The 42031-nt window shown below is 64.4% G+C and carries 41 protein-coding genes and 1 pseudogene; 22 read left to right on the top strand and 20 right to left on the bottom strand.

The window, feature by feature from the left end; genetic code table 11:
* Positions 1–123: pseudogene (locus CC207_RS27685) on the bottom strand (N-acetyl-gamma-glutamyl-phosphate reductase); the annotation flags it as partial.
* Positions 124–263: 140 nt separating this feature from the next.
* Here CC207_RS27685 and hemJ point away from each other — a divergent pair.
* The 7 genes from hemJ to CC207_RS16615 all read left to right on the top strand — a co-directional run bounded on the left by hemJ (position 264) and on the right by CC207_RS16615 (position 5103).
* Positions 264–689: a protoporphyrinogen oxidase HemJ gene (gene hemJ / locus CC207_RS16645; protein ID WP_028689002.1), complete on the top strand. Its 426-nt coding sequence runs from the start codon at positions 264–266 to the stop codon at positions 687–689.
* Positions 690–719: 30 nt separating this feature from the next.
* Positions 720–1676 carry a nitronate monooxygenase family protein gene (locus CC207_RS16640; protein WP_028689003.1) on the top strand — a complete coding sequence of 319 codons (957 nt, stop codon included), beginning with the start codon at positions 720–722 and terminating at the stop codon, positions 1674–1676.
* A gap of 51 nt (positions 1677–1727) precedes the next feature.
* Positions 1728–2510, top strand: a complete 783-nt coding sequence (locus CC207_RS16635; protein WP_028689004.1) for an SDR family oxidoreductase — start codon at positions 1728–1730, stop codon at positions 2508–2510.
* Positions 2511–2574: 64 nt separating this feature from the next.
* On the top strand, positions 2575–2913 hold the full coding sequence (locus tag CC207_RS16630) for a histidine triad nucleotide-binding protein (protein WP_028689005.1): 339 nt from the start codon (positions 2575–2577) through the stop codon (positions 2911–2913).
* A gap of 66 nt (positions 2914–2979) precedes the next feature.
* Entirely contained in the window at positions 2980–3627 is a 648-nt protein-coding gene (gene coq7 / locus CC207_RS16625) for a 2-polyprenyl-3-methyl-6-methoxy-1,4-benzoquinone monooxygenase (protein ID WP_028689006.1), read from the top strand.
* Between the two features lie 10 nt (positions 3628–3637).
* Positions 3638–4675 carry a hypothetical protein gene (locus tag CC207_RS16620; protein WP_028689007.1) on the top strand — a complete coding sequence of 346 codons (1038 nt, stop codon included), beginning with the start codon at positions 3638–3640 and terminating at the stop codon, positions 4673–4675.
* A gap of 2 nt (positions 4676–4677) precedes the next feature.
* Positions 4678–5103, top strand: a complete 426-nt coding sequence (locus CC207_RS16615) for a hypothetical protein (protein WP_036985793.1) — start codon at positions 4678–4680, stop codon at positions 5101–5103.
* A 20-nt stretch (positions 5104–5123) separates the two neighbouring features.
* Here the strand turns inward: CC207_RS16615 and CC207_RS16610 are convergent, their stop codons facing one another.
* Positions 5124–5546 (bottom strand): OsmC family protein, encoded by a 423-nt coding sequence (locus CC207_RS16610; RefSeq protein ID WP_028689009.1) that lies wholly within the window; start codon positions 5544–5546, stop codon positions 5124–5126.
* Positions 5547–5735: 189 nt separating this feature from the next.
* Here CC207_RS16610 and crp point away from each other — a divergent pair, with 189 nt between their 5' ends.
* Positions 5736–6380, top strand: coding sequence for a cAMP-activated global transcriptional regulator CRP (gene crp, locus CC207_RS16605; RefSeq protein ID WP_028689010.1), 645 nt, complete (start codon positions 5736–5738; stop codon positions 6378–6380).
* Here crp and CC207_RS16600 read toward each other — a convergent pair.
* The 4 genes from CC207_RS16600 to CC207_RS16585 form a co-directional block, all read right to left on the bottom strand.
* Positions 6377–7081 carry a lipoate--protein ligase family protein gene (locus tag CC207_RS16600; protein ID WP_088852423.1) on the bottom strand — a complete coding sequence of 235 codons (705 nt, stop codon included), beginning with the start codon at positions 7079–7081 and terminating at the stop codon, positions 6377–6379. The two genes, crp and CC207_RS16600, sit on opposite strands and share 4 nt — an antisense overlap.
* 127 nt (positions 7082–7208) lie before the next feature.
* Positions 7209–8042 carry an indole-3-glycerol phosphate synthase TrpC gene (gene trpC, locus CC207_RS16595; protein WP_088852422.1) on the bottom strand — a complete coding sequence of 278 codons (834 nt, stop codon included), beginning with the start codon at positions 8040–8042 and terminating at the stop codon, positions 7209–7211.
* A complete protein-coding gene (gene trpD / locus CC207_RS16590) occupies positions 8039–9088 on the bottom strand; it encodes an anthranilate phosphoribosyltransferase (protein ID WP_088852421.1) in 1050 nt (349 codons plus the stop codon). The genes trpC and trpD overlap by 4 nt, the downstream gene beginning before the upstream one ends.
* Before the next feature lie 9 nt (positions 9089–9097).
* A complete protein-coding gene (locus CC207_RS16585) occupies positions 9098–9691 on the bottom strand; it encodes an aminodeoxychorismate/anthranilate synthase component II (protein WP_028689014.1) in 594 nt (197 codons plus the stop codon).
* Positions 9692–10068: 377 nt separating this feature from the next.
* Between CC207_RS16585 and estP the strand changes: the two genes are divergently transcribed.
* Positions 10069–11973 (top strand): esterase EstP, encoded by a 1905-nt coding sequence (gene estP, locus CC207_RS16580; protein ID WP_088852420.1) that lies wholly within the window; start codon positions 10069–10071, stop codon positions 11971–11973.
* Between the two features lie 32 nt (positions 11974–12005).
* Here the strand turns inward: estP and trpE are convergent, their stop codons facing one another.
* The 9 genes from trpE to CC207_RS16535 form a co-directional block, all read right to left on the bottom strand.
* Positions 12006–13484, bottom strand: coding sequence for an anthranilate synthase component I (trpE, locus tag CC207_RS16575; protein ID WP_028689016.1), 1479 nt, complete (start codon positions 13482–13484; stop codon positions 12006–12008).
* Positions 13485–13555: 71 nt separating this feature from the next.
* Positions 13556–14374 carry a phosphoglycolate phosphatase gene (locus CC207_RS16570; protein WP_088852419.1) on the bottom strand — a complete coding sequence of 273 codons (819 nt, stop codon included), beginning with the start codon at positions 14372–14374 and terminating at the stop codon, positions 13556–13558.
* On the bottom strand, positions 14371–15045 hold the full coding sequence (gene rpe / locus CC207_RS16565; protein WP_028689018.1) for a ribulose-phosphate 3-epimerase: 675 nt from the start codon (positions 15043–15045) through the stop codon (positions 14371–14373). Before rpe ends, CC207_RS16570 begins: the two co-directional genes overlap by 4 nt.
* A 118-nt stretch (positions 15046–15163) precedes the next feature.
* Positions 15164–15991 (bottom strand): ABC transporter permease, encoded by an 828-nt coding sequence (locus tag CC207_RS16560; RefSeq protein WP_028689019.1) that lies wholly within the window; start codon positions 15989–15991, stop codon positions 15164–15166.
* 11 nt (positions 15992–16002) lie between these two features.
* Positions 16003–17250: an ABC transporter permease gene (locus CC207_RS16555; RefSeq protein WP_028689020.1), complete on the bottom strand. Its 1248-nt coding sequence runs from the start codon at positions 17248–17250 to the stop codon at positions 16003–16005.
* Positions 17251–17414: 164 nt separating this feature from the next.
* A complete protein-coding gene (locus tag CC207_RS16550) occupies positions 17415–18449 on the bottom strand; it encodes an ABC transporter substrate-binding protein (RefSeq protein ID WP_028689021.1) in 1035 nt (344 codons plus the stop codon).
* 40 nt (positions 18450–18489) lie between these two features.
* Entirely contained in the window at positions 18490–19602 is a 1113-nt protein-coding gene (locus CC207_RS16545; RefSeq protein WP_028689022.1) for an ABC transporter ATP-binding protein, read from the bottom strand.
* A gap of 304 nt (positions 19603–19906) precedes the next feature.
* The gene (locus CC207_RS16540; protein WP_175406173.1) at positions 19907–20539 is read right to left on the bottom strand and encodes a response regulator transcription factor; all 633 of its coding nucleotides are present in this window, start codon (positions 20537–20539) and stop codon (positions 19907–19909) included.
* Positions 20540–20548: 9 nt separating this feature from the next.
* On the bottom strand, positions 20549–22936 hold the full coding sequence (locus tag CC207_RS16535) for a PAS domain S-box protein (RefSeq protein WP_028689024.1): 2388 nt from the start codon (positions 22934–22936) through the stop codon (positions 20549–20551).
* Positions 22937–23031: 95 nt separating this feature from the next.
* Here CC207_RS16535 and CC207_RS16530 point away from each other — a divergent pair, with 95 nt between their 5' ends.
* Positions 23032–24030, top strand: a complete 999-nt coding sequence (locus CC207_RS16530) for an alpha/beta hydrolase family protein (protein ID WP_088852418.1) — start codon at positions 23032–23034, stop codon at positions 24028–24030.
* A gap of 63 nt (positions 24031–24093) precedes the next feature.
* Here the strand turns inward: CC207_RS16530 and CC207_RS16525 are convergent, their stop codons facing one another.
* Genes CC207_RS16525 through CC207_RS16515 form a run of 3 tightly spaced genes read right to left on the bottom strand, consistent with a single transcriptional unit; the run spans position 24094 to position 26547 of the window.
* The gene (locus CC207_RS16525; protein WP_088852417.1) at positions 24094–24858 is read right to left on the bottom strand and encodes a TerB family tellurite resistance protein; all 765 of its coding nucleotides are present in this window, start codon (positions 24856–24858) and stop codon (positions 24094–24096) included.
* A 1-nt stretch (position 24859) separates the two neighbouring features.
* Positions 24860–25531 (bottom strand): N-acetylmuramate alpha-1-phosphate uridylyltransferase MurU, encoded by a 672-nt coding sequence (gene murU, locus CC207_RS16520; RefSeq protein WP_088852416.1) that lies wholly within the window; start codon positions 25529–25531, stop codon positions 24860–24862.
* Entirely contained in the window at positions 25528–26547 is a 1020-nt protein-coding gene (locus CC207_RS16515; RefSeq protein WP_062362974.1) for an aminoglycoside phosphotransferase family protein, read from the bottom strand. Before CC207_RS16515 ends, murU begins: the two co-directional genes overlap by 4 nt.
* A gap of 132 nt (positions 26548–26679) precedes the next feature.
* On the opposite strand from CC207_RS16515, the gene CC207_RS16510 reads away from it, so the two are divergent.
* From CC207_RS16510 to CC207_RS16460, 11 genes are all read left to right on the top strand, one after another.
* Positions 26680–29490: an LPS-assembly protein LptD gene (locus CC207_RS16510; protein ID WP_088852415.1), complete on the top strand. Its 2811-nt coding sequence runs from the start codon at positions 26680–26682 to the stop codon at positions 29488–29490.
* Positions 29471–30790 (top strand): peptidylprolyl isomerase, encoded by a 1320-nt coding sequence (locus tag CC207_RS16505; RefSeq protein WP_028689030.1) that lies wholly within the window; start codon positions 29471–29473, stop codon positions 30788–30790. The genes CC207_RS16510 and CC207_RS16505 overlap by 20 nt, the downstream gene beginning before the upstream one ends.
* Positions 30787–31776, top strand: coding sequence for a 4-hydroxythreonine-4-phosphate dehydrogenase PdxA (gene pdxA / locus CC207_RS16500; RefSeq protein ID WP_028689031.1), 990 nt, complete (start codon positions 30787–30789; stop codon positions 31774–31776). Before CC207_RS16505 ends, pdxA begins: the two co-directional genes overlap by 4 nt.
* Positions 31773–32573: a 16S rRNA (adenine(1518)-N(6)/adenine(1519)-N(6))-dimethyltransferase RsmA gene (rsmA, locus tag CC207_RS16495; RefSeq protein WP_028689032.1), complete on the top strand. Its 801-nt coding sequence runs from the start codon at positions 31773–31775 to the stop codon at positions 32571–32573. The genes pdxA and rsmA overlap by 4 nt, the downstream gene beginning before the upstream one ends.
* 116 nt (positions 32574–32689) lie before the next feature.
* A complete protein-coding gene (gene apaG / locus CC207_RS16490) occupies positions 32690–33070 on the top strand; it encodes a Co2+/Mg2+ efflux protein ApaG (protein WP_028689033.1) in 381 nt (126 codons plus the stop codon).
* On the top strand, positions 33070–33927 hold the full coding sequence (locus CC207_RS16485; RefSeq protein ID WP_088852414.1) for a symmetrical bis(5'-nucleosyl)-tetraphosphatase: 858 nt from the start codon (positions 33070–33072) through the stop codon (positions 33925–33927). Before apaG ends, CC207_RS16485 begins: the two co-directional genes overlap by 1 nt.
* Before the next feature lie 13 nt (positions 33928–33940).
* Positions 33941–34270, top strand: a complete 330-nt coding sequence (gene glpE, locus CC207_RS16480; RefSeq protein ID WP_028689035.1) for a thiosulfate sulfurtransferase GlpE — start codon at positions 33941–33943, stop codon at positions 34268–34270.
* 282 nt (positions 34271–34552) lie between these two features.
* Positions 34553–36475: a PrkA family serine protein kinase gene (locus CC207_RS16475; protein WP_028689036.1), complete on the top strand. Its 1923-nt coding sequence runs from the start codon at positions 34553–34555 to the stop codon at positions 36473–36475.
* Between the two features lie 119 nt (positions 36476–36594).
* Complete coding sequence (locus CC207_RS16470) at positions 36595–37866, top strand: YeaH/YhbH family protein (RefSeq protein WP_028689037.1); 1272 nt, start codon at positions 36595–36597, stop codon at positions 37864–37866.
* A complete protein-coding gene (locus tag CC207_RS16465) occupies positions 37863–39431 on the top strand; it encodes a SpoVR family protein (protein WP_088852413.1) in 1569 nt (522 codons plus the stop codon). Before CC207_RS16470 ends, CC207_RS16465 begins: the two co-directional genes overlap by 4 nt.
* Before the next feature lie 60 nt (positions 39432–39491).
* On the top strand, positions 39492–40589 hold the full coding sequence (locus CC207_RS16460; RefSeq protein ID WP_062362959.1) for a hypothetical protein: 1098 nt from the start codon (positions 39492–39494) through the stop codon (positions 40587–40589).
* Positions 40590–40652: 63 nt separating this feature from the next.
* Here the strand turns inward: CC207_RS16460 and folK are convergent, their stop codons facing one another.
* Together folK and folB are read right to left on the bottom strand one after the other, a co-directional pair.
* Positions 40653–41162 (bottom strand): 2-amino-4-hydroxy-6-hydroxymethyldihydropteridine diphosphokinase, encoded by a 510-nt coding sequence (gene folK, locus CC207_RS16455; RefSeq protein WP_028689040.1) that lies wholly within the window; start codon positions 41160–41162, stop codon positions 40653–40655.
* Positions 41153–41509 carry a dihydroneopterin aldolase gene (gene folB / locus CC207_RS16450; RefSeq protein ID WP_028689041.1) on the bottom strand — a complete coding sequence of 119 codons (357 nt, stop codon included), beginning with the start codon at positions 41507–41509 and terminating at the stop codon, positions 41153–41155. The genes folK and folB overlap by 10 nt, the downstream gene beginning before the upstream one ends.
* A gap of 74 nt (positions 41510–41583) precedes the next feature.
* Here folB and plsY point away from each other — a divergent pair.
* Positions 41584–42031: glycerol-3-phosphate 1-O-acyltransferase PlsY (gene plsY, locus CC207_RS16445; protein WP_088852427.1), on the top strand; the 448-nt coding region annotated here is incomplete at its 3' end.

Raw genomic sequence — 42031 nt, 5'->3', positions numbered from 1 at the left:
CGCCACGCCCGCCTCGGATCGCGAAGTGATGACCGCCACTTCGGCCTGTGGGTGCTGCGCTAGCAGACGCAGCAGTTCGACACCGGTGTAACCCGTGCCGCCGACGATACCGACCTTGATCATGACGCTTGCCCCTTATCAACGAGACCACTGGAAAGCGCACGATAATAGGGGCCAAGGGCGCCTGTAACAACTCTTGGGATGACCCTTCGGGCCCTTGGCCTCTACTATCTGACGACCGTGAAAACCTAAAGGAACTCCCCATGCTCTATCTATGGATCAAGGCGCTGCATATCGTCAGTGTGGTCTGCTGGTTCGCCGGCCTGTTCTACCTGCCACGCCTGTTCGTCTATCACGCCCAGAGCCAGGACAGCATCAGCCTCGAGCGCTTCATCACCATGGAGCGCAAGCTGTACCGGGGCATCATGAACCCGGCGATGATCGCCACCTACGTGTTCGGCGGCTGGATGCTGTACTTGAATCCCGGCTGGCTGAGCCAGGGCTGGCTGCATGCCAAGCTCACCCTGGTGGCCCTGCTCACTGTCTACCATCACATGTGCGGCGCCCAGCGCAAACGCTTCGCCGCCGGCACCAACACCCGCAGCCATGTGTACTACCGCTGGTTCAACGAAGCACCGGTGCTGATGTTGCTGGGCGTCGTAATTCTCGTGGTGGTCAAACCGTTCTGACGATATCAACCCGCCTACAGGAGTTTCGCCATGTCCCTGCCCGCCTCGCTCGAACACTGTTTGCGCTTGCCCCTAGTGGCGGCGCCTATGTTCCTGATCTCCAATCCCCGGCTGGTGCTCGCCTGCTGCGCCAATGGCGTGGTGGGCAGCTTCCCGGCCCTGAACCAGCGTGACAGCGCAGGGTTCAAGGCCTGGCTGGATGAGATCGAGGCCGGGCTGGCCAAGCTGCAGGCGCCCGCACCCTACGCGGTCAATTTGATCGTGCACCCGACCAATCCGCGCCTGCAGGCCGATCTGGCCCTGTGCGTGGAACATCGGGTGCCCATCGTCATCACCAGCCTCGGCGCGGTGAAGGAGGTGGTCGATGCAGTGCACAGCTATGGTGGCCTGGTGTTCCATGACGTGACCACCCGTCGTCACGCCGAGAAGGCCGCCGAGGCCGGTGTCGACGGGCTAATCGCCGTGGCGGCGGGTGCCGGCGGCCATGCAGGGACCTGGAGCCCGTTCGCCCTGGTCGCGGAGATACGCCAGTTCTTCGACAAGACCCTGCTGCTGGCCGGCTGCCTGAATCATGGCCATGAACTGCTGGCCGCGCAATTGCTGGGGGCCGACCTCGGCTACATGGGCACCCGCTTCATCGCCACCCACGAGAGCCAGGCCCAGGACGCCTACAAGCAGATGATCCTGGGCGCCGGGGCCGCCGATATCGTGCATACCCCGGCGGTGTCCGGCATCCCCGCCAGCTTCCTGCGCCAGAGCCTGGAGCAGGCCGGCTACGACCTGGCGGCGCTGAAGAGCGGCCATGACGCCGGCAAGCTCAAGCCACTGGATGACGAGGCCAAGGCCTGGAAGACAGTCTGGTCGGCCGGCCAGGGTGTCGGCGAGATCCACGACCTACCCAGCGTCGGCGAGCTGATCGGGCGCCTGCAGGACGAATACCGGGCCGCCCTGGCGCGCAGCCAGCAGCTGCGCAGCAACGCCTTGTAGCAAATTGGCCAGGCTGTACACTAGGCGCCCCTTACACCCCAGGAGCCTTGCATGACCCGTTACGCCATGATCACCGGAGCTTCCAGCGGCCTGGGCCTGGCCCTGGCGGAAGCCCTGGCACGGCGCGGGCGCAACCTGATCCTGGTGGCGCGCCAGCGCGAGACGCTGGAGCCGGTGGCCATCGAGCTCACCCAACGCTTTGGCGTGGAAGTGCTGTTCCGTGCCTGCGATCTCAGCCAGCCTCTGCGCCTGTCGGGCTTCGTCCTCGAGCTGGAGGAAGGCGAGCGGCGCATCGACCTGCTGGTGAATTGTGCGGGGCAGCGAACCTACGGGCCGTTCCTGGCCCATGAATGGGCCGATGAGCAGGACCTGTTGGAGGTCAATATCCTCGCCCTGAGCCGCCTGTGCCACGCCATCGGCAACCTGATGGCGATCCAGGGCGGCGGGCAGATCCTCAACGTCGCGGGGCTGGCCGGAGTCGCACCGGGCCCGTGGATGGCCGCCTACGCGGCGAGCAAGGCCTATGTGCTGAGTTTTTCCGAGGCCCTGCGCGAGGAACTGGGGCGCACCGGGATCAAGGTCTCGGTGCTGTGCCCGGGGCCGGTGCGCTCGGCCAGGCGCCGCATCCCACGGCTCGACGGCAACAGCCGCTGCCTGAGCCCCGAGGAGATCGCCCTGGACACCGTCCGCGCCCTGGACCGCAACCGCGCGCTGATCCTGCCCGGCCGGCGCAACCGCTGGCTGGCCTTCGTCCCGCGCCTGCTGCCGCGCTGGCTGACGCGCAAGCTGGCTGGGCTGATCCATCGCCGCTATTGCCCGATCGGCATGGAATAGCCACTGGGCGAGCGGTGCGGGGCTCAGTACACTCATCCCGGACACTCACCATGGAGCAAGTGCTGTGGAGACTATCTTCACCAAGATCATCAACCGGGAGATTCCGGCAAAGATCATCTACGAGGACGACCAGGTTCTGGCCTTCCACGATATCGCCCCCCAAGCGCCAGTGCATTTTCTGGTCATTCCGAAAAAGCCCATCCGTACGCTCAACGACCTGACCGAAGAAGATAAGGGCCTGGCCGGCCACATCCTGTTCACCGCCCAGCGCCTGGCCCGGGAACTCGGCTGCGAAGAGGGCTTCCGCGTGGTGATGAACTGCAACGAGCAGGGCGGCCAGACCGTCTACCACATCCACATGCACGTGCTTGGCCAGCGCCAGATGCACTGGCCGCCGGGCTGATCCAAGGCAAGCCTGCCCAGGGGTATTGAGGTAGACTGTCGGGCATCACTTCAGCGGAGGTGCCCGATGGCTACCGAACGTCACTACTCGCCGCTCGACCGCTTGTTGCTGCAGGCCGATACCGCCATGCGCACCTTGCTGCCCTTCAGCGGCCAACCCGCCCGCCCTTCCCCGGCGATCGTCCAGCCGGACGCCGAACTCGATGAACAACAGACCCGCCATATCGCCGGCCTGATGCGCATCAACCACACCGGCGAAGTCTGCGCCCAGGCGCTGTACCAGGGCCAGGCCCTGACCGCCAAGCTGCCCCAGGTTCGCAAGGCCATGGAGCATGCGGCGGAAGAAGAAATCGACCACCTGGCCTGGTGCGAGCAGCGCATTCGCCAGCTCAACAGCCACCCCAGCGTGCTCAATCCGGTGTTCTACGGCCTGTCGTTCGGCATCGGCGCCCTCGCCGGGCTGGTCAGCGACAAGGTCAGCCTGGGCTTCGTCGCCGCCACCGAGCATCAGGTGTGCAAGCACCTGGACGAACACCTGGAGCAGATCCCCGAGCACGACGGCAAGTCCCGCGCCATCCTCGAACAGATGCGTGTCGACGAGGAGCACCACGCCGAGTCCGCGCTGGAAGCCGGCGGCTACCGTTTCCCGGCCCCCGTGCGCTTCGGCATGAGCCTGCTGGCCAAGGTCATGACCAAGAGCACCTACCGAATCTGAGACGCGCACCATGGAACGTTTCGACGCCAGGGACCTGGCACGCGCCGTGAGCGCCGGCGTGCTGCAGCCGGGGCAGGACCAGGCCTTGCTGGCCTTCCTGCGCCAGCAGCCAGAAAGCCGCGCCAGCTTCCAGCTGGCCCACGTTGCCTTTTACCTCGGCGCCCTGCTGATCATGGGCGCCATGGGCTGGCTGCTCACCGAAGCCTGGATGCGTATCGGCGACGGTGCACTGCTGGCCATCGCCCTGCTCTACATCGGCGGGATCACCCTGTTCGCCCTGTCGCTGCAGCGACGCAACCAGCCTGTCGCGGCCGGCGTGCTGGCCGCCGTGGCGGTCAGCATCGTGCCGCTGGCGGTGTTCGCCATCGAGCGCCTGGCAGGCTGGTGGCCGCTGGACGACGCCCAGGGCGACTACCACCAGTACTACACCTACGTGCAGGGTGGCTGGTTGGCAATGGAGGCGGCGACGGTACTGGCCGGGCTGCTGATGCTTCGCCTGATTCCCTTCCCTTTCATCGTCATGCCAATCGCGGTGGCCCTGTGGTTCATGTCCATGGACCTGAGCGAGTGGTTCCATGGCGACCTGTTCAGCTGGGAGCAACGGCGCACGGTCTCGCTGTGGTTCGGCCTGGGCCTGCTGCTGGTATTCCTGGTGATCGACGGACGCACCCGCCGTGACTATGCCTTCTGGGGCTATCTCGCCGGCCTGGCGGCGTTCTGGGGCGGGCTGACGCTGATGGACAGCGGCAGCGAATGGGGCAAGGCGCTGTACTGCCTGATCAACCTGGGGCTGATGGGCCTGGCCGTCCTGCTGCGCCGCCCGGTGTTCATGGTGTTCGGAGCGATGGGGGTGGCGGCCTACCTGGGGTATCTGTCCTACGAGGTGTTCGCCGATTCCCTGTTGTTCCCGGTCATACTGACCTTGATCGGCCTCGGCGTGATCGGTCTCGGCGTGCTTTACCAGAAGCGACGTGAGGCATTGAGCGAGCAACTGCGGGCACAGCTACCCGAACGCCTGTTGCAGCTGCTGCCGGCATTGCGTCGCTGAACATGGGACGATCGCTCGCCCGGCTGTTGCAGGGCCTTGCCCTGATCCCGGTCGCCTATCTGTTCGTTTGCCTGATGGTCGCCAGTGTCGGGCAAAGCACTTTCAGCCTGGAACTGCCGACACTTACCGACCCTGACAGCAATAGCACCGCCGAGCTGATGCTCGGCACACTACCCGCGCAGCTGCTGTTCCTACTGCTCAGCATGTTTTTTGCCAGCCGCCAACTGTTGGTCGGCACGTTCGTGCTCGCTGGCACATTGGCTGCGTGGCTGCAGTGCCAGGTGTTTGCCGAACACTTCGGCACCACCTGGAGCAGCAACGAGATCCTCATGCTGCTCGGGGTGAATACGCCCTGGCTGGTGCTTGCGCTGACCCCGGGGCTCGCATTGCTGCTAGGTATCGAACGCCTGCACAAGCAAAGCGCCTGACCGGCAGGCGCTGGCTTCGATCAACCGAGTTCGACGATTTCGTAACCGTGCGTGATCTCGACGCCCGCGCGATCCAGCATAATCGAGGCCGAGCAGTACTTCTCCGCCGACAACTCGACCGCACGCTTGACCTGCGCCTCCTTCAACCCGCGGCCCTTGACCACGAAGTTGAGGTGGATCTTGGTGAACACCTTCGGGTCTTCACTGGCGCGTTCGGCCTCCAGGAAGGCCTCGCAGCTTTCCACGGCCTGGCGCGATTTCTTGAGGATGCTGACCACGTCGAAACTGCTGCAGCCACCCAGGCCGAGCAGGAGCATCTCCATCGGGCGCACGCCCAGGTTGCGGCCTCCGGCTTCAGGTGGGCCATCCATGACCACGACATGGCCGCTCCCCGACTCGCCGAGGAACATCGCTTCACCGGCCCACTGGATGCGTGCCTTCATCTATCCGGACTCCCGATTTCGTAAAAGGGTGTCAGCTTAGACCTTGCGAGGCTGTCGGAAAAGCTCAAGCCACGTCGCTTTTGTGCCGATTCAAGTTGAAGTGTCTGATAAGCTGGCGCCAAATGACTGGCGCGTGCTGCCAGGCGTCTCTATAAAAAGCCAATGCGTCGCATCGAACAGGATTTCGTGATGGTCTCCTCAGCCCTGCCACCCAAGATCAAGAACATCGACAAGCTGCTGGCCCACTGCCAACGCCGTCGCTACGCCGCCAAGAGCAATATCATCTGTGCCGGCGACCGGGCCGATACCTTGTCGTTCATCATCAAGGGCTCGGTGACCATCCTGATCGAGGACGACGACGGTCACGAGATGATCATCGCCTACCTCAACAGCGGTGATTTCTTCGGCGAGCTGGGTCTGTTCGAGCCCGCCGGCCAGGAACATCAGCGCAGCGCCTGGGTGCGCGCCAAGACCGAGTGCGAAGTGGCCGAGATCGGCTACGACAAATTCCGTGAACTGGTACGCCTGGAGCCGGAAATACTCTATGCCCTGGGCAGCCAGATGGCCCAGCGCCTGCGCAACACCACCCGCAAGGTTGGCGACCTGGCGTTCTTCGATGTCACCGGCCGGGTCGCCCGCTGCCTGCTCGACCTGTGCAAGCAGCCCGACGCCATGACCCACCCCGACGGCATGCAGATCAAGATCACCCGTCAGGAGATCGGTCGTATCGTCGGTTGTTCACGGGAGATGGTCGGCCGCGTCCTAAAGGACCTCGAGGAGCGCAGCCTGGTGCAGGTCAAGGGCAAGACCATGGTGGTCTACGGCACCCGTTAGTCCTGTGGCAGTTCCGCCAGTACTTGCTCATAGGCCCGGCTCAGACGCTCGAACCAGGGAGCCGCAGGCGCCACCTCGTGCAAGGCGATATGGCTGTCGGCGCGGCAACGCTGATCCAGATCGCAGCACTCATTGAAGCGGTTGACCGCCGCGACCATCGATTCGCGTTCGTTGTCCAGCAACAGCGCGCCATGCACCAACACCACCGGGCGCTTGCCCCCCAGCCCCTGGCGCCAGCGCTGGGCGGTGCCGACCAGCTTGCGACCATTGAGGTTGACGTTGTAGCGGCCATCGCAGAAGGCGCCGTCAATCTCACCCACCGAGGCGACACCGCCCCATTCGCGAAGGACATCGCACAGCGGCAGGCACAGACGCTCGTAGGCATTCTCGATGCGGCCCTGGTCGCCCTCGCTGCGCGGGGCCACGTAGACCAGTGCCACATTGACGGTCGCATGGGATTGCGGCACCGGTTCGCCACCGGTTTCGCGCAGCAGCACCGGCCAGCCGGCGATGGCCAGCTCGGCGCAGGCGGCCTCGAAGTTGTCCAGGCGGCTCATGCGCCGGGGCATGACCAGGGCATGGTCGGTCGGACGCCAGAACAGCACGCCACATTCGCGCTCGCCGCGGCAGACGGCGGCCAGCAGCTCCTGCTCGGCATGCAGGCCTTGTTCGACGGTGAGGGCCAGGGGTTGATCGGTCATTGATCTACCTTTGATGTGATGTTCACCGGCCTCATCGCGGGGCAAGCCCGCTCCCACGTTGGGACTGTCTCGCGATGAAACCCTCGAATACAAAAAAGCCGGCAAACGATGCCGGCTCTCTGTTCGATCAGTCCAGTTGCTGAACGGTCTTCTTCACCTGTTCGGGGAAGAACAGCCGCTGCAGCTCCAACCCTGGCTGCTCGGCGCGCATGAACGCCTCGCCGACCAGGAACGAATACACCTCGTTGATTTCCATCAGCTCGACATCGGCACGGTTGAGGATGCCGCTCTCGGTGATGGCCAGGCGATCGCGGGGGATGCGCGGCAGCAAGTCGAGGGTCGTCTCCAGACTGACTTCGAAGGTATGCAGGTTGCGGTTGTTGACCCCGACCAACGGTGTGTCGAGGATCTTCAACGCACGCTCCAGCTCATCGCCGTCATGTACTTCGACCAGCACGTCGAGACCGACGTCCTTGGCGGTAGCGGCCAGCTCGGCCATCTTCACGTCGTCCAACGCCGAGACGATCAGCAGCACGCAGTCGGCGCCCAGCGCACGGGCTTCGACGATCTGGTACGGATCGACCATGAAGTCCTTGCGGATCACCGGCAGCGAAACGGCGGCACGCGCCTGCTGCAGGTAGACGTCGGCACCCTGGAAGTAGTCCACGTCGGTCAGCACCGACAGGCAGGTCGCCCCACCCTTCTCATAGCTGACGGCAATCTCCGCCGGCACGAAGTTTTCGCGAATCACGCCCTTGCTTGGCGAGGCCTTCTTGATTTCGGCGATTACCGCCGGCTGCTTGCGCGCAGCCTGCTCGATCAGTGCCCTGGCAAAGCCGCGGGGCGCATCGGCCGCCTTGGCCAGGCGTTCGAGTTCACCCAGGCTGACCCGCGCGCTGCGCTCGGCCACTTCCAGGAATTTGCGGGCGATGATCCTTTCCAGCACGGTTGGTACGCTCATGCTTCGTTCTCCACCTTGAATACCGCGGTAAAGGCGCCCAGCTCCTGCAGTTTTTCCCAGGCCAACCCGGTGTGCAGCACATCGTGGGCCAGTTCGACACCCTGGGCCAGGGTCATCGCGTGGTCGGCGGCATACAGCGCCGCGCCGGCGTTGAGCACGATCATCTCGGCGGCCTTCTGGCCGTTCTCGGTCTTGCGTCGGCCCAGGGCGTCACGGATCAGTTCCAGCGAAGCCTGCGGCCCCTCGACTGCCAGGCCATGCAAGCTCTGGCTCTCCATGCCGAGGTCTTCGGGCTCGACCCAGTATTCGGTGATCTGGTCATTCTTCAGTTCGGCGACGAAGGTCGGCGCGGCCAGGCTGAACTCGTCCAGGCCGTCCTTCGAATGCACCACCAGCACATGCTTGCTGCCCAGGCGATGCAGCACCTCGGCCAACGGGCGGCACAGGGCCTGGGTGAAGACCCCGACCACCTGGTGTTTCACGCCGGCCGGATTCGTAAGCGGGCCGAGCATGTTGAACAGGGTACGCAGCCCCAGGTCGCGACGAGGGCCGGCGGCGTGCTTCATTGCACTGTGATGGGTCTGGGCGAACATGAAGCCGATGCCGAGGCTGTCGATGCAGCGGGCGACCTGCACCGGGGTCAGGTTCAGGTAGATACCGGCGGCTTCCAGCAGGTCGGCGCTGCCGCTCTTGCCGGAGACGGCACGGTTGCCATGCTTGGCCACGGTGCAGCCGGCCGCGGCCAGGACAAAGGCCGAAGCAGTCGATACGTTGAAGATGTTGGCGCCATCGCCACCGGTGCCGACGATGTCGACCACGCCGTCGAGGGTCTTCAGCTCGACCTTGTCGGCCAGCTCACGCATCACCGACACCGCACCGACGATTTCGTCGATGCTCTCGCTCTTCATGCGCATGCCCATGAGGAAAGCGCCGATCTGCGCCTCAGTGCACTGGCCAGTCATGATCTGGCGCATGACGTCGCGCATTTCCTCGGTGGACAAATCCAGGTGGCCGACGATACGGCTCAAAGCGGTCTTGATATCCATGATCGGTCCTTAACGGCGTCCGCCGGTCTGCTTGAGGAAATTGGCGAACAGCTCGTGGCCCTGCTCGGTGAGGATAGATTCGGGGTGGAACTGTACCCCTTCGACGTTCAGGGTTTTATGACGCAGGCCCATGATTTCGTCGACAGTGCCATCTTCGTGGGCGGTCCAGGCGGTCACTTCCAGGCAGTCGGGCAGGGTTTCACGCTTGACCACCAGCGAGTGGTAGCGGGTCACGGTGAGCGGGTTGTTCAGGCCGGCGAACACGCCCAGGTCGCGGTGCAGCACCGGGCTGGTCTTGCCATGCATCACCTGGCGGGCACGCACCACGTCACCGCCGAAGGCCTGGCCGATGGACTGGTGGCCCAGGCAGACGCCCAGGATCGGCAGCTTGCCGGCGAAGTGCAGGATGGCCTCGATGGAGACCCCGGCTTCGCTCGGCGTGCACGGCCCCGGGGAGACGACGATGCGCTCGGGGTTAAGGGCTTCGATCTGGGCGATGGTCATTTCGTCATTGCGAATGACCTTGACCTCCGCACCCAGCTCGCCAAGGTACTGCACGACGTTGTAGGTGAAGGAGTCGTAGTTGTCGATCATCAGTAACATCTGCAACGAACCTCTTGAATACTGACTTTTGATTCGAGCCTTCCGCTGCCGCTCATGAATGCGGCCGAGCCCGCACGGGACGGTTGACGGAACAAGTGGGGAAGGCAAACGGGGACGGGCCGGGCGAACCGGCAGGAGAAAAAGTCAGGCGCGCCAACGCCAACGGGCGACGGCCTTGATAACGCGCATCAAGAGTTTGCTGACGATCAACACAGGGTAGGTCTCGTTCATACGTTCCGGGACAGTAACCTACCGGGGCGGCGGGTGCAATATGCCCCCTAAACACCGGGAAACCATTGCCATGCTGGGCAAAGACCGGCGATTTGCTATGGTCATGCGGCTTGCCTTCATAAAAACAACGAAAAGGATATTCATGCATGCGCAAGACCCCCTTCCTGCACGCCACCCTCGGCATGCTCGCCCTCGCCTGCAGCCAGGCCACCTTGGCCGCGCCCTCCCCCTACGCGTCGCTCATCGTCTTCGGTGACAGCCTCAGCGACGCCGGGCAGTTCCCCGACCTGACCGGCGGCACGCCAGGCATGCGTTTCACCAACCGCGATGCCAATGGCAACTACGCGCCGGTCTCGCCAATGATCCTGGGTGGCAAGCTGGGCTTCTCCGGTACCAGCCTGGGCCCTTCGACATCGCTGACCAACCAGCTCCAAGGCACGCCGGATGGCAACAACTGGGCCGTGGGCGGCTACACCACGCAGCAGATCCTCGACTCGATCACCGACACCTCGCAAGCCGTCATCCCACCCGGTCGTCTCGGCGCGGGCACGGTGCTGCGCGAGCGTGACGGCTACCTGGCCAACGGCCTGCGGGCCGATCCCAATGCCCTGTACTACCTGACCGGTGGCGGCAACGACTTCCTCCAGGGCCTGGTCAACAGCCCCGCCGACGCGGCCGCCGCCGGTGCCCGTCTGGCGGCCAGCGCGCAGGCGCTGCAACAGGGCGGCGCGCGTTACATCATGGTCTGGCTGCTGCCGGACCTGGGGCAAACGCCGAACTTCAGCGGCACGCCCCAGCAAGGGCCGCTGTCGCAACTGTCCGGCGTGTTCAACCAGTCGCTGGTCAACCGGCTCGGACAGATCGACGCCGAGATCATCCCGCTGAATGTCCCGGCACTGCTGCGGGAGGCCCTGACCAGTCCCGCCCAGTTCGGCCTGGCCGCCGACCAGAACCTGGTCGGCACCTGCTACAGCGGCGACGGCTGCGTGGGCAACCCGGTCTACGGGGCGAACGGCACGACGCCGGACCCGACCCGGCTGCTGTTCAACGATTCGGTGCACCCGACCATCGCCGGCCAGCAACTGATTGCCGACTATGCCTATTCGATCCTCGCCGCGCCCTGGGAGCTGACACTGCTGCCGGAAATCGCCCACGCCAGCATACGCGCCCACCAGGATGAGCTGCGCAATCAGTGGCAGACGCCCTGGCAGGCGGTCGGTCAATGGCAGGCGTTCGTCGCCACCGGTGGCCAGGACCTGGACTTCGGCAGCCAGCGCAGCGCCGCCAGTGGCGACGGGCGCGGCTACAACCTGACCCTAGGCGGCAGCTATCGGCTGGATGACGCCTGGCGCGTGGGGCTGGCGGCGGGCGTGTACCGGCAAAAGCTCGAGGCCGGCCAGGAAGATTCCGACTACAAGCTCGACAGCTACCTGGCCAGCGCCTTCGCCCAGTTCCGTCAGGATCACTGGTGGGCCGATGCGGTACTGACCGCCGGGCATCTGGACTATCGCGACCTCAAGCGCACCTTCGCCCTGGGCGTTGGTGAGCGCAGCGAGAAAGGCGACAGCGATGGCGAGGCCTGGGCCGTCACTGGCCGGGTGGGCTACAACCTGGCGGCCGAGAGCAGCCGCTGGCAACTGGCGCCGTTCATCAGCGCCGACTATGCGCGGGTCAAGGTCGATGGGTATGACGAGAAGAGCGGCCGCTCCACGGCGCTCGGTTTCGACGATCAGGAGCGCACGTCACGCCGGCTGGGGGCCGGCCTGCTAGGGAGCGTGCAGCTCCTGCCGACGACCAGGCTGTTTGCCGAGGTGGCCCGCGAGCACGAGTTCGAAGACGACCAGCAGGACTTGCGCATGCACCTGACCAGCCTGCCGGCGAACGACTTCACCTTGACCGGCTATACGCCGCACAGCAACCTGACCCGCGCCAGCCTGGGGCTGACCCATGAGCTGGTGCCGGGGGTGAACCTGCGGGGGAACTACAACTGGCGCAAGAGTGATGAGTTGCGCCAGCAGGGCGTGAGCGTGGCGTTGAGCCTGGACTTCTGAGTTGTCGGGGCCGCGTTGCGGCCCCGATCCATTTACTTGGAGGTCTGCTCGGCCAGCGCCACCGCGCGGAACATCGCCCGGCGCTTGTTGATGGTTTCTTCCCACTCCAGCGCCGGCACCGAGTCGGCGACGATGCCACCACCGGCCTGCACATGCAGTTCGCCGTCCTTGATCACCGCGGTACGGATGGCGATGGCGGTATCCATGTTGCCGTTCCAGGCAAAGTAGCCCACAGCGCCACCGTAGACGCCGCGCTTGACCGGCTCCAGCTCGTCGATGATCTCCATGGCACGGATCTTCGGCGCGCCGGAAAGGGTACCGGCCGGCAAAATCGCCCGCAGCGCGTCCATGGCCGTCAGCCCCTCATCCAGCTGGCCGGTGACGTTGGACACGATATGCATGACGTTCGAGTAACGCTCGATTACCATTTTCTCGGTCAGGCGCACGCTGCCGGTGGCCGACACACGGCCCACGTCGTTGCGGCCCAAGTCGATGAGCATCAGGTGCTCGGCGATTTCCTTGTCGTCCGACAGCAGGTCGTCTTCCAGCGCCCTGTCGGCTTCTTCGGTGGCCCCGCGCGGGCGGGTGCCGGCGATCGGCCGCACGGTGACCAGGTTGTCCTCGACCCGCACCAGCACTTCTGGCGAGCTGCCGACCACGTGGAAGTCGCCGAAGTTGAAGAAGTACATGTACGGCGTCGGGTTGAAGCAGCGCAGCGCCCGGTACAAGTCGATGGGCGCGGCCTTGAAGTCGATGGACATGCGCTGGGACGGCACCACCTGCATGCAGTCGCCGGCCAGGATGTACTCCTTGATGCGTCCCACGGCATTTTCGTAGTCGGTTTGTGTGTAGCTGGAGCGGAATGCCGGCTCGGCGGCCATCGGCCCGCTCAGGTCCAGGCCGCGGCGCGGGGTGATCGGTTGGCGCAGGGTGTCCAGAAGCCCCTGCAGGCGGGCCTGCCCTTGCTCGAAGGCCTGCGCCTCGGCCGGGTCGACCAGCACGATGGCGTGCATCTTGCCCGCCAGGTTGTCGAACACCACCACGGCATCGGAGACCATCAGCAGGATATCCGGTACCCCCAGTGGGTCCGGGTTGGGGCTGGCGCCCAGGCGTTTTTCCACATAGCGCACGCAGTCGTAGCCGAAATAGCCCACCAGGCCGCCGTTGAAACGTGGCAAGCCAGGAATGTCGGCGACCTTGTAGCGATCCTTGAACGCCTCGACGAAGGCCAGCGGATCCTCGACGTCATGGCTTTCCACCTCGACGCCATCCTGCAGGATGCTGACGTGGTAACCGTGCACGCGCAGCACGGTGCGCGACGGCAGGCCGATCATCGAATAGCGGCCCCACTTCTCACCGCCCTGCACGGACTCGAGCAGGTAGGAGTTGGGTTGGTCGGCCAGCTTCAGGTAGATCGACAGCGGGGTGTCGAAGTCGGCCAGGGTTTCGCAGGCCAGGGGAATGCGGTTGTAGCCGGCTGCGGCCAGGCGCAGGAATTCTTCGCGGGTCATGTGTAGCCTCGGGGCAAGCAGCAATGGGGAGCGGGCAAACGGATGTACCGGCAGGCGCCGGTGGGCAGAAGTCAGGCGCGCCAGCGCCAGCGGGCGAGTGCCTTGATGACTTTCATCCAGAATTTGCCGGTAACCACCACGTTGTTGTCTCTGCTTTGCGGGGCTTGAAGGTCCGCCAACGTTATCCCAGTGTCGGTGACTAAGCAACCGGGCAGCAGCAGGCGCAGGTCGTCGATGACCAGGCTGGGCGACTCGTCGTCGATCGGCCGGCCATGGTTGTAGCCGTAGCTCAGGCCGACACACTGGACGCCGGCGGCCTTGGCGGCCAGCACGTCGCTGCGCGAATCGCCGACGAACAGCGATTGTTCGGCACTGACGCCGGCCATCTTCATGACGAACAGCAGCGCCGCCGGGTCGGGCTTCTTCTGCGCCAGGGTGTCGCCGCCGATGATCCAGCGGAAGTAGCGACCGATCTTCATCTGGTCGAGCAAGGGGGCGACGAAGCGTTCGGGTTTGTTGGTGATCAGCGCCATCTCCACGCCCTGCTTGCGCAGCCAGCGCAGGGTGTCGCGCACGCCGGGGTAGACCACGGTGAGTTCATGGTTGTCGGCATAGGCGTCCATGAACAGTGCCAGCGCGCGCTCGGCCAGCTCGTCGTCCACCGCGGCGTGATCGATATCGCCGGCCAGGGCCCGGCGCACCAGCACCTGGGCACCATTGCCGACCCAGTGGCGCACCGCCTCCAGGCCTGCGGGCGGTCGCCCGAGTTCGAGCAGCATGCGGTCGACGGCTGCGGCCAGGTCGGGTACCGAGTCGATCAGGGTGCCATCCAGATCGAACATCACCAGCCTGGGCAGTGTCCCCGGGAACAGCTGCTCGAAGCCGCTCATGCGCGTGCCAGCGCCATTTCGGCACGCATCTTGTCGATGACTTCCTTGTAGTCCGGGGCGTTGAAGATCGCCGAACCGGCCACGAAGGTGTCAGCGCCGGCGGCGGTGATCTCGCGGATGTTGCCTACGTTGACGCCGCCGTCGATCTCCAGGCGGATGTCGCGGCCGCTGGCATCGATCAGGGCGCGGGCCTCGCGCAGCTTGTCGAGGGTGCCGGGGATGAACTTCTGCCCGCCGAAGCCAGGGTTGACGCTCATCAGCAGGACCATGTCGACCTTGTCCATCACGTACTTCAGCGCATCCAGGCCGGTGGCCGGGTTGAACACCAGGCCAGCCTTGCAGCCGCCGTCGCGGATCAGTTGCAGCGAGCGGTCGATGTGCTGGCTGGCTTCCGGGTGGAAGGTGATGTAGGTGGCGCCAGCTTCAATGAAGTCGCCGATGATGCGGTCGACCGGGCTGACCATCAGGTGCACGTCGATCGGCGCGGTCACGCCGTACTTGCGCAGGGCGCTGCAGACCATCGGGCCGATGGTCAGGTTGGGCACGTAGTGGTTGTCCATGACATCGAAGTGGACGATGTCGGCCCCGGCGGCCAGGACCTTGTCGACGTCCTCGCCCAGGCGGGCGAAATCGGCGGACAGAATGGAGGGGGCAATAGCGTAGGGCTGCATGGCGCACCTGTTGGGCAGAATCACGGTGGCGCGCATTGTAACTCAGGGAAGCCGATGAGGGCTGATCGGTATCAACAGGCGCCCGACAGGGGGCGCCAAGCGCCCCTTTTCGCGGCAGTCAGGCTGGCTGCTGGGTTCTGAGCTTCTCGCTGCGCCCGCGCAACCACTCCAGGGTCAGCAGCAGGATCACCGAGAAGGCGATCAGCAAGGTGGCCGCCGCCGCGATGGTCGGGCTCAGGTTCTCGCGTATGCCGCTGAACATCTGCCGTGGCAGGGTTGCCTGCTCGGGCCCTGCGAGGAACAGGGTCACCACCACCTCATCGAACGACGTGGCGAAGGCGAACAACGCCCCGGAGATCACCCCAGGGGCGATCAGCGGCAAGGTCACCCGACGGAAGGCCAGCAATGGCGAGGCCCCCAGGCTAGCTGCCGCGCGCACCAGGTTGTAGTTGAAACCCTGCAGCGTCGCCGACACGGTGATGATCACGAACGGCACGCCCAGCACCGCGTGCACCAGGATCAGCGAGGTGAAGCTGTTGCCCATGCCCAATGGGGCGAAGAACAGGTAGCTGGCCACGCCGATGATCACCACCGGTACCACCATCGGCGAGATCACCAGCGCCATCACCAGCGACTTGCCGGGGAAGTCGCCCCGAGTCAGGCCGATCGCCGCCAGGGTGCCGAACACCATGGCCAGCACCGTGGCCGCCGGAGCCACGATGATGCTGTTCTTCAGGGCGCGCATCCATTCGGCGGAGGCGAAGAAGTCCTGGTACCAGTGCAGCGAAAAACCTTGCAGTGGATACACCAGGAAGCTCCCGCTGTTGAACGACAGCGGGATGATCACCAGCACCGGCAGTACCAGGAACAACAGGATCAGACCGCACAGGATGCGCAGGCTGTAGAACCACACCCGTTCCACGGGCGACATGTAGGGGCTCAGCATGACAAGGCTCCTCAGCTAAGGCGCAGACGGCTGGCGCCGACCAGCCAGCTATAGATCAGGTACAGCAGCACGGTCGCCAGCAGCAACAGCCCGCCCAAGGCGGTGGCCATGCCCCAGTTGATGCTGGTGTTGGTGTAGAAGGCGACGAAGTAGCTGACCATCTGGTCGTTCGGGCTGCCCAGCAGCGCCGGGGTGATGTAGTAGCCGATGGCCAGGATGAACACCAGCAGGCAACCGGCACCGACACCGGCATAGGTCTGCGGGAAGTACACCCGCCAGAAACTGGCGAAGGGATGGCAACCCAGGGAAATCGCCGCCCGCATGTAGCTGGGCGAGATGCCCTTCATCACGCTGTACAACGGCAGAATCATGAACGGCAGCAGGATGTGCACCATCGAGATGTACACGCCGGTCCGGTTGAACACCAGTTCCAGCGGTTGGTCGATGATGCCGATGGCCATCAGCGCGCTGTTGATCAGCCCACCCGACTGCAGCAATACGATCCACGCTGCCACCCGCACCAGGATCGAGGTCCAGAACGGCAGCAACACCAGGATCATCAGCAGGTTGCTTTGCCGGGTCGGCAGGTTGGCCAGCAAGTACGCCAAGGGATAGGCCAGCACCAGGCAAATGGCGGTGATCACCACGCCCATCCACAGGGTGCGGGCAAAGATATCCAGGTAGATGGCCTGGTCAGGCGTGGCCTTGGCCAGTTCGCCAAGGTCGTCGATGCGATGATCGACCGAGGCCAGCAGGTAGAAGGAGGTGACCGTGCTGGTGTTGCGGCGGATCGCCTGCCAGTAGGCCGGGTCGCCCCAACGCTCGTCCAGCGCTTGCAGGGCATCTTTATAGGACGCGGGCTCTTCCTTGAACGGCAGCGCCCGCGCGGTCTTGGCCAGCAGGCTGCGGTAGCCGGCCAGCTCCATGTTCAGGCGCTTGGAGAGGTCACCCAAGGTCTGGTTCTTGCGCGACTCGGCCAGGTCCTGGCTCAGGGCCTTGTAGACCTCCTCGCCGGGCAGGCTCTTGCCGTCCCATTGCGCCACCGCCTCGACGGTGCGCGGCAGGCCGGCGACCACTTCGGGGTTGCCGACGCTCTTGTACAGCAGCGCCGCGATCGGCACCAGGAACACCAGCAGGAGGAACAGCGCCAGCGGCGCGATCAACGCCTGGGCCTTCCAGCGGTTGACCCGCTCGGCATGCTTGAGGCGCTGCTTGAGGCTTTTACCCGCGCCTTCGTTGAGGGGCACTGCAATGGCCATGGCGAACTCCGGGGGAAACAGGGGTGGGGACTGGGTTGGCGCGGACCCTGGAGGAGCGGCCTTGCGTCGCGATGGGCTGCGAAGCAGCCCCGGCGGGCATGCATGATGCCGAGATCCCGGGGCCGCTACGCGCCCCGTCGCGACACAAGGCCGCTCCTACAGGGTTACTTCTTCGCCGCCCAGGCGTTGAAGCGTTGCTCCAGCTGTTCACTGTTGTCGGCCCAGAAGGCCACGTCGATCTGCACCTGGTTGGCGATGTTCTCAGGCGTGGTCGGCATGTCCTTCTTCACCGCATCGGCCAGCAGCGGGACGGCCTTGGAATTGGCCGGGCCGTAGGCAATGTTCTCGGAGTAAGTCTTCTGCTGCTCGGGCTGGACGGTGTAGGCGATGAATTTCTTCGCCTCTTCCACATCCTTGGCGCCTTTCGGGATGGCCCAGGCGTCGAAGTCGTAGATGCCGCCGTTCCACACGACCTTGAGGTTGCTTTCTTTCTGCACCGCGGCAATACGACCGTTGTAGGCCGAGCTCATGACCACGTCACCCGAGGCCAGGTACTGCGGCGGCTGGGCGCCGGCTTCCCACCACTGGATGCTCGGCTTGAGTTCGTCGAGCTTCTTGAAGGCGCGGTCCTGGCCTTCCTTGGTGCCGAGCACCTTGTACACCTCTTTCGGCGCGACGCCGTCGGCCATCAGGGCGAACTCAAGGGTGTACTTGGCGCCCTTGCGCAGGCCGCGCTTGCCCGGGAATTTCTTCGTGTCCCAGAAGTCTGCCCAACTGGTGGGCGCGGTCTTGAGCTTGTCGGCGTTGTAGGCCAGGACCGTGGACCAAACGAAGAAGCCCACGCCGCACGGCTGGATGGCGCCTTTCACGTAATCGCTCTCCTTGCCGAAAAGGGCCGGATCGAGCTCCTCGAACATGCCCTCGTCGCAACCGCGCGCCAGCTCCGGCGACTCCACCTCCACCAGGTTCCACGACACGCTCTTGGTGTCGACCATGGCCTTCACCTTGGCCATCTCGCCGTTGTACTCCCCGGCGACGATCTTGCCCTTGCCAGCCTTCTCCCATGGCTCGTAGAACGCCTTGACCTGGGCCGCCTTGTTGGCGCCACCGAACGACACCACCGTCAGGTCCGCGGCCAGGGCCTGCCCGGCTGCGAACAGGCCAAGGGCCAGGGCGGTCAGTTTCAACTGCTTGCGCATTATTATTCTCTCCACAGTTCAGGGTTGGTGAAGCAAACCATCAATGGGCTTCGGCAATCGGGTCGAGCGCGCGGGCGTGCTCCACCGCCCAGCCCAGCGGTACCACATCGCCCACGGCCAGGGCCGGATCGAGCTCGGCGATCGGCTGCTTGACGAAGAAATCGGCCTTGCCGCAAACCTCCAGGCGCACCCGCACGTGGTCGCCCAGGTAGATGAACTCAGCCACCCGGCCGGAGAAGCGGTTCACGCAGCTTTCACTGTGGCCGTTCAGGCGCACGCGCTCCGGGCGGATCGACAAGGTCACCGGCTCGCCGGCCTGGCCGACGTTCACCGCCAGCGCCTCGACCCGCTCGCCCCGGGCCAGCTGCACCTGGCAACGATTGCCGTCACTGGCCAGCAACGTGCCGCTGAGGCGGTTGTTCTCGCCGATGAAGTTGGCGACGAAGGTGTTGCGCGGTTCTTCGTAGAGAGTGCGCGGGTCGGCGATCTGCTGGATCTCACCCTGGTGGAACACTGCCACCCGGTCGGACATGGTCAGCGCCTCGCCCTGGTCGTGGGTCACGTACACCACGGTCACGCCCAGGCGCTGGTGGATATGCTTGATCTCCATCTGCATGTGTTCGCGCAGTTGCTTGTCCAGGGCGCCGAGCGGTTCGTCCATCAGCACCAGCTGCGGCTCGAACACCAGGGCACGGGCCAGGGCCACGCGCTGCTGCTGACCGCCTGAGAGCTGACCCGGGTAGCGCTTGGCGAAGGCGTCGAGCTGGACCATGCCGAGCACGCGCTTGACCCGCTCGCTGATGTCGGTCTTGCTCAGGTTGCGCACGCTCAGCGGAAAGGCCAGGTTCTCGGCCACGGTCATGTGCGGGAACAGCGCGTAGTTCTGGAACACCATGCCGATGTCGCGCTTGTGCGGCGGCACGTTGTTGATCGAGCGCCCGGCCAGTTGGATCTCTCCGGCGGTGGGGGTCTCGAAGCCGGCCAGCATCATCAGGCTGGTGGTCTTGCCCGAGCCGGACGGGCCGAGCAGGGTCAGGAACTCGCCCTTGCGGATGTCCAGGTTGAGGTCCTTGACGATCAGCGATTCGCCGTCGTAGCTCTTCTGCACACCTCGGAAGCTGACCAGCGTCTCGTTCGAATTCGCCTCGCTCATGCCCTGCACCTTCTTGTTGGAATGACTGCGTGGGCACAGCGTAGAAGAGGCGCAAGCGCCCGCAAATCGGGGGGGCTGAGAGATTGCCATCATCCGGATGGAGGACTTGCTGTAGGGATTGCCCTACAAGGATGGCGCTTTCAGGACAGACACATTCCCTTGGAGCGGCCTTGTGCCGCGAATGGGCCGCGAGGCAGCCCCGGGCTTCAACTTAGAGCCCATACTGCTGGGGCTGCTCTGCGGCCTTTTCCGGCCAGTCCGACGCCTCGGCAAGGCCGCACCTAAAAAACCGGGCATGTCGCAATCAGACCAGCTTGTGCTCCATCGCATACTTCACCAACTCCGCCAGCGAGTTGACCTTGAGCTTCTGCATCAAACGCGCCTTGTGGGTGCTGATGGTCTTGTTCGACAGCGCCAGCTGCTGGGCGATGTCGTTGACATTGGCGCCCTGGGCCAGGCGCTCGAACACCGAGAACTCGCGCTCGGACAGCAGCGTGTGCAACGGCCGGGTTTCGGTCAGCCCCACCTCGAAGACCATGCGGTCGGCCAGGCTCGGGTCGATATAGCGCCCGCCCCCGGCAACCCGGCGAATCGCGGTGAGCAGCAGCGCCGGGTCGCTGTCCTTGGTGGCGTAGCCCGCCGCCCCGGCCTTCAGCGCGCGCGCGGCCATCTGCGCCTCGTCGTGCATCGACAGCATCAGGATCGCCGGCGGGTTGTTCAATGCCAGGATCCGCGGGATGGCCTCCAGGCCGTTCACCCCTGGCATGGAGATATCCAGCAGCACCACTTCGCAAGGGGTATGGCGCAAAGTCTCCAGCAACTGCTCGCCATTGCCCGCCTCGCCGGCGACCTGCATGTCCTTGGCCAGGCCAATCAACTGCTTGATGCCCTCACGGACGATGGTGTGGTCTTCCGCCACCAGCACTCGAATCACGATCGTTCTCTCCTACGCCAAAGGAATCGCCACGCTCAGGCTGGTGCCTTCGCCGGGCTCGCTTTCCAGGGTCATGTCGCCGCCCAGCATCAGCACGCGCTCACGCACCCCCACCAGGCCGAACGAAGTCGGTCGGGCCGCATCGACGGCGAACCCCACGCCATCGTCGATGACCGTCATGCGCAACTGCCCACCCTCCTCGACCAGGGCGATCTGCACGGTGTGCGCCCGGGCATGGCGCATGACGTTGGTCAGCGCTTCCTGGAGGATGCGGAACAGGCCGATGGCCTTGGCATCGCTCAAGGGCGGTAGTTGCTCCGGGACCTCGACCAGGCAGGGGATCTGCGTGCGGGCCTCGAAACGCCGTGCCTGCCACTCGATGGCCGAGGCGATTCCGGCATCGAGAATCGGCGGGCGCAACGCAGTGGCGACGTCACGCACCACCTGGAACAGTTGGGCGATCAGGCGTTTCATGCTAGCCAGGCGCTCATGCAGCCCGGCATCCAGCTCGGCGTAGGCCAGCTCGCACATCGACACCTCGAGCTTGAGCACCGTGAGCATCTGCCCGAGTTCGTCATGCACCTCACGGGCGATGCGGGCCTTTTCCTCCTCGCGCACGCTTTCCAGGTGCGCCGACAACTCACGCAGTTGCTCCTGGGAGGCGGCCAGGGCCAGCTCGGCCTGCTTGCCTTGGGTGATGTCCCAGACCACACCATCCCACACCATGCGCCCATCGGCCAGGCGCCGCGTGGTCGCCTTGATGTCGGCCCAGCGCTGCTCACCCTGGCGAGTGAGGATACGGCCCTGCCACGACCAATCCCGGTCGCTGGCCAGGGCCAGGTCCTGGACCCGGTGATAGTCGGCGCGGTCCTCGGGATGGACCAGGTTGCGCAGCCCCATCTGCGGGTGCTGGATCGCCGCTGGGGTATAACCGACCAACGCCTCGCTGCCTTCGCTGATGTAGGGGAACTCCGGGTCGCCCTCGGCCGGGTCACGCTCCAGGCGGAACACCAGCCCCGGCACATTGCCGGCAATACCCTTGAGCCTTGCCTCGCTTTCGCGCAACGCGGCCAGGTCGCGCCGGCGCTCAGTGACATCGGCGAGGAACACCACCAGGTACTCCGCATCGCGAAAACGCAGGAACGACAGCGACAACTCGACCGGAAACAGACTGCCATCGGCGCGCCGGCACTGGCTTTCGAACTGCTGCTCACTGTCGCCCCCGGTGCGGGCGCGCTTCCACAGCTCCAGCCAGCGATCCATCTTCAGATTCGGCTCGATATCGACCAGCGGCCGCTCCAGCAACGCCCCCTCGGCGAAGCCCAGCATACGCTCGGCGGCATGGTTGGCGTAGCGCACATGGCTGTCCCAGTTGACCCAGAGGATGCCCACCGTGCTCTGGTCGATGGAGAACTGGCTCAGGCGCAAGGCCTCCTCGCGCACCTGACGCTCCACCAGGCTCTCGCGGGCCGCCAGCAAGCCCCGCTCCAGGCCGCGCTGCTGGCGACGCTGCCAGAACAGGGTGGCCAGGGCACACAGCAGCAGCAGGCCGAACAGCAGGGCTAGGTTCTGCCAGAAGCCGGCCGATTCGGAAAAACGCGGGTACTTGGGCTGCAGCCAGCGCTGGTGCATTTGCTCCAAGGTCTTGGCCGGCAGCGCCTGCAAGGCGCGTTCGAGGATATCGGCGAGCACGGGCCAGTCGCGTCGCGAGCCGACCCGCAGCAACTGCGGCAAGCCGATATCGCCCACCACCGCCAGGTCTGCAAACTCGCCTTCGCGGGAAAGCCGGCTCAGCTGCGCTTCATCCAGCACGGCGAAGCTGGCCTGCCCGCCCAGCACCAGCTGCAGCGCCTCCCGCTCATTGGGTACGCCCTGCAGGTTGAGATTGCCGTAATTGCTCCGCAGGTAGTCCGCAAGGGCTCCTGGCATGCGCACAGCCACCCGCTCGTTGGCGGTCAGCTTCTCCAGATCCACGGCCACCGCGCCACTGCGCATCCCGACCACCAGTTGCGGCACACGCATATAAGGGTCACTGAACAGCCACAGCCGCAGGCTGGCGGGGGTCTGGGTCAGGCCCGGGGCGAAATCGATCTCGCCCGCCTGCAACGCGTGCTCCAGCGCGGTCTGGTCCGGGAAGCCGCGCCAGGTCAGATCCAGCCGTAATGCCTGGGACAGGGCACCGACCAGTTCGACGTTGGCCCCGTAGAATTGCTGCAGACGGCGGTCGAACTGGGCATAGGGGGCCTGCAGCACCAGGCCGACGCGCAGGCCGCGGTGCTCATCCAGCCACTGCTGCTGGGCCGGCTCCAGCACCACAGGTGGCGGCGCCTGCGGCTTTGCCAGGGCGATCAAGGGTAGACACAACCAGCCGATAACCCACAGGCAACACACTCGCTTCATCTCTACGCTCGTCTTGGCAATGACGGCCGCCTGGCGTGGCCGTCGCGGGCAAATACCATTAGGCTGCCGGTATGATTCTGGCCTTGGATTGATCGATGTTCACACTTTATCGCACGACGCTGGCAATGTTCTGCCTGGCTTCGCTCCTGCCGCTCGGCGCTCAGGCCGCCGACGCCGAAGCACCGCAGGCCGCCACAGAAGCGGCCGCCCCTGCTCCCCGTCCACCGCTGCTCGAACGTAGCCAGGACGATGCCCTGGCCCTGGAGCGCCAGGTGCCCAAGGCCGAGCAACAGACCTTGCAGGCCAATGGCGAGAACTTCTTGGCGCTGTGGAAGCCGGCCAACGACAGCGATCCGCAAGGCGCGCTGATCATTGTGCCCGGTGCCGGCGAAAGCGCCGACTGGCCAACCACCGTCGGCCCGCTGCGCCGTGGCTTCCCCGATGTCGGATGGAGCACCCTGAGCGTGAGCCTGCCCGACCTGCTGGCAGAACGCCCGCAGGCCCGTGTCGAAGCCAAGCCGGTGATCGAACCGAAAAAGGAAGAAGGCGAGTCGGCCCCGGCCAAGGACACGCCAGCCGATGCCAACGCCAATGTCGCCCAGGCCACTGCGCCCGAGGCGGACGCGGCCGACAGCACCGACGCGGTCGAGGCCGACGAGCACACCAGCGAGGAGGATGCCCAACGCATCTTCGCACGCCTCGACGCCGCCGTGGCCTATGCCCAGCAGCAGAAAGCGCGCAGCATCGTGCTGCTGGGCAACGGCAGTGGCGCGTACTGGGCCGCACGCTACCTCAGCGAGAAACAGCCGCCCCAGGTACAGAAGCTGGTGATGGTCGCCGCACAGACGCCGGCAAGGGTGGAGCACGACCTGCTGAGCGTGACGCCGACTTTGAAGGTGCCGACGGCGGATCTGTACTACACAACCCGAACCCAGGATCGCCTGGCCGCCCAACAGCGCCTGCAAGCCAGCAAGCGCGAGAAAAACAGCCAGTACCGGCAGCTGTCGCTGATGGTCGTTCCGGGCAACAAGGCCGCCGAGCAGGAGCAATTGTTGCGCCGGGTGCGCGGTTGGCTGAAGCCCAAGGAAGAGTGAGGCGTATCGAGGGACAAGCCAACTCCAACAATCTGGGAGCGGGCCTGCCCCACGATGGCAAACCTAAAGCCCGCGCCGCTTGCGAATCATGGCATAGGCCTGATGCAACTCGCGGGTATGCTCGGTCGCCTCGCGCACCTTGGCCTCACTGGCACCGCTGCCCACCAACTTGTCCGGGTGATGCCGGCTGAGCAAACGTCGATAGGCCTGCTTGACCTTGTCCGCCTCGGTGTCCGGCTCCACCCCCAGCAGCCTCAATGCCGCCGCATAGGTCATGGCATCGCCTTCGATCGCCGATTTGCGCGGTTCATATTCCAGCGACATGGCCTGCACCTGGTTGCGACTGAGGCCCAACTGCTGCCCCCAGCCCAGCAACAGGTCACGCTCCTGGCGACCTGCCTTGCCATCGGCCCAGACCATCCGCCAGCAGGCACGCAAGGTACCCTCGGGGCCATGAGGCTGCAGCTTGATCCGGCGCAGGTAGTGCCCCAGCCGCCCCTTGCCCGACTTGCCGCGGTTGAACGCGGCAATCGCCCGCATCCGCGCAGGCTCTGCCAGGTCCAGACGCGACATTTCCTGACGCGCCTGCTGGATATGCCCCTCGACCACCCGGCCATCGCTCTTGGCCAGGCGCCCGAGTAGGACGAACAGCAGCTCCTCGTCACGCAGCGCCGGGCGACCGCCCAGACGCTCGCGCACATCCTCCCAGCCCTGCAGTCGCAGACGCCGATCCATGGCCTGTCCCAGCAACGCCCCCAGCAACGCACCCGGAATGCTGGCCACGGCGAAACCGGCACCGGCACCAATCACTGTGCTCGGCCACCACATGTCAGGCACGCTCGCCGATCAGGCGCTCGACATCAGCCAGGCGCTCGAGGGTGCCGACATCGATCCAGTGGCCACGATAGTGCTCGCCGCTCACCCGTCCTTCGGCCATAGCCTTGCGCAGCAGCGGGGCCAACTTGAACGCGCCGGGCCGGCATCCGTCAAACAGGGCCGGATCCAGCACCGAAATACCGCTGAAGGTCAGCGTTCCCGGGGCGTCGTCACCATCGCTCACCTGGCCATCCGCCAGGCGGAAGTCGCCACGTCCGTGATGACCGGGGTTGTCCACCAGTACCAGGTGTGCCAGCCCTTGCAGGGGAGCATTCAGGCCAGTGAAGTCGTAGTCGGTCCAGACATCACCGTTGACCAACAGGAACGGCGCATCCCCCAGCAGGGGCAACGCCTTGAAGATCCCGCCACCGGTTTCCAGTGGCTCGCCCTCCGCCGAGTAGCGAATGCGCAGGCCGAAGCGGCTGCCATCGCCCAGATGGTCCTCGATCTGCTGGCCGAGCCAGGCATGGTTGATGACCACTTCACGAATACCGGCGCGGGCCAGCGCCTCGAGGTGATACTCGATCAGCGGCTTGCCGGCGGCGGGCACCAGTGGCTTGGGCGTATGCAGGGTCAGCGGGCGCATGCGCTCGCCCTTGCCTGCCGCCAGGATCATTGCCTTCATGAACGCGCCTCGCCCTTGAGCTCGGCAATCAGTTGCCCCAGCTCGGCCAGTTCGGGACGGCGAGCGATCACTTCATCTATGTAGGCGAAGAAGCGTGGCACGTCGGTGAGATAGCGCGGCTTGCCGTCACGGTGGCAGATACGGGCAAAGATACCGATGACCTTGAGGTGGCGCTGCACGCCCATCAGGTCGCTGGCGCGGTGGAATGCTTCAAACTCGGACTGCACCGGGATACCGGCGGCGCGGGCCTTTTCCCAATAGCCACGCAGCCAGCCCTCCACGCGCGGCTGCGGCCAGCTGAGGAAGGCATCCTTGAACAGGCAGGTGATGTCGTAGGTCACCGGGCCGTAGACGGCATCCTGGAAATCCAGCACGCCCGGGTTGGGGGCGCTGTGCATCAGGTTGCGCGGCATGTAGTCGCGGTGCACCAGCACCTTTGGCTGGGCCAGGGCGCTGTCGATCAGCACCTGGCTGACCCGTTGCCAGGTGGCCTGCTGCGCTTCGCTGAAGGTCAGGCCGAGCTCACGGCCCACGTACCACTCGGGGAACAGCTCCACCTCGCGGCGCAGCAGGGCATCATCGTAGCTGGGCAGTGGCGCGTCCATCGGCAGGCGCTGGAACGCCAGCAGCGCATCGATGGCATCGGCGAACAGTGCGTCGGCGTTGTCCGAATCAATGATGTCCAGGTATGTCTGGCGGCCCAGATCGCCCAGCAGCAGGAAGCCACGTTCCAGGTCCTGGGCATGAATGACCGGCACGTTCACGCCCGCCGTGGCCAGCAGGTGGTCGATATCGACGAACGGGCGGCAATTTTCCTGCGGCGGCGGCGCATCCATGATCACGAAGCTGTGGCCGGCGCCCTCCCAGCGGAAGTAACGGCGGAAACTCGCATCGCTGCTGGCGGCGGTCAGGCTGCCGGTGGGCACTTCGCCCCAGGCGTTGCTACGGAACAGGCTCTCCAGTTGCCCGGTGAGCCAGGCGGTCAGTTGTTGCAGGCGTACATCGTGATCGGGCATTACGAGGGTTCTCCGACGGCCCTAGCCGTCAAGCGGGTCATGCTTTATTATCCAGCATCTTTTTCAGACCATCGAGAGGCGTGCGGCCCCCACACGCGGGCAGATGGCACGCAGGAAGCCCGGACTAATAAGATGGCATTGAAATCCCCCGCGTTTCGTAGGAAGTTTCCGTTGTTGGTGACTGGCGGTCTGCTGGCCCTGCAACCCCTGGCCACGTCGTACGTGGTGGCGGCCGAGCAGTTCGACTGCCAAGTGTCCGCCGCCGGTGGCTGGGACTGCAAGCCCAAGACCGCCGCCAACCTGCCTCCGCGCCCGGTTCATCCGGGCGCAGCCGCTGCCAGCTCGGGCGCCGAAGCGCCTGGCGAAGTCGCCGCGACCGAGGCCGAGAAGCCGATGCTGGTCACCGAGGCCAAGGGCCGCGGCCTGAAGTCGCGCAGCGAAGACTACAGCCACCTGGACTGGGTCCCGCGCGAGAAGCTCACCGCTGCGCAGCTGGCCGAGACCGGCCCGTACTGCGGCGGCGCCTACATCGAGCCGACCCGCCCGGGCATGAACGACTCCACGCCCAAGGACGAGTCGCCCACCTACATCAACGCCAAGGTCTCCAAGTACCAGCAGGAGCAGCAGATCGCCACCCTCGCCGGTGACGTGGTCATGCGCCAGGGCAGCATGCAGGCCGAGGCCGATGAGGCCAACCTGTATCAGGCCGAGAACCGGGGCGAGCTCAAGGGCAACGTCAAGATCCGCGACAACGGCTCGCTGGTGGTCGGTGACGAGGCGCAGATCCAGCTCGACACCGGCGAAGCCCGGGTCGACAACGCCGAATACGTGATGCACAAGTCGCACATCCGCGGCAACGCGCTGTACGCCAAGCGCGCCGAGAACGCCATCATCCGCCTCAAGGACGGTACCTATACCACCTGTGAGCCGGGCAGCAACGCGTGGCAGCTCAAGGGCAACAACATCACCCTGAACCCGGCCACCGGCTTCGGCACCGCGACCAACGTGACGCTGCGGGTCAAGGATTTCCCGGTGTTCTACACACCGTACATCTACTTCCCGATCGACGACCGTCGCCAGTCCGGCTTCCTGCCGCCATCGTTCAGCTCCAGCAGCGACACCGGCTTCATGCTGGTCACCCCGTACTACTTCAACTTGGCGCCTAACTACGACGCCACGTTGTACCCGCGCTACATGGCCAAGCGCGGCATGCTGATGGAAGGTGAGTTCCGCTACCTGACCAAGTCCAGCGAAGGTCAGTTCGGCGGCGCCTACCTGAGCGACCAGGACGACGACCGCAAGCTGCAGACGGACTACAAGAAAGAACGCTGGATGGTCAACTGGCAGCACAAGGGCGGGTTGGATGAACGCCTGATGGCCGAGGTTGACTACACCGACATCAGTGACCCGTTCTACTTCCAGGACCTGGAAAGCGACCAGATCGGCGTGCAGAGCCGTGATTATCTCAACCAGCGTGGAACGCTCACCTACCGTGGCGACTCCTACACCGCTGGCCTGAACGTGCACGCCTATGAGTTGGCGACCATTTCGCAGATCACGCCCTACGACCGCCTGCCTCAGCTGACCCTCAACGGCATGCTGCCGTTCCACCCGGGCGGTCTGGACTTTGGTTACGAAGCCGAGGCGGTACGCTTCGATCGTGACCTGAAGAATGACTTCGTCCTGGACAAAGATGGTAATCCGGATGTCTCTGCCGGCCTCCCTGGCCGCCGACTGGATGAAAACCTCTTCGGTGTTGCCCGCTCCAACGGCACCCGCCTTAACTTCGCACCCTCGATCAGCCTGCCGCTCGAGGCCAGCTATGGCTATGTCACGCCAAAGCTGAAGTACGTCTACACGCACTATGACCTCGATCTCGACAGCAAGGGCAAGAAAGACCTCGCCGACAACCCGGGCATGCTTGACGTGTATGGCGACTTCAAGAGCAATCAGAACCGCGATATTCCGGTCTTCAGTGTCGACAGCGGCCTGTACTTCGATCGCAATACCCAGCTGTTCGGAACGAATTACCGCCAGACTCTCGAACCGCGTCTGTTCTACCTCTACGTGCCGTACAAGGACCAGACCGACATCCCGTTGTTCGACTCCGGCGAGAGCACCTTCAACTACTCGTCGCTGTTCCGCGACAACCGCTTCACCGGCACCGACCGCATCGGCGACGAGAACAAGCTGTCGCTGGGCGTGACCAACCGCTGGATCGAAGACAACGGCTTCCAGCGCCAGCGTTTCAGCATCGGCCAGGCACTGTACTTCAAGGATCGCAAGGTCCAGCTACCAGGCATCGACTACCGCACCCGAGTGGACAGCAAGTCGGATGTCTCGCCGTACGCGCTTGAATACGAATACGCCTTCAACCGCGACTGGCGCTTCAACTCGGACTACAACTGGGATCCGGACACACGCAGCCCTCGTTCGGGCAGCGCGATGTTCCACTACCAGCCCGAGGACAACCCGAACAAGGTCGTCAACCTCGGCTATCGCTACCGCAACGACCTGATCACCTATGACTCGCAGACCGGCAACTGGAGGGTCGGCGGTGGTGACTACGGCACGCCAGGCACGCCCGGTTACATCAAGGACTACTACAAGATCCAGCAGCACGACTTCTCGGTCATCTGGCCGATCGTGCCGCAATGGAGCGTTATTGCCCGCTGGCAGCATGACTACAACCGTAACCGCACGCTGGAAGCGATGGGCGGCTTCGAGTACGACAACTGCTGCTGGAAACTGCGCCTGATCAATCGCTACTGGATGGACTACGACGACTTCAGCCAGGCAATACCTGAAAACGAAAAGGGCGACCACGGCATCTTCCTGCAGATCGTGCTCAAAGGGCTCGGTGGTGTAGTCGGCAACAAGGTCGAATCGTTCCTGGACCAAGGCATTCAAGGTTACCGTACACGTGAAGAGCAAGCTTATTGATCGTCTGCGCCCGCTGATGCTGGGCGCCGCAATGCTGAGTGGCGCGGTGCATGCCGCGGTGCAACCCATCGACCGCATCGTGGCCACCGTCGACAACGACGTGGTCATGCAGAGCCAGCTGGACCAGCGCGTGCGCGAAGTGCAGCAGACCATCGCCAAGCGCGGTGGTGGCGTGCCGCCTGCCGCCGCCCTGCAGCAGCAGGTACTGGAGCGTCTGATCGTCGAAAACCTGCAACTGCAGATCGGCGAGCGCTCGGGCATCCGCATCACCGACGAAGAACTGAACCAAGCCGTCGCCACCATTGCCCAGCGCAATGGCATGTCGCTGGAGCAGTTCCGCGCCGCCCTGGCCCACGACGGCCTGTCGTACGACGATGCCCGCGAGCAGATCAAGCGCGAGATGGTCATCAGCCGCGTACGTCAACGTCGCGTGGCCGAGCGTATCCAGGTGTCCGAGCAGGAAGTGAAGAACTTCCTCAACTCGGACCTGGGCAAGATGCAGATGTCGGAAGAGTACCGCCTGGCCAACATCCTTATCCCGACCCCGGAAGGCGCCAACTCGGAAGCCATCCAGGCCGCCGCCCGCCAGGTCGGCGATGTCTACCAGCAACTCCGGCAGGGCAAGGACTTCGGTCAGATGGCCATTGAGCGCTCCGCCAGCGAGAACGCCCTGGAAGGCGGCGAGATGGGCTGGCGCAAGGCCGGCCAGCTGCCACCTGACTTTGCCAAGATGCTCAGCAGCATGGCCATTGGTGACATTACCCAGCCGATCCGCATCCCCAACGGCTTCATCATCCTCAAACTCGAGGAGAAGCGTGGCGGCAGCGAGAGCATCCTGCGCGACGAAGTGCATGTGCGCCACATCCTGATCAAGCCGAGCGAGATCCGCAGCGAAGCCGCCACCGAGCAATTGGCCGAGCGTCTGTACGACCGGATCCAGAACGGTGAAGACTTCGCCGAACTGGCGAAGAGCTTCTCGGAAGACCCGGGCTCCGCGCTCAACGGCGGCGACCTCAACTGGGTCGACCCGAACAGCCTGGTGCCGGAGTTCCGCGAGCAGATGGCCAACGCCCAGCAAGGCGTGGTGACCAAGCCGTTCAAGACCCAATACGGCTGGCATGTGCTGGAAGTGCTGGGCCGCCGCGCCACCGACAGCACCGAGCAGGCGCGCGAGCAGCAGGCCATGAACGTCCTGCGCAACCGCAAGTACGACGAAGAGCTGCAGAACTGGCTGCGCCAGATCCGCGACGAAGCCTACGTTGAAATCAAGCTGCCTGGCGCTGACCAGGCCGCCCAGTGAAGCCCCAGCGCTTCGCCGTCACGCCCGGCGAGCCGGCCGGCATAGGTCCCGACCTGTGCCTGCTGCTCGCCGCCGAGGCCCAGCCCCACCCCCTGATCGCCATCACCAGCCGTGACCTGCTCGCCGAGCGGGCCGCGCAGCTGGGGCTGGCCGTCAGCCTGCTGCCCGTCACCCCCGACAGTTTCCCCAGCCTGCCAGCCCCCGCCGGCAGCCTGTACGTCTGGGACACGCCACTGGCCAACCCGGTGCTGGCCGGGCAGCTGGACAAGGCCAACGCCGCGTTCGTCCTGGAGACACTGACCCGGGCCGGCCAGGGCTGCCTCGACGGGCAGTTCGCCGGGATGATCACCGCCCCTGTGCACAAGGGTGTGATCAACGAGAGCGGGATCGCCTTTTCCGGGCACACCGAGTTCCTCGCCGACCTCACCCACACCGCGCAAGTGGTGATGATGCTGGCCACCCGAGGATTGCGCGTGGCCCTGGTGACCACCCACCTGCCCCTGCGCGATATCGCCGACGCCATCACTGGCGAACGCCTGGAGCGCGTCACCCGCATCCTGCATGCGGACATGCGCGACAAGTTCGGCATCGCCAACCCACGCATCCTGGTCTGCGGGCTCAATCCGCATGCCGGAGAAGGCGGCCACCTGGGCCGCGAAGAAATCGACATCATCGAGCCGGTGCTGCAGCGCCTGCGCGCCGAAGGCATGGACCTGCACGGTCCGCTGCCGGCCGATACCCTGTTTACCCCCAAATATCTGGAGCACTGCGACGCGGTGCTGGCGATGTACCACGACCAAGGCCTGCCCGTACTCAAGTACAAGGGCTTTGGCGCCGCGGTCAACGTGACGCTGGGCCTGCCGATCATCCGCACCTCGGTCGACCACGGCACCGCCCTGGACCTGGCCGGCACCGGCCGGATCGACACCGGCAGCCTGCGCGTCGCATTGGAAACCGCCTACCAGATGGCCGAGAACCGACCATGACCGAGCACTATCAACACCGGGCGCGCAAGCGCTTCGGCCAGAACTTCCTGCACGACGCCGGAATCATCGATCGCATCCTGCGGGCGATCAACGCCAAGGCCGGCGAACACCTGCTGGAGATCGGCCCCGGCCAGGGCGCCCTGACCGAGGGCCTGCTGGGTAGCGGCGCACAGCTGGACGTGGTGGAGCTGGACAAAGACCTGGTGCCGATCCTGCAACACAAGTTCGCCGGGCGCGACAACTTCCGCCTGCACCAGGGCGATGCCCTGAAGTTCGACTTCAACCAGCTGGGCGTGCCTGAGCGCAGCCTCAAGGTGGTCGGCAACCTGCCCTACAACATCTCCACCCCGCTGATCTTCCACCTGCTCAGCCATGCCGGGCTGATCCGCGACATGCACTTCATGCTGCAAAAGGAAGTGGTCGAGCGCATGGCTGCAGGCCCGGGTGGCGGTGACTGGGGCCGTTTGTCGATCATGGTGCAGTACCACTGCCGGGTCGAGCACCTGTTCAACGTTGGCCCTGGCGCCTTCAACCCGCCGCCGAAAGTGGACTCGGCCATCGTCCGCCTGGTGCCGCACGCAGTGCTGCCACACCCGGCCAAGGATGCACGGCTGCTGGAACAGGTAGTACGCGAGGCGTTCAACCAGCGCCGCAAGACCCTGCGCAACACCCTGAAAGGCCTGCTCGACAGCGCGGCCATCGAAGCCGCCGGCGTCGACGGCAGCCTGCGCCCCGAACAGCTGGACCTGGCCGCCTTCGTGCGCCTGGCCGACAAGCTGGCCGAACAGCAGGGCTGACCACGCGCCCGCTCTCTGCGTGGGAGCGGGCTTGCCCCGTGGTCAGTGATAACTGGCCTCCACCCCCGCCAATGGCCTAGACTGCGTTATTGCGTCAGTTCGCCCAAGGCCCTTGCATGTCCGACCCCCGCTATCAGATCGACGTCAGCGTCGTGACCCGCTACCTCAAAGAACAATCCGACCCCGAAAGCAGCCGTTTCGCCTTCGCCTACACCATCACCGTACAGAACAACGGCACGGTCACCGCCAAGCTGATGTCCCGCCACTGGCTGATCACCAACGGTGACGGCGAAGTCGAGGAAGTGCGTGGCGCCGGCGTGATTGGCCAGCAGCCGCTGATCGAGCCCGGCCAAAGCCACACCTACAGCAGCGGCGCGGTCATCAGCACCCGCGTCGGCACCATGCAGGGCAGCTACCAGATGTTCGCCGAAGACGGCAAGCGCTTCGACGCCACAATTGCCCCATTCCGCCTTGCCGTGCCTGGGGCCCTGCACTGATGGCCACCTATGCCGTCGGCGACCTGCAAGGCTGCCTACAACCGCTCAAGTGCCTGCTCGAACGCGTGCACTTCAACCCGGCGGTCGACCGTCTTTGGCTGGTGGGCGACCTGGTCAACCGCGGCCCCGAGTCCCTCGAGACCCTGCGCTACCTCTATTCGATCCGCCAGGCGCTGGTCTGCGTGCTGGGCAATCACGACCTGCACCTGCTGGCGGCCGGGCACAACGTCGAGCGGCTGAAGAAAAGCGACACCCTGCGCGAGATCATCGAAGCCCCGGACGCCGACCAGCTTTTGGACTGGCTGCGCCAACAGAAGCTGCTGCACTACGACGAAGTCCGTGGCATCGCCATGGTCCATGCTGGCATCCCGCCGCAATGGACCCTGGGCAAAGCGCTGGAGCTGGCTGCCGAGGTCGAGGAAGTGCTGCGCGACGACAGCCGCCTGAAGCTGTACCTGGACGGCATGTACGGCAACGAGCCGAACAAGTGGAGCAAGGACCTGGCCGGCGTCGAACGCCTGCGGGTGATCACCAACTACTTCACCCGCATGCGCTTCTGCACCGCCGCCGGCAAGCTCGACCTCAAGACCAAGGAGGGCGCCGACAGCGCCCCCAAGGGCTATAAGCCGTGGTTTGCCCACCCGGACCGTCGCTCGCGCCATGTGAAGATCCTCTTCGGCCACTGGGCCGCCCTCGAAGGCCGTGTCGACGTGCCCGGCGTGATCGCCCTGGACACCGGCTGCGTCTGGGGTGGCGCGATGACCCTGTACAATGTCGACAGTGGTGAACTCCACCGCTGCGACTGCACCCGCGAAGGCACCCCGCGCCCGCTGGCGCCACTCAATGAACATCCCTGAAGGAACCGCACCCATGAGCGAATTCAAGCGCATTACCCCCGAGCAAGCCCTCGAATTGCGTGCGCAAGGCGCGGTCGTGGTCGACATTCGCGACCCGCAGGCCTTTGCCGCCGGGCACATCGCCGGCGCCACTCATCTGGATAATCACTCGGTTGCCGATTTCATCCGCAACGCCGACCTGGACGCGCCTACACTGGTTGTCTGCTACCACGGCAATTCCAGCCAGAGCGCCGCCGCCTACCTGGTCGGCCAGGGCTTCTCCAACGTCTACAGCATCGATGGTGGCTTCGAGCTGTGGCGCAACACCTACCCGGCGGAAACCGCCCAGGGCAGCGCCGAATAATTTTTTCATTTTTCCTCCAGCCCGCGCTCGGCGCGGGCTTGCGCCCGACCTGACGAACGGTCGCAGGCGTCTTCTCGGCTCCCTGCCCTTGACCTTGCGTATAACCAACTATCCTTAAGCCCAGGCCATCCAAAAAAGGGGAGAGCCGGTACACCGGCGTGCGGGTCATCGGTAGCGTTCCAAGGTGTTCTGGGGGGTATACAGCAATCGGCGAGCCCGGTTGCATGCCAGCATCAGCTGACTGATCCGGCGTCGTCTCCACGTATCGAGCGAGGTGACGTCATGAGCATTTTTAGCCACTTCCAACAACGTTTCGAGTCCACCCGCCAGGAAGAACTTTCGCTGCAGGAGTACCTCGAGCTGTGCAAAGAGGATCGCAGTGCCTATGCCTCGGCGGCCGAGCGGCTGTTGCTGGCCATCGGCGAACCAGAGCTGATCGACACCTCAAGCAACTCCAGGCTGTCGCGGATCTTCTCCAATAAGGTGATCCGTCGTTATCCGGCCTTTGCCGACTTCCATGGCATGGAAGAGTGCATCGACCAGATCGTCTCCTACTTCCGCCACGCCGCCCAAGGCCTGGAAGAGAAGAAACAGATCCTCTACCTGCTGGGCCCGGTGGGCGGCGGTAAATCGTCGCTGGCCGAGAAACTCAAGCAGCTGATGGAGAAGGTGCCGTTCTACGCCATCAAGGGCTCGCCGGTGTTCGAATCGCCCCTGGGCCTGTTCAACGCCGCCGAGGACGGCCAGATCCTCGAAGAGGAATACGGCATCTCGCGCCGCTACCTCAACACCATCATGTCGCCCTGGGCCACCAAGCGCCTGCAGGAATTCGGCGGCGACATCAGCAAGTTCAGGGTGGTCAAGCTCTACCCGTCCATCCTCAACCAGATCGCCATCGCCAAGACCGAGCCGGGCGACGAGAACAACCAGGACATCTCGGCCCTGGTGGGCAAGGTGGATATCCGCAAGCTCGAGGAATTCCCGCAGAACGACGCCGACGCCTACAGCTATTCGGGCGCGCTGTGCCGGGCCAACCAGGGCCTGATGGAATTCGTCGAGATGTTCAAGGCGCCGATCAAGGTCCTGCACCCGTTGCTCACCGCGACCCAGGAAGGCAACTACAACAGCACCGAGGGGTTGGGCGCGATCCCCTACTCCGGGATCCTGCTGGCCCACTCCAACGAATCGGAGTGGCATACCTTCCGCAACAACAAGAACAACGAGGCCTTCATCGACCGGATCTACATCGTCAAGGTGCCGTACTGCCTGCGTGTCAGTGACGAGATCAAGATCTACGACAAGCTGCTGGTCAACAGCTCCCTGGCCAAGGCCCATTGCGCGCCTGACACTTTGAAGATGCTGGCCCAGTTCACCGTGCTCTCGCGCCTGAAAGAGCCCGAGAACTCCAACATCTACTCGAAGATGCGCGTGTACGACGGCGAGAACCTCAAGGACACCGACCCGAAAGCCAAGTCGATCCAGGAGTACCGCGACGCCGCGGGCGTCGACGAGGGCATGAACGGCCTGTCGACCCGCTTCGCCTTCAAGATCCTCTCCAAGGTGTTCAACTTCGACCCTCACGAGGTGGCGGCCAACCCGGTGCACCTGCTGTATGTGCTGGAGCAGCAGATCGAGCAGGAACAGTTCCCGGCCGAGGTGCGCGAGCGCTACCTGCGCTACCTGAAGGAATACCTGGCGCCGCGCTACATCGAGTTCATCGGCAAGGAGATCCAGACCGCCTACCTGGAGTCCTACAGCGAATACGGCCAGAACATCTTCGACCGCTATGTGCTGTACGCCGACTTCTGGATCCAGGACCAGGAATACCGCGACCCGGAAACCGGCGAGATCCTCAACCGCATCGCCCTCAACGAGGAGCTGGAGAAGATCGAGAAGCCAGCTGGCATCAGCAATCCGAAGGACTTCCGCAACGAGATCGTCAACTTCGTGCTGCGCGCCCGGGCCAACAACAACGGCAAGAACCCCAGCTGGCTCAGCTACGAGAAGCTGCGGGTGGTGATCGAGAAGAAGATGTTCTCCAACACAGAGGACCTGCTGCCGGTCATCAGTTTCAACGCCAAGGCCAGCAAGGAGGATCAACAGAAGCACAACGACTTCGTCACCCGGATGGTGGAGCGTGGCTACACCGACAAGCAGGTTCGACTGCTGTCGGAATGGTACCTGCGGGTCAGGAAATCGCAATAAAGCGACACGCTACACGCCGTGCGTCCGAGGCTGGCCTTGCCAGCCCGGGCGGCGGCGGCTGCTTTTACGTGCAGCTCGTAGCTTGAAGCGTGCAGCTGTTCCCAGCTACCGGAGGGACCATGAGCTACGTAATCGACCGACGCCTGAACGGCAAGAACAAGAGCACGGTCAACCGCCAGCGCTTCCTGCGGCGTTACCGTGAACACATCAAGAAGGCCGTCGAAGAGGCCGTGAGTCGCCGCTCCATCATGGACATGGAGCATGGCGAACAGATCAGCATCCCGGGTCGCGACATCGATGAACCCGTGCTGCACCACGGTCGCGGCGGCAAGCAGACCATCGTCCATCCCGGCAACAAGGAATTCACCGCCGGCGAACACATCGCCCGGCCACAAGGTGGCGGCGGTGGCGGTGGCCGCGGCAAGGCGGGCAACTCCGGCGAGGGCATGGACGACTTCGTGTTCCAGATCACCCAGGAAGAATTCCTCGAATTCATGTTCGAGGACCTGGAGCTGCCCAACCTGGTCAAGCGTCACCTGACCGGGGCCGACACCTTCAAGACCGTGCGCGCAGGCATTGCCAACGAGGGCAACCCGTCGCGCATCAACATCGTGCGCACCCTGCGCTCTGCCCACGCCCGGCGCATAGCCCTGACCGGCAGCAGCCGTGCCCTGTTGCGCGAGGCGCAAAAGGAACTGGAGCGGCTCAAGGTCGAGGAACCGGACAACTTCACCGACATCCAGGACACCGAGAGCGAGATCGAACGCCTAAAGGCGCGCATCAACCGCCTGCCGTTTCTCGACACCTTCGACCTGAAGTACAACCTGCTGGTCAAGCAGCCCAACCCCAGCTCCAAGGCGGTGATGTTCTGCCTGATGGACGTGTCCGGCTCCATGACCCAGGCCACCAAGGACATCGCCAAGCGCTTCTTCATCCTGCTGTACCTGTTCCTCAAGCGGAACTACGACCGCATCGAGGTCGTGTTCATCCGCCATCACACCAGCGCCCGCGAAGTGGACGAGGAAGAGTTCTTCTATTCCCGCGAGACCGGCGGCACCATCGTCTCCAGCGCGCTCAAGCTGATGCAGGAAATCATGGCCGAGCGTTACCCGGCCAGTGACTGGAATATCTACGCCGCCCAGGCCTCGGACGGCGACAACTGGAACGACGACTCGCCGATCTGCCGCGACATTCTCGCCAATCAGATCATGCAGCACGTGCAGTACTACACTTACGTCGAGATCACCCCACGCGAACACCAGGCGCTGTGGTACGAATACGAGCGCATCGGCGAGGCGTTCCCCGACACCTTCGCCCAGCAGCAGTTGGTATCGGCCGGCGACATCTACCCGGTCTTCCGTGAACTCTTCCAGCGCAGGTTAGCCACATGACCGCCAGAGAGCAGAGACGCCAGCCCATTTCCACCGGTTCCGAATGGACGTTCGAGCTGATCCAGACCTACGACCGCGAGATCAGTCGCCTGGCCGCCCGCTACGCCCTGGACACCTACCCCAACCAGATCGAAGTGATCACCGCCGAGCAGATGATGGACGCCTACGCCTCGGTGGGCATGCCGCTGGGCTATCACCACTGGTCCTACGGCAAGCAGTTCCTCAGTACCGAGAAGTCCTACAGCCGTGGCCAGATGGGCTTGGCCTACGAGATCGTGATCAACTCCGATCCGTGCATCGCCTACCTGATGGAAGAGAACACCATGTGCATGCAGGCACTGGTGATCGCCCACGCCTGCTACGGCCACAACAGCTTCTTCAAGGGCAACTACCTGTTCCGCACCTGGACCGACGCCAGCTCGATCATCGATTACCTGGTGTTCGCCAAGCAGTACATCGCCCAATGCGAGGAGCGCCACGGCATCGATGCCGTCGAGGACCTGATCGACTCCTGCCATGCCCTGATGAACTACGGCGTGGACCGCTACAAGCGCCCCTACCCCATTTCCGCCGAGGAAGAACGCCGCCGGCAGAAGGAGCGCGAAGAGCACCTGCAACGGCAGATCAACGACCTCTGGCGCACCATCCCCAAGGGCGCCGAAAAGGGCGGCGAGAAAGACGACGCGCGCTTCCCGGCAGAACCCCAGGAGAACATCCTCTACTTCATCGAGAAGCACGCCCCGCTGCTGGAGCCCTGGCAGCGCGAAGTGGTGCGCATCGTGCGCAAGATCGCCCAGTATTTCTACCCGCAGCGCCAAACCCAGGTGATGAACGAAGGCTGGGCGACCTTCTGGCACTACACCCTGATGAACGACCTCTACGACGAGGGGCTGATCACCGAAGGCTTCATGATGGAGTTTCTGCAGTCGCACACCAGCGTGGTGTTCCAGCCAGGCTTCGACAGCCCGTATTACAGCGGTATCAACCCCTATGCTCTGGGCTTTGCCATGTACACCGACATCCGCCGCATGTGCGAGCACCCTACCGAGGAGGATCGCCGCTGGTTCCCGGACATCGCCGGCAGCGACTGGCTGTCGACGATCAAGTTCGCCATGAGCAGCTTCAAGGATGAGAGCTTCATCCTGCAGTACCTGTCACCCAAGGTGATGCGTGACCTCAAGCTGTTCAGCATCCTCGACGACGACCAGCGCGACGACCTGCTGGTGCCGGCGATCCATGACGAGGACGGCTACCGCACCATCCGCGAGCAGCTGGCCGCGCAGTACAACCTGGGCAACCGCGAGCCCAACGTGCAGATCTGGAGCATCGACCGGCGTGGCGCCCGCTCGCTGACCTTGCGCCACCAGCAGCACAACCGCAAACCCCTGGGCGACTCCACCGAGGAGGTGCTCAAGCACCTGCACCGCCTGTGGGGCTTCGACATTCACCTGGAGACCGTGCAGGGCGATCAGGTGATGAAGACCCACCACATGCCACCGCGCAGCGAGCACAGCGAGGCCGGCGACTACGGACGCATGGACCTGGCCGTGGTACACCACCTCTAGCCATCACACACCTCCATTTCTGCCGACAGGGTATCCTGTCGGCAGAAAAGGAGGTTTCACATGCAGATCTACAAGGTTGGCGGCGCTGTACGTGACCGCCTGCTCGGCCGTCCGGTCAGCGACGTCGACTGGCTGGTGGTTGGCGCCAGCGTCGAACAGATGCAGGCCCTGGGCTACCGCCCGGTGGGCGCGGATTTTCCGGTTTTTCTTCACCCCAGGTCCGGTGAGGAGTACGCCCTGGCCCGCACCGAGCGCAAGAGCGGGCGCGGTTATGGGGGTTTCACCTTCCACGCAAGCCCCGACGTCACCCTCGAAGAAGACCTGATTCGCCGCGACCTGACCATCAACGCCATGGCCGAGGACGAACACGGCCAGCTGTACGACCCCTACCACGGCAAGGCAGACCTGGATAACCGAATCCTTCGCCATGTTTCCCCGGCATTCGCAGAAGATCCACTGCGAGTGTTGCGTGTTGCGCGCTTTGCGGCGCGCTATGCACCTCTGGGTTTCGAGGTTGCCGACGAAACCCTTGCCCTCATGCGGCAGATCGCCGAGTCGGGCGAACTGCAGGCGCTTACTGCCGAACGCAGCTGGAAGGAGATCGAACGGGCATTGATGGAAAACGAGCCACAGGTGTTCGTCGAGGTGCTGCGCAGTTGCGGCGCACTGAAAGAGCTTATGCCAGAGCTGGAGCACGGCACCGATACACTGACTGCACTGCACCAGGCGGCCAGGCACCAGCAATCCCTGCCTGTGCGTTGGGCTTGCCTGCTGCGCGGATTGGAATCAACGGCGATCAAAGCACTCAACCAGCGCTTCAAGGTCCCACGCGAATGCCAGGAACTGGCGGTACTGGTGGGGGAGTTCGCCGAACAGGCCGATCAAGCTCTGGCACTTGAGCCGACAAGCCTGCTGGAAATGCTGCAGAAGTTTGATGTGTACCGTCGGCCGCAGCGTTTCGACGACTTCATTGCCGCGTGTGAAATGGCAGCAGTGGACTCGAGTTATCCACAAGGCAAGTACCTGCGCGATGCAGCTGCGGCAGCTCGGGCCGTGGATGTGAAGCCGCTTGTGCAACAGGGCCTGACCGGCCAAGCCTTGGGGGAAGCGCTGAAGGCGCAAAGGCTCAAGGCGCTGAAGGCCTACACGCAGCAGTGAGCCCATCGCAGGGAGCAAGTCCGATTGGTGGAAGAGGGCTTGCTCCGCGATCGCAAGTGCGGCTCAGACCTGCGTGAGCTGCAGCCCACGCCACTCGAACGGCACCGGCGCCAGTACCTGATCGATGCTCGCCTCTTCCCACAACTGCGCCATGGGCTTGCCGACCCCAGGGTGCACCCGTTGGGGCGCCAGCAAAGACAAGGGCCACAGCACGAACGCGTTCTTCAGGATCTCCGCCCGCGGCAGCACCAAGCCGTTGAAGGTGCCATGCAGATCGTCGTACAGCAGCACGTCGATATCCAGCGGAAGGCCCTTGCGGTCGGGTGCGTAGCGGCCATTTTCCGCTTCGATGAACTTCAGCCGGCGGTCCAGCTCCAGCAGCGGCAGGTCGGTCTTGCCGGTCACCACGAAGTTGATGAATGGCCCGCTCTTGATACCCACTGCCTGGCTTTCGAACGCCGGCGAGCAACGCATGTCGATGAGTATCGCAGCCAGGGCATCGAGCCCGGCGCACAGGTGCCGCTCGCGGTCGATGTTGCTACCCAGCCCGAGATATACGGTACTCAGAGACATCCGCGCTCGATCTCCACGCCAACGCCGCCCCGGGCCGCAGGCACCGCACCCGGCTTGGTCAGTTTCAGCCGCACCCACGGGATCTTGAACTCTTCCATCAGTACGGCCACCAGACGCTCGGCAAAGGTCTCCACCAGTTCGAAGCGCGCCTGCTCGGCGAAGGCCTGGACGCGCGCCGAGACACTGGCGTAGTCCAGGGCCAGCGACAGGTCGTCACCGGCCGCCGCCGGGCGGTTGTCCCAGGCGAAACTCAGGTCAAGGCGCAGGCATTGGCGAATATCCCGCTCCCAGTCATAGGCACCGATGACGGTATCGACTTCCAGGCCTTCGATGAACACTCTGTCCAAGCACTTCTCTCCACAGCACGACAAGGGCGACGGGCGCCGTTAGAATCAGGGCGTCCTCGCCCGGAATAGTTAGCATGTTTTGGTCACTGGCGCTGCTTGCCTACCTGCTCGGCTCTCTGTCCTTCGCCATCGTCCTGAGCCGCCTCAGCGGCAGCCCCGACCCGCGCTCCAGCGGCTCGGGCAATGCCGGCGCGACCAACATGCTACGCCTGGCCGGCCGCAAACTGGCGATCCTGACGCTGCTCGGCGACCTGTGCAAGGGCATGTTGCCAGTACTGCTGGCCCGCCTGGCCGGGCTCGACCAGCAGGAGCAGGCCTGGGTCGGCATCTGCGCGGTGCTCGGCCACCTGTTCCCGGTGTACTTCCGTTTCCAGGGCGGCAAGGGCGTGGCCACTGCCGCCGGCATGCTCATGGCGTTGTACTTTCCCGCCGCGCTGCTGGCCATCGGCGCCTGGCTGCTGACCTTCTACCTCACCCGCACCAGCTCGCTGGCGGCGTTGATCGCCACGCCATTGACGCTGC

Source organism: Pseudomonas sp. DrBHI1, assembly GCF_002205115.1.
In the GTDB taxonomy this organism is placed as follows: Bacteria; Pseudomonadota; Gammaproteobacteria; order Pseudomonadales; family Pseudomonadaceae; genus Aquipseudomonas; species Aquipseudomonas mosselii.
Note: the sequence above shows the minus strand (reverse complement) of the source record. Positions and strands in the feature narration are given on the sequence as shown.

Excerpts from the sequence above, each read along its gene's own strand:
- glpE (WP_028689035.1), top strand. The coding sequence starts at position 33,941 with ATGAGCGAATTCAAGCGCATTACCCCCGAGCAAGCCCTCGAATTGCGT.
- CC207_RS16465 (WP_088852413.1), top strand. The coding sequence starts at position 37,863 with ATGACCGCCAGAGAGCAGAGACGCCAGCCCATTTCCACCGGTTCCGAA.
- CC207_RS16535 (WP_028689024.1), bottom strand. The coding sequence starts at position 22,936 with ATGAAGCGAGTGTGTTGCCTGTGGGTTATCGGCTGGTTGTGTCTACCC.
- CC207_RS16570 (WP_088852419.1), bottom strand. The coding sequence starts at position 14,374 with ATGAGCGGCTTCGAGCAGCTGTTCCCGGGGACACTGCCCAGGCTGGTG.
- CC207_RS16635 (WP_028689004.1), top strand. The coding sequence starts at position 1,728 with ATGACCCGTTACGCCATGATCACCGGAGCTTCCAGCGGCCTGGGCCTG.
- CC207_RS16560 (WP_028689019.1), bottom strand. The coding sequence starts at position 15,991 with ATGCTGAGCCCCTACATGTCGCCCGTGGAACGGGTGTGGTTCTACAGC.
- trpC (WP_088852422.1), bottom strand. The coding sequence starts at position 8,042 with ATGAGCGTACCAACCGTGCTGGAAAGGATCATCGCCCGCAAATTCCTG.
- murU (WP_088852416.1), bottom strand. The coding sequence starts at position 25,531 with ATGAAGGCAATGATCCTGGCGGCAGGCAAGGGCGAGCGCATGCGCCCG.
- estP (WP_088852420.1), top strand. The coding sequence starts at position 10,069 with ATGCGCAAGACCCCCTTCCTGCACGCCACCCTCGGCATGCTCGCCCTC.
- CC207_RS16475 (WP_028689036.1), top strand. The coding sequence starts at position 34,553 with ATGAGCATTTTTAGCCACTTCCAACAACGTTTCGAGTCCACCCGCCAG.
- CC207_RS16530 (WP_088852418.1), top strand. The coding sequence starts at position 23,032 with ATGTTCACACTTTATCGCACGACGCTGGCAATGTTCTGCCTGGCTTCG.
- CC207_RS16470 (WP_028689037.1), top strand. The coding sequence starts at position 36,595 with ATGAGCTACGTAATCGACCGACGCCTGAACGGCAAGAACAAGAGCACG.
- CC207_RS16585 (WP_028689014.1), bottom strand. The coding sequence starts at position 9,691 with ATGTTACTGATGATCGACAACTACGACTCCTTCACCTACAACGTCGTG.
- trpE (WP_028689016.1), bottom strand. The coding sequence starts at position 13,484 with ATGACCCGCGAAGAATTCCTGCGCCTGGCCGCAGCCGGCTACAACCGC.
- coq7 (WP_028689006.1), top strand. The coding sequence starts at position 2,980 with ATGGCTACCGAACGTCACTACTCGCCGCTCGACCGCTTGTTGCTGCAG.
- CC207_RS16550 (WP_028689021.1), bottom strand. The coding sequence starts at position 18,449 with ATGCGCAAGCAGTTGAAACTGACCGCCCTGGCCCTTGGCCTGTTCGCA.
- CC207_RS16555 (WP_028689020.1), bottom strand. The coding sequence starts at position 17,250 with ATGGCCATTGCAGTGCCCCTCAACGAAGGCGCGGGTAAAAGCCTCAAG.
- rpe (WP_028689018.1), bottom strand. The coding sequence starts at position 15,045 with ATGCAGCCCTACGCTATTGCCCCCTCCATTCTGTCCGCCGATTTCGCC.
- CC207_RS16510 (WP_088852415.1), top strand. The coding sequence starts at position 26,680 with ATGGCATTGAAATCCCCCGCGTTTCGTAGGAAGTTTCCGTTGTTGGTG.
- CC207_RS16485 (WP_088852414.1), top strand. The coding sequence starts at position 33,070 with ATGGCCACCTATGCCGTCGGCGACCTGCAAGGCTGCCTACAACCGCTC.
- CC207_RS16525 (WP_088852417.1), bottom strand. The coding sequence starts at position 24,858 with ATGTGGTGGCCGAGCACAGTGATTGGTGCCGGTGCCGGTTTCGCCGTG.
- CC207_RS16515 (WP_062362974.1), bottom strand. The coding sequence starts at position 26,547 with ATGCCCGATCACGATGTACGCCTGCAACAACTGACCGCCTGGCTCACC.
- CC207_RS16620 (WP_028689007.1), top strand. The coding sequence starts at position 3,638 with ATGGAACGTTTCGACGCCAGGGACCTGGCACGCGCCGTGAGCGCCGGC.
- CC207_RS16460 (WP_062362959.1), top strand. The coding sequence starts at position 39,492 with ATGCAGATCTACAAGGTTGGCGGCGCTGTACGTGACCGCCTGCTCGGC.
- rsmA (WP_028689032.1), top strand. The coding sequence starts at position 31,773 with ATGACCGAGCACTATCAACACCGGGCGCGCAAGCGCTTCGGCCAGAAC.
- folK (WP_028689040.1), bottom strand. The coding sequence starts at position 41,162 with ATGTCTCTGAGTACCGTATATCTCGGGCTGGGTAGCAACATCGACCGC.
- CC207_RS16600 (WP_088852423.1), bottom strand. The coding sequence starts at position 7,081 with ATGACCGATCAACCCCTGGCCCTCACCGTCGAACAAGGCCTGCATGCC.
- CC207_RS16545 (WP_028689022.1), bottom strand. The coding sequence starts at position 19,602 with ATGAGCGAGGCGAATTCGAACGAGACGCTGGTCAGCTTCCGAGGTGTG.
- CC207_RS16615 (WP_036985793.1), top strand. The coding sequence starts at position 4,678 with ATGGGACGATCGCTCGCCCGGCTGTTGCAGGGCCTTGCCCTGATCCCG.
- hemJ (WP_028689002.1), top strand. The coding sequence starts at position 264 with ATGCTCTATCTATGGATCAAGGCGCTGCATATCGTCAGTGTGGTCTGC.
- CC207_RS16640 (WP_028689003.1), top strand. The coding sequence starts at position 720 with ATGTCCCTGCCCGCCTCGCTCGAACACTGTTTGCGCTTGCCCCTAGTG.
- CC207_RS16610 (WP_028689009.1), bottom strand. The coding sequence starts at position 5,546 with ATGAAGGCACGCATCCAGTGGGCCGGTGAAGCGATGTTCCTCGGCGAG.
- trpD (WP_088852421.1), bottom strand. The coding sequence starts at position 9,088 with ATGGATATCAAGACCGCTTTGAGCCGTATCGTCGGCCACCTGGATTTG.
- apaG (WP_028689033.1), top strand. The coding sequence starts at position 32,690 with ATGTCCGACCCCCGCTATCAGATCGACGTCAGCGTCGTGACCCGCTAC.
- crp (WP_028689010.1), top strand. The coding sequence starts at position 5,736 with ATGGTCTCCTCAGCCCTGCCACCCAAGATCAAGAACATCGACAAGCTG.